This window comes from Aquipuribacter hungaricus (assembly GCF_037860755.1).
GTDB lineage: Bacteria > Actinomycetota > Actinomycetes > Actinomycetales > JBBAYJ01 > Aquipuribacter > Aquipuribacter hungaricus.
Genome location: NZ_JBBEOI010000003.1, coordinates 1 through 57671, shown reverse-complemented (window position 1 = coordinate 57671; position 57671 = coordinate 1). Strand labels below are relative to the sequence as shown.

General features: G+C 73.3%; 49 protein-coding genes and 3 tRNA genes (1 of these 52 running past the window's edge). 37 read left to right on the top strand and 15 right to left on the bottom strand.

What is annotated here, in order from left to right; genetic code table 11:
• Positions 1 to 373: the 5' portion of a hypothetical protein gene (locus WCS02_RS01710; RefSeq protein WP_340288795.1), read on the bottom strand. The gene continues 137 nt to the left of window position 1, outside the view; only the first 373 of its 510 coding nucleotides appear in the window; its start codon is at positions 371 to 373; its stop codon lies beyond the left edge, outside the window.
• A gap of 437 nt (positions 374 to 810) precedes the next feature.
• Positions 811 to 1149, bottom strand: coding sequence for a hypothetical protein (locus WCS02_RS01705; protein WP_340288792.1), 339 nt, complete (start codon positions 1147 to 1149; stop codon positions 811 to 813).
• A 412-nt stretch (positions 1150 to 1561) separates the two neighbouring features.
• Between WCS02_RS01705 and WCS02_RS01700 the strand changes: the two genes are divergently transcribed.
• Complete coding sequence (locus tag WCS02_RS01700; protein WP_340288789.1) at positions 1562 to 2056, top strand: hypothetical protein; 495 nt, start codon at positions 1562 to 1564, stop codon at positions 2054 to 2056.
• Complete coding sequence (locus tag WCS02_RS01695; protein ID WP_340288786.1) at positions 2053 to 4248, top strand: relaxase/mobilization nuclease domain-containing protein; 2196 nt, start codon at positions 2053 to 2055, stop codon at positions 4246 to 4248. The genes WCS02_RS01700 and WCS02_RS01695 overlap by 4 nt, the downstream gene beginning before the upstream one ends.
• Positions 4249 to 4275: 27 nt before the next feature.
• Here WCS02_RS01695 and WCS02_RS01690 read toward each other — a convergent pair whose 3' ends face one another.
• Positions 4276 to 5310 (bottom strand): LacI family DNA-binding transcriptional regulator, encoded by a 1035-nt coding sequence (locus WCS02_RS01690; protein ID WP_452039057.1) that lies wholly within the window; start codon positions 5308 to 5310, stop codon positions 4276 to 4278.
• A gap of 164 nt (positions 5311 to 5474) precedes the next feature.
• Between WCS02_RS01690 and WCS02_RS01685 the strand changes: the two genes are divergently transcribed.
• From WCS02_RS01685 to WCS02_RS01530, 32 genes are all read left to right on the top strand, one after another.
• On the top strand, positions 5475 to 6962 hold the full coding sequence (locus WCS02_RS01685) for an ABC transporter substrate-binding protein (RefSeq protein WP_340288783.1): 1488 nt from the start codon (positions 5475 to 5477) through the stop codon (positions 6960 to 6962).
• Between the two features lie 234 nt (positions 6963 to 7196).
• Positions 7197 to 8027: a carbohydrate ABC transporter permease gene (locus WCS02_RS01680; RefSeq protein ID WP_340288780.1), complete on the top strand. Its 831-nt coding sequence runs from the start codon at positions 7197 to 7199 to the stop codon at positions 8025 to 8027.
• Complete coding sequence (locus WCS02_RS01675) at positions 8027 to 8926, top strand: carbohydrate ABC transporter permease (protein WP_340288777.1); 900 nt, start codon at positions 8027 to 8029, stop codon at positions 8924 to 8926. Before WCS02_RS01680 ends, WCS02_RS01675 begins: the two co-directional genes overlap by 1 nt.
• The gene (locus tag WCS02_RS01670) at positions 8923 to 11325 is read left to right on the top strand and encodes a glycoside hydrolase family 2 protein (RefSeq protein ID WP_340288774.1); all 2403 of its coding nucleotides are present in this window, start codon (positions 8923 to 8925) and stop codon (positions 11323 to 11325) included. The genes WCS02_RS01675 and WCS02_RS01670 overlap by 4 nt, the downstream gene beginning before the upstream one ends.
• Before the next feature lie 694 nt (positions 11326 to 12019).
• Positions 12020 to 13180: a GGDEF domain-containing protein gene (locus WCS02_RS21135; RefSeq protein ID WP_376985348.1), complete on the top strand. Its 1161-nt coding sequence runs from the start codon at positions 12020 to 12022 to the stop codon at positions 13178 to 13180.
• Between the two features lie 561 nt (positions 13181 to 13741).
• Positions 13742 to 14218: a hypothetical protein gene (locus WCS02_RS01660; RefSeq protein WP_340288768.1), complete on the top strand. Its 477-nt coding sequence runs from the start codon at positions 13742 to 13744 to the stop codon at positions 14216 to 14218.
• Between the two features lie 158 nt (positions 14219 to 14376).
• Positions 14377 to 15783, top strand: a complete 1407-nt coding sequence (locus WCS02_RS01655) for a hypothetical protein (RefSeq protein ID WP_340288765.1) — start codon at positions 14377 to 14379, stop codon at positions 15781 to 15783.
• 27 nt (positions 15784 to 15810) lie between these two features.
• Complete coding sequence (locus WCS02_RS01650; RefSeq protein WP_340288762.1) at positions 15811 to 16275, top strand: helix-turn-helix domain-containing protein; 465 nt, start codon at positions 15811 to 15813, stop codon at positions 16273 to 16275.
• Positions 16276 to 16493: 218 nt separating this feature from the next.
• The gene (locus WCS02_RS01645) at positions 16494 to 17081 is read left to right on the top strand and encodes a hypothetical protein (protein WP_340288759.1); all 588 of its coding nucleotides are present in this window, start codon (positions 16494 to 16496) and stop codon (positions 17079 to 17081) included.
• 356 nt (positions 17082 to 17437) lie between these two features.
• The gene (locus WCS02_RS01640) at positions 17438 to 17953 is read left to right on the top strand and encodes a hypothetical protein (protein WP_340288756.1); all 516 of its coding nucleotides are present in this window, start codon (positions 17438 to 17440) and stop codon (positions 17951 to 17953) included.
• Between the two features lie 228 nt (positions 17954 to 18181).
• Complete coding sequence (locus tag WCS02_RS01635; protein ID WP_340288753.1) at positions 18182 to 18811, top strand: SAF domain-containing protein; 630 nt, start codon at positions 18182 to 18184, stop codon at positions 18809 to 18811.
• A 226-nt stretch (positions 18812 to 19037) separates the two neighbouring features.
• A complete protein-coding gene (locus WCS02_RS01630; RefSeq protein ID WP_340288750.1) occupies positions 19038 to 19673 on the top strand; it encodes a CpaE/TadZ family protein in 636 nt (211 codons plus the stop codon).
• Positions 19670 to 21127: a TadA family conjugal transfer-associated ATPase gene (locus tag WCS02_RS01625; RefSeq protein ID WP_340288747.1), complete on the top strand. Its 1458-nt coding sequence runs from the start codon at positions 19670 to 19672 to the stop codon at positions 21125 to 21127. The genes WCS02_RS01630 and WCS02_RS01625 overlap by 4 nt, the downstream gene beginning before the upstream one ends.
• Complete coding sequence (locus tag WCS02_RS01620; protein ID WP_340288744.1) at positions 21124 to 22008, top strand: type II secretion system F family protein; 885 nt, start codon at positions 21124 to 21126, stop codon at positions 22006 to 22008. Before WCS02_RS01625 ends, WCS02_RS01620 begins: the two co-directional genes overlap by 4 nt.
• The gene (locus WCS02_RS01615; protein WP_340288741.1) at positions 22005 to 22922 is read left to right on the top strand and encodes a type II secretion system F family protein; all 918 of its coding nucleotides are present in this window, start codon (positions 22005 to 22007) and stop codon (positions 22920 to 22922) included. The genes WCS02_RS01620 and WCS02_RS01615 overlap by 4 nt, the downstream gene beginning before the upstream one ends.
• A gap of 66 nt (positions 22923 to 22988) precedes the next feature.
• A complete protein-coding gene (locus WCS02_RS01610; protein WP_340288739.1) occupies positions 22989 to 23246 on the top strand; it encodes a hypothetical protein in 258 nt (85 codons plus the stop codon).
• An 88-nt stretch (positions 23247 to 23334) separates the two neighbouring features.
• Entirely contained in the window at positions 23335 to 23781 is a 447-nt protein-coding gene (locus WCS02_RS01605) for a TadE/TadG family type IV pilus assembly protein (protein WP_340288737.1), read from the top strand.
• Positions 23778 to 24236, top strand: coding sequence for a TadE/TadG family type IV pilus assembly protein (locus WCS02_RS01600; protein WP_340288735.1), 459 nt, complete (start codon positions 23778 to 23780; stop codon positions 24234 to 24236). Before WCS02_RS01605 ends, WCS02_RS01600 begins: the two co-directional genes overlap by 4 nt.
• A 128-nt stretch (positions 24237 to 24364) precedes the next feature.
• Entirely contained in the window at positions 24365 to 24766 is a 402-nt protein-coding gene (locus tag WCS02_RS01595; protein ID WP_340288732.1) for a pilus assembly protein TadG-related protein, read from the top strand.
• Positions 24763 to 28584, top strand: coding sequence for a LysM peptidoglycan-binding domain-containing protein (locus WCS02_RS01590; protein WP_340288729.1), 3822 nt, complete (start codon positions 24763 to 24765; stop codon positions 28582 to 28584). Before WCS02_RS01595 ends, WCS02_RS01590 begins: the two co-directional genes overlap by 4 nt.
• 222 nt (positions 28585 to 28806) lie before the next feature.
• Positions 28807 to 29631 (top strand): hypothetical protein, encoded by an 825-nt coding sequence (locus WCS02_RS01585; protein ID WP_340288727.1) that lies wholly within the window; start codon positions 28807 to 28809, stop codon positions 29629 to 29631.
• 128 nt (positions 29632 to 29759) lie between these two features.
• The gene (locus tag WCS02_RS01580) at positions 29760 to 29990 is read left to right on the top strand and encodes a hypothetical protein (protein ID WP_340288725.1); all 231 of its coding nucleotides are present in this window, start codon (positions 29760 to 29762) and stop codon (positions 29988 to 29990) included.
• Positions 29987 to 30940 carry a hypothetical protein gene (locus tag WCS02_RS01575; protein WP_340288722.1) on the top strand — a complete coding sequence of 318 codons (954 nt, stop codon included), beginning with the start codon at positions 29987 to 29989 and terminating at the stop codon, positions 30938 to 30940. The genes WCS02_RS01580 and WCS02_RS01575 overlap by 4 nt, the downstream gene beginning before the upstream one ends.
• The gene (locus tag WCS02_RS01570; protein WP_340288719.1) at positions 30937 to 31305 is read left to right on the top strand and encodes a hypothetical protein; all 369 of its coding nucleotides are present in this window, start codon (positions 30937 to 30939) and stop codon (positions 31303 to 31305) included. Before WCS02_RS01575 ends, WCS02_RS01570 begins: the two co-directional genes overlap by 4 nt.
• A complete protein-coding gene (locus tag WCS02_RS01565) occupies positions 31302 to 32339 on the top strand; it encodes a hypothetical protein (protein WP_340288716.1) in 1038 nt (345 codons plus the stop codon). Before WCS02_RS01570 ends, WCS02_RS01565 begins: the two co-directional genes overlap by 4 nt.
• Positions 32332 to 33879, top strand: a complete 1548-nt coding sequence (locus WCS02_RS01560) for a TrbL/VirB6 family protein (RefSeq protein WP_340288713.1) — start codon at positions 32332 to 32334, stop codon at positions 33877 to 33879. The genes WCS02_RS01565 and WCS02_RS01560 overlap by 8 nt, the downstream gene beginning before the upstream one ends.
• Before the next feature lie 67 nt (positions 33880 to 33946).
• Positions 33947 to 35536 (top strand): SCO6880 family protein, encoded by a 1590-nt coding sequence (locus WCS02_RS01555; RefSeq protein ID WP_340288710.1) that lies wholly within the window; start codon positions 33947 to 33949, stop codon positions 35534 to 35536.
• Positions 35533 to 37095, top strand: a complete 1563-nt coding sequence (locus WCS02_RS01550) for a TraG/VirB4 family ATPase (RefSeq protein ID WP_340288707.1) — start codon at positions 35533 to 35535, stop codon at positions 37093 to 37095. The genes WCS02_RS01555 and WCS02_RS01550 overlap by 4 nt, the downstream gene beginning before the upstream one ends.
• Positions 37096 to 37112: 17 nt before the next feature.
• Complete coding sequence (locus WCS02_RS01545; protein WP_340288704.1) at positions 37113 to 38762, top strand: peptidoglycan DD-metalloendopeptidase family protein; 1650 nt, start codon at positions 37113 to 37115, stop codon at positions 38760 to 38762.
• A gap of 90 nt (positions 38763 to 38852) precedes the next feature.
• The gene (locus WCS02_RS01540; protein WP_340288700.1) at positions 38853 to 39455 is read left to right on the top strand and encodes a hypothetical protein; all 603 of its coding nucleotides are present in this window, start codon (positions 38853 to 38855) and stop codon (positions 39453 to 39455) included.
• A 95-nt stretch (positions 39456 to 39550) separates the two neighbouring features.
• On the top strand, positions 39551 to 40900 hold the full coding sequence (locus tag WCS02_RS01535; RefSeq protein ID WP_340288697.1) for a type IV secretory system conjugative DNA transfer family protein: 1350 nt from the start codon (positions 39551 to 39553) through the stop codon (positions 40898 to 40900).
• Positions 40897 to 41535, top strand: coding sequence for a hypothetical protein (locus WCS02_RS01530; protein WP_340288694.1), 639 nt, complete (start codon positions 40897 to 40899; stop codon positions 41533 to 41535). Before WCS02_RS01535 ends, WCS02_RS01530 begins: the two co-directional genes overlap by 4 nt.
• A gap of 63 nt (positions 41536 to 41598) precedes the next feature.
• Here WCS02_RS01530 and WCS02_RS01525 read toward each other — a convergent pair whose 3' ends face one another.
• Positions 41599 to 42744: an AAA family ATPase gene (locus WCS02_RS01525; protein WP_340288691.1), complete on the bottom strand. Its 1146-nt coding sequence runs from the start codon at positions 42742 to 42744 to the stop codon at positions 41599 to 41601.
• 345 nt (positions 42745 to 43089) lie between these two features.
• Entirely contained in the window at positions 43090 to 49218 is a 6129-nt protein-coding gene (mobF, locus tag WCS02_RS01520; protein WP_340288689.1) for a MobF family relaxase, read from the bottom strand.
• A gap of 486 nt (positions 49219 to 49704) precedes the next feature.
• Here mobF and WCS02_RS01515 point away from each other — a divergent pair, with 486 nt between their 5' ends.
• Positions 49705 to 50187, top strand: a complete 483-nt coding sequence (locus tag WCS02_RS01515; RefSeq protein ID WP_340288687.1) for a hypothetical protein — start codon at positions 49705 to 49707, stop codon at positions 50185 to 50187.
• Positions 50188 to 50530: 343 nt separating this feature from the next.
• On the opposite strand, the gene WCS02_RS01510 is transcribed toward WCS02_RS01515, so the two are convergent.
• Positions 50531 to 50728 (bottom strand): hypothetical protein, encoded by a 198-nt coding sequence (locus WCS02_RS01510; protein WP_340288684.1) that lies wholly within the window; start codon positions 50726 to 50728, stop codon positions 50531 to 50533.
• Positions 50725 to 51255: a hypothetical protein gene (locus WCS02_RS01505; protein ID WP_340288682.1), complete on the bottom strand. Its 531-nt coding sequence runs from the start codon at positions 51253 to 51255 to the stop codon at positions 50725 to 50727. The genes WCS02_RS01510 and WCS02_RS01505 overlap by 4 nt, the downstream gene beginning before the upstream one ends.
• A gap of 325 nt (positions 51256 to 51580) precedes the next feature.
• Between WCS02_RS01505 and WCS02_RS01500 the strand changes: the two genes are divergently transcribed.
• Both WCS02_RS01500 and WCS02_RS01495 read left to right on the top strand, forming a co-directional pair.
• A complete protein-coding gene (locus WCS02_RS01500; RefSeq protein ID WP_340288834.1) occupies positions 51581 to 51781 on the top strand; it encodes a helix-turn-helix domain-containing protein in 201 nt (66 codons plus the stop codon).
• A gap of 104 nt (positions 51782 to 51885) precedes the next feature.
• Positions 51886 to 52905, top strand: coding sequence for a site-specific integrase (locus WCS02_RS01495; protein WP_340288679.1), 1020 nt, complete (start codon positions 51886 to 51888; stop codon positions 52903 to 52905).
• A gap of 75 nt (positions 52906 to 52980) precedes the next feature.
• Here the strand turns inward: WCS02_RS01495 and WCS02_RS01490 are convergent.
• From WCS02_RS01490 to WCS02_RS01455, 8 genes are all read right to left on the bottom strand, one after another.
• A tRNA-Phe gene (locus WCS02_RS01490) sits at positions 52981 to 53053 on the bottom strand.
• A 22-nt stretch (positions 53054 to 53075) separates the two neighbouring features.
• Positions 53076 to 53149 (bottom strand) — tRNA-Asp (locus tag WCS02_RS01485).
• Positions 53150 to 53217: 68 nt separating this feature from the next.
• Positions 53218 to 53290: transfer RNA gene (locus WCS02_RS01480), tRNA-Glu, on the bottom strand.
• A gap of 246 nt (positions 53291 to 53536) precedes the next feature.
• Positions 53537 to 54181, bottom strand: a complete 645-nt coding sequence (locus WCS02_RS01475) for a response regulator transcription factor (protein ID WP_340288676.1) — start codon at positions 54179 to 54181, stop codon at positions 53537 to 53539.
• Positions 54172 to 55431 carry a sensor histidine kinase gene (locus WCS02_RS01470; RefSeq protein WP_340288673.1) on the bottom strand — a complete coding sequence of 420 codons (1260 nt, stop codon included), beginning with the start codon at positions 55429 to 55431 and terminating at the stop codon, positions 54172 to 54174. The genes WCS02_RS01475 and WCS02_RS01470 overlap by 10 nt, the downstream gene beginning before the upstream one ends.
• A gap of 111 nt (positions 55432 to 55542) precedes the next feature.
• Entirely contained in the window at positions 55543 to 55899 is a 357-nt protein-coding gene (locus WCS02_RS01465) for a metallopeptidase family protein (protein WP_340288671.1), read from the bottom strand.
• Positions 55896 to 56513: a putative antibiotic biosynthesis monooxygenase gene (locus tag WCS02_RS01460; protein ID WP_340288668.1), complete on the bottom strand. Its 618-nt coding sequence runs from the start codon at positions 56511 to 56513 to the stop codon at positions 55896 to 55898. Before WCS02_RS01460 ends, WCS02_RS01465 begins: the two co-directional genes overlap by 4 nt.
• Positions 56514 to 56653: 140 nt before the next feature.
• Positions 56654 to 57671, bottom strand: a 1018-nt coding sequence (locus WCS02_RS01455; protein WP_340288665.1) for an HNH endonuclease signature motif containing protein, incomplete at its 5' end; no start/stop codon positions are given.

Sequence of the window (57671 nt, the reverse complement as noted above, 5' to 3'; positions counted from 1 at the left end):
GTGGCGGTGTCTGGTGCTGGCGGAGGGTGCGGAGGTTGAGGGCGTAGCCGACGGAGCGCGCCGGCGGCGCGTCCTGCGAGGGGTTGGTGATGAGGTCGTGGAGGGCGGCAACGACCTGGTCGAGGACGAGCGGCCAGGGGTCGGTGGAGGTGGTGGGTGTGGTCGGCGTATAGGGCGGGCGGACGTCGAACAAGTCGCCGAAGACGTCACCGAGGTCCAGGAGCACCGCAGACGGGACATCGGTGCGCAGCAGCAGGCCGTCGAGCAGGTCCAGGGCCCGTGACAGCGGGGGAGGGGGCGGCTGTGTCGTGACCGGTGCCGCGGCCGGTGTCGTGACCGGTGCGTTGGCCGGTGTGGGGTTGGGGCTGCTCATGTCTGTATCGGCTCCTTTTCGTCGGGCTGCTGCTGTTTCCTCATAGCTGGTTCGCGGGTCGTGCGTTCTGTCCCGGCTCATCGGAGTGAGGGCCGGGGGTGCGGGGGCGGAGCCCCTGCGGTCGTGGTCCTGCGCCGGCAGGGCGCCGGGGTCGGTGTGCGGAGGGTGCGGGGCAGGGGTGGTGAGGTGGGGGTGGTGCGGGGGTCTCACCGTCGTTCGGGCGATGCGCAGCAGGACCGCGGTGGGGGGTCGGCGGAGGAGGCGGGCCCCGATGATGCTTCGAGGTGGAGCGCAGCGGAGCCAGGGTTTCGAAGGATCACTTCGGGTGCCTCCGCAGAGCGCAGCGGCCGGCCGCCCACCGTGGTGACCTCCGGTCGACCGGGCGACGGTGAGACCCCCCGCGTCGTGAGCAGACCCCGGTCAAGCGCCCGGGACGGTCAGCCGGCCGCGGTGTCTGCCGGCGCGGAGTCTGGTCCTGGGGAGGACGCCGCAGCCGTGCTGCGGCCGCTGGTCTTTGCGGTGCTCCGGGGCCGACCGGGTGCTCGTTTGGTCGGTGCGTCGAGGCCGACGCGCTTGAGCTCGTCGGCGGTCCAGCCGTCGCGCAGCGCGGCGGTGTAGGCGGCGGTGTCGGCGCGCTCGGCCTGCTCGAGGGCGGCGCGGGCGTCCTCCCGTGCCTGGCGGGCGTGGGCCAGGACGCGGACGGCTTTGACCTTGTCGTCGAGCAGGGCGCGGGCGGCGGCCTGGATGCGGTCGGTGTCGAGCCTGGGAGTAGCCATGGGCGTCACGGTACGAACCGGACACCGTGCCCCGCCAGGAGCCGGGCCGTCGGGCTATGGACGACGGCCGCATCCGCAGGTTGTGGACAACCCAGAACAGGGCGCACAGGTGAGCAAGGTATTCAATCCGGTACCCGGATAGCGTCGCGGCCTGGCGGCGCGGTGCCGCGCTGCGGCAGACTGGCGGTGCCAGTCCTCGCCGCGCGGCGGGGCACGACCGGTGGTCGGGGCGCTCCGCTGGGAAGGGGTGAGGCCGGTGGCCGAGCAGCAGACGGGCTCCGCCGTGACGGCCAGCTCCGCCCAGACGTCTGAGCAGACCTCCGCCGAGGGCGGTGTGGGCGGGTCGGGACAGAGGCGGGTGCGGCGGCAGCAGCGGGTGGTGGGGGGTCGTCAGCGGCCGGTTCATGTGCGGGTGAGCGAGGAGGAGTTCGTGCAGCTGTCGGCGCGGGCGGTGGCGGCGGGGTTGTCGGTGCCGGCGTGGTTGGTGGCGGCGGGGATGGCCGACCGGGGCGCCCGGGCGCCCCGGGCAGCGGGGGAGTCGGAGGAGCCGGGGGAGCAGAGGGGTCCCAGCCTCGGGGGTGGGTCGATGGGCGCGCTGGAGCGGCGGGCGTGGGCGGCGGAGCTCGTCGCGGTCCGGCGCCTGGCGCGGGGGGTCGCCACGAACGTGAACCAGCTCGCCGCGGGCTACAACGCGACCGGCGCGGTCGCGCCGGAGGCGGGTGCCGTGCTGGACGCGGCGCGGCGCGTGATGGACCGGATGGACGCGCTGGGCGCGCTGCTGTCCGGCGGCGGGTCAGCAGCGGGGCAGTGGGCCGTCGACGACAACCAGGACGAGCGGGACGACCACGCCGACCAGGTCGGGCAGGTCGGGCAGGTCGACGGCTCTATGGGTGGGGTTCGCGCGTGATCGCGAAGGTGACGCGGGGGACGCGGGTGGCGGGGTTGGTGGCGTACCTGGTGGGCCCGGGGCGGCACGACGAGCACACCGACCAGCACGTGATCGCCAGCAGCGACGAGATGGACGTGGCGGACCCGACGCTGTCGGCGCCCGGCGCCAGGCGGGGGTTCACCGCGGACCTGAACCACTACAAGGACCTGTACGACGTCACGGTCCCGCGCGGCGAGGTCTACCACTTCTCGCTGTCCAACCCGGCGGGGGAGCGGGTGCTGTCGGACGCGGAGTGGGCGGCCACGGCCCGCGGTGCGCTGGGCGCGGTCGGGCTGGCCGACGACGGGCCAAAGGCGCCGGTGCGGTGGGCCGCGGTGCGGCACGGGCTGTCCACGGCCGGCAACGACCACGTCCACGTCGTGGTGGTCCTGGCCCGCGCAGACGGCACGAAGGCCGCACCCCACGACGACTACAACAAGCTGAACCGGTACTGCGCCGCCGCCGAACGTGAACTTGGTCTGGCCAGCGACCGCACGCCCGGGCGGGGCACGCGCGCGGTGCCGCCAGCCTCGCGGGCAGACCTGCAGGCCAGCGGACGGGCGGGGGAGGTGCTGCCGCTGCGGGAGCGGGTGCAGCGCGACGTGCGCGCCGCGGCGACCGCCGCGAGCACGGAGACCGACTTCGTCGACGGCCTGCGCCGGGCCGGGCTGTACGTGCACCCCCGCTACGGCGAGGGCGGACGCGCGGAGGTCACCGGGTACAAGGTCGCCGCGCTGCGCGAGCGTGACCCGGAAGGGCACCTGGTCTACTTCGCGGGCGGCCGGCTGGCCCGCGACCTGTCCCTGCCGGCGCTGCGCACCGGGTGGGGCGACAGCCCCGGAGAACGCACCCGGGCCCTCGTGGCCTGGGGGGAGCAGCCCGGGCGGCGGGACGGGCCCGGCGGGCCTGGCGGGGCTACCGGGGAACGAGGTCCCTCGTCGGGGTGGCAAGGCGAACCGGACCCGGCCGCGGCGATGGCGGCGGCGCGGCAGCTGCACGCGGCGGCGCAACGTCTCGGGGCGAGCCCGGCCGCGTCGTGGGAGCAGTGGGCGGGGGTGGCGCGGGAGACCTCCGGGCTGCTCGCGGCGGCGTCGTCGGGCTGGGAGGGATCACGGGGCGGGGACCTGGACCGGGCCTCCCGCCGCCTCGCGCAGGCCTCGGCCGGCGCGGCACGCCGCGGCGGGCACAGGGCCTCGAGCGCCGGGATGGGGCTGGAGGACCTGGCCACCGTCCTCATGGCCGGGTCCGGCAAGGGCGGCTCGGCGGCGCTGCTGATGCAGCTCACCCGCACCGCCGAGGCCATCGCCGAGGCGTCCCACGCCGTGCAGGTGGCCCGGTCCGCGCACCAGGAGACCGCCCTGCTGCGCCAGCGGCACGCCGGTGCGGGCACAGCCGCCGCGGTGGCAGGGCGGGCCGTGGGCAGGATGGCGACAGCCACAGCTACAGCAGGACCGGTCACCCCCGCGGGGGCGGGAGCAGGAGGGCCAGCGACGATGAGCGAGTCACCGGAGACCGAGGCGATGGAGAGTCTGCGGCCGTTGGCGGTCGCGGCCGCGGCGTCGGCGTCGCAGGCGGCACGGATGGTGCAGCGGATGGGGGAGCGGTCCGCGGACCGGGCACGCGCGCAGGCCGAGCAGGAACGTCAGGTCGAGGAGCTGCGGCGTGAGGCCCGTGCCGCGTACCGAGAGCTCGCCCGGCGCGAGGACTGGGTCGGCCACGCCTCCGCCGATGACCTGAGGCAGGCCGTCGAGGCCCTCGGGTCCGGGGCGGACCCGCGCGACCGTGACGCGCTGCATCGGGTCGAGGAGTCCGGGCGCGACCGCTTCGGCGACGCCTGGCCCAAGGAGGCGACCAGCCATGAGAAGGCGGACCTCAGCGACGGGGCGCGCGGTCGGGACGCGGGTGCTCGAGAGGCGTTCGCCCGCGGTGAGCACGACGAGCAGCCGACCGGCGCAGGTACCTCGCAGGCGGGTGCCGGTGCGGAGGGCTCGAAACCGGGTGGCACGAGCACGGCACCGACGATCGGGGGCAGCGACGGCGAACCGGTGCTGGCCGCAGCCGGCGGACGGCTCAGCATCCGCAAGGCACGCGGTCGCGGCCGCGTGACGGGCAGGACCGGACCAGCCAGACGGCCCGACGACCCGAGCCGGGAGACTCAAGTCGAGCGGTGACGTTTATAGAGGACGGCTAGCTCGGAGTTAGCTGCCGGAGGCGCAAGCGGGAGACGGCGCCGTCTGCATGGAGGTCGGCGCGGTGCTCTCCCGGCACAGGAGCTGGTGGGGGGCGCGGGTCTGCACCCCCGGCAGGGAGGGGTCGCCGATCCGCGCGATGATCCGATCGACGGCCTCCTGGGCGATGTACGGGGTGTCGAGGGACACGGTGCTCAGGGAGGGACGGGCGTACCGGCCCTCCTCGAGGTCGTCGACGCCGATGACAGCCACGTCGTCCGGGACCTGCAGGCCGGCGTCGAAGACGGCGCGCATGGCCCCCATCGCCAGCAGGTCGGAGAAGCAGAAGATCGCGTCCGGGCGCTGGGGGAGGGCAAGCAACTCGCGGGCGGCGTCGTAGCCGTCGGCGCGCCGGTAGTGCGCTGCCGGGCGGAGGTAAGCAGGGTCTGGCTCGAGGCCGGCGGCGAGCAGGGCGGCCTGGTAGCCGGCCGTGCGCTGCCTGGGGGTGGCGTACCCCTCCTGAGGCTGTTCGCCGATCGCGGCCACCCGGCGGCGACCGGTGCTGACGAGGTGCGCGGTGGCGTCGTAGGCGGCCTGGGTGTTGTCGATGGCGACGTGGTCGAAGCGTCCGTCGAAGACGTGCTCGCCCAGCAGCACCAGCGGCATGGTGGTGCTGGGGTCCATCTCCGCGAGCTCGGCCGCGGTCACCAGCGGGCTGAACAGCACGCCGTCGAAGAGCATGGTGCGGTCCGCACCGGTGAGCAGGCGCCGTTCGCGCTCGTGGTCGTGGCCGGTCTGGTCGACCATGACCTGGTAGCCGCGGGTGGCTGCGGCGTTGATGACCTCCCGGGCCAGCCCGGCGAAGTACGGCACGTCGATCTCCGGGACCACCAGCGCGAGCACCCCGGTGCGGCCCGTCCGCAGGGTCCGGGCGACGGGGTTGGGGCGGTAGTCCAGCTCCTGGATGGCGGCCTGCACCCTCGCGCGCATCGCCTCGCTGACGTGCTGGTAGCCCGCCATCACGTTCGACACGGTCCGCACCGAGACCCGCGCGTGGGCGGCCACGTCGCGCATCGTCACCGCCACGAGGTCACCGCCACCCCGTCTTCGCCGACACGAACCCCGGATGCAGCGGCATGACATCGAGCATAGTGCTTGCAACGTCGGCAAAGCCTGCGTACTTTGCAGACGTCGGCAAGAGCCGCGCCCCGTCGCACGAAGGAGTGCACATGTCCCCTGCCCGGTCGGTCCAGGCAGCCCCCACTGCCGCCCTGCCCGGTCCGCCTGCCCAGCCGCACGGGCGGCTGCGCCGCCCCCGGCGGGCCGCGCTGCCTGTGCTGCTGCTGGTCGGGACCGGTGCGCTGCTCAGCGCCTGCGGCCCGTCGATCAGCTCCGGCGCCGCCGACGGCGCCGCGACGGGCGGGTCCGGAGGCACCGACGGGTCGGTCGCTGCGTCTGGGCCCGGCGCCGGCCCGGCCGTCCTGGCAGCGCCGTCGGCCGACGCACCGTCGGGCGAGATCACGATCTGGGACCGCTCGGGAGACCTCTTCGAGGTCTTCGAGGCCACGATCGACGACTTCAACGAGGTCTACCCCGACATCACCGTCAACCACGAGGCCGTCGACATCGACGCCAAGCTCCAGAACACCCTCATCACCGGTACGGACGTGCCGGACGGGGTGTTCCTCGACGACGCCCGCGTCGCCGGGTACTCCGAGTACCTATGGGACCTCAGCGGCGTCCTGGACCCCTACCTCGACGACATCGCCCCCCAGAAGGTCGACGTCAACACCCTGGACGGCGGCGTCTACGGCGTGCCGTTCGACCTGGACCCGGGCCTGCTCTTCTACAACGAGACGGCGCTGCTCGAGGCCGGTGTCGACGCCACCACGATCGAGACCTACGACGACCTGCTGGAGGCGGCCCGGCAGTACAAGCAGGCCCGGCCGGACTCCGGGCCGATCCACCTGGAGCAGAGCCCCTTCCTGGGCCAGCTGCAGCTTGAGATGTTCGCCTCCCAGCTGGGGACGAGCATCGCCGACGAGCAGGGCGAGCTCCGCCTGGACTCCCCGGAGTACGAGCAGGTCCTCACGATGCTCGACACCGTGCAGCGCGAAGGCCTCGGTACCCGTGCGGAGTACCTGAGCCCCAGCGACATCGAGCCCCTGGAGTCCGGCCAGCAGGTGTTCTACCCGTGGGCGGTCTGGTTCAGCTTCGCCCCGCAGCAGCTCCTGCCCGAGACCGCGGGCGACTGGCGCGCCATGCCCCTGCCCGCGTGGGAGGACGGCGGCGCCCGCAGCGGCGCCATGGGCGGCTCGTCCTTCGTCCTGCCCCGCGACGGCGAGAACGCCGACCTCGCCTGGCTGTTCTACGAGTTCCTCATGTTCGAGGAGGCCGGCTACAGCGCGGTCTGGGGACCCAACGACGTCTACCCCGACGGCCTGAACACGTCTATCCCCGCCTACCGGCCGGCCGCCGACCCCGCGGCGCCGCTGTTCGGGCCCGTAGAGGCCCTGGGCGGGCAGGACCTGTGGGCCGTCGCCACCGCCGCCGGCGAGGAGATCCCCGGCGGGGCCCCGATCCCCGAATGGTGGGCGGGCGCGGTCGACTACCTCGGCACCGACGTGCAGCGCATGCTCGACGGCGACCTCACCCCCACCGAGGTCCTCGAGCGCTCCAGCGCCGAGATCCAGCCCAACCTGGTCGACCGGTCCTGAGACCGGCGCACCCCAGCGGCGGGCGACCGTCCCACGGCCGCCCGCCCGCCCCGCCCCCCCGATGCCCGCCCACCGGCCCACGGACACCCGGGGCTCATCGACCCACCACCCCGGCCGAGAGGACTACCCATGGCACTGCTGGCGCCACCGTCGCCGTCCTCGCTGCCACCGACGGCAGCGGCCCCGTCGCGGCCCAGAGGACGCACGTCCCGACGGCCGAGGCTGGCCCCGTACGTGTTCGTCGCCCCGTTCGTGATCATGTTCCTCGCGTTCAGCGTCTACCCGATGCTGTTCACCCTGCGGCTGAGCTTCACGGACTGGCGAGGCTCGGGCGCCGCCACCTGGGTGGGCCTGGACAACTACGCCTACCTGCTGGGCAACGACGCGTTCTGGGCCTCGTTGGGCAACTCCGCCGTCCTGTGGCTGCTCATCATCCCCGTCCAGCTGCTGCTCGCCCTCGTCGCGGCCGTCCTGCTGGACGACGCCAAGACCCGCCTGCGCGGGCTGTACCGGGTCGCGTTCCTCGTCCCGTTCGTCACCCCGCTGGTCGCGGTCGCCCAGGTGTGGGTGGTCGTCTTCGACCAGAACTACGGCGCGGTCAACGCCGCCCTCGGCGTCCTCGGCCTGCCCGACGTCGGCTGGCTCACCACGAGCACCTGGGCCCGGCCAACGCTGGCCCTGCTGTTCATCTGGAAGACGACCGGCTTCATCATCGTCATCGTGCTGTCCGGCCTCCAGGCCATCGACGCCAGCGTCTACGAGGCCGCCGCCCTGGACGGCGCCTCCCGCCGGCGCAGGCTGCGGAGCATCACCGTCCCGCTGATCAGGCGGACCCTGCTCTTCGCCGTGATCCTGCAGACCCTGGCCGTGGTGCAGATGTTCGCCGAGCCCTTCGTGGTCACCCAGGGCGGCCCCTACGGCGCGACCACCACGGCCGGGCTGTACCTCTACAACCACATCACCAGGGCGGACCTCGGCACCGGCGCCGCGAACTCCTTCCTCCTGGTCGTGCTGGTGATGGCGCTCTCCCTGGTCTTCGTGCGACTCATGAGGGAGCGCGACTGATGGCGACCAGCACCCTCCCGGGCACGACGCGGAAGTCCACCCACCGGGGAGCCCAAGGAGCAGGCGGCCGGCTCGCAGCCCATGCGTTCCTGCTGGTGCTCACCGTCGCGTTCCTCGCGCCGGTGGCCTGGGCCCTGCTGTCGGCGTTCAAGCCCGCGAACCTCATCATCTCCGATCCTCTGGTGTTCGACCCGCGCACCGTGACCCTGGATAATTTCAGGCGCATGCTCGCCGACGTCCCCCTCGGGCTGGGCTTCCTCAACACGGGCGTCGTGCTGCTCGTAAAAGGGTCGCTCACCTTGTTCTTCGCGCCGCTGGCCGCCTACGGCTTCGCCAAGTACGACTTCCGCGGCAAGAACCTCATCTTCGGCGCGGTCCTCATCACCCTGATGCTGCCGACCATCGTCCTCATCATCCCGCTGCTGCTGCAGATGAAAGAACTCGGCTGGGTCAACACCTACCAGGCCCTCATCCTGCCGGGGGCCATCGACGCCTTCGCCATCTTCTGGATGCGGCAGGTCATCGCAGCCGTGCCCGACGAGCTGCTCGCAGCCGCCCGGGTCGACGGCTGCACCGAGTTCGGCATCTTCTGGCGCGTCGTCCTCCCGGTGATCCGACCAGGACTGGCAGGACTGGCGGTGCTGACCGTCATGAACATCTACAACGACTTCGTCTGGCCCGTCGTCGTGGCCAGCTCCGACCGCATGGCCACCTTGCAGGTAGTGCTGTCCACGCTCGCGCAGAACATCAGCGGCAACCGCATCGGCGCGGACTACGCCACCGTCACCGGCGAGCTGCTCGCGGCCACCTCCGTGGCCATCCTCCCGCTACTCGTCATCTTCATCGCCCTCCAGCGCCACTTCATCAACGGCATCCTCTCCGGCAGCGTCAAGGGATGAGCCGGACCACCCAGGAAGGCCCCACCATGACCACCCACGCCACCCCCCCGATCCTCCACGGCGGGCAGGACGTGCCCGCACCCGGCACCGGAGCCCTTCGCCCCTCCGATCACGTCCCCGCCGCCGGCGGGCGGCCGGGCGGCGCCGCCGCGGCGGGGACCGAACCGCGGACGAATCACACCGAGCGCGCAGGGCAGAGCTACCCGAGGCCTGACCGGGACCGCTCCCAGCGGTGGTTGTCGCTGGACGGCAGGTGGTCGTTCTCCTCCGTCGACGGCGACTCGAGCATCGTCGTCCCCTACGCATGGGACAGCGCCGCCTCCGGCGTGGCCCGCACCTGGCTGGAGGAGGCGGTCTACAGCCGTCACGTCGTGGTCCCGGCCGCGTGGGCGGGGCAGCGGGTCTTCCTCTGCTTCGGCGCGGTCCACCACCAGGCGCACGTCTTCCTCGACGACGTCGAGGTCGGCTCCCACACCGGCGGGTACACCCCCTTCGAGATCGACCTGAGCCCCCACCTGTCCGGAAGCAGCACCACCGACGGGGCGCGGCTGCGCGTGCAGGTCAGCGCCCCCGCCGACAAGCGCACCATCCCTCACGGCAAGCAGCGCTCTATCCCCAGGGACGACTACGACGGGGTGTCCTTCACCCCGACCTCCGGCATATGGCAGAGCGTGTGGCTAGAGGCGCGCGGGCGCACCTACCTGGACCACCTCGCCGTCCGCGGCGACAGCCTCACCGGCTTCGCCCTCGACGGCACCCTGGCCGGGGACGCCCCCGCCGACGCCGCTGTGCTGGTCACCGTCACCGCCGGATCGCGGCACCACGAGTCCGTCACCCTGACCGCCGACCCCTCCGGCCGGGTGCGCGGACACCTCGACCTCGACGACCCACGACCGTGGAGCCCCGACGACCCGCACCTGTACACCCTCACCTGCACCGTCCTGCCCGACGGCGCGGCACCGGCGGAAGCATCCGACCCGCCTCACCACCTGTTCCCCGACGCAATTGGACGCAGGGTACCGGACGAGCCGTCCGCCGTCATTCCCGCGGGCGCGCCGACCGCGGCCGGAACAGCGTCCGACCAGGTGGCGTACACCGCCGGGCTCCGTCGCATCGAGGCCGTCGGGGAGGAGCTGTACCTCAACGGCCAGCGGCTGTACGTGCGCGGGGTCCTGGACCAGGGGTACTGGCCCGAGACCGGGATGACCGCCCCGGACGAGCAGGCACTCGTCCGTGACCTCGAGCTCGCCGCCCGCTGCGGGTACAACCTCGTCCGCAAGCACATCAAGCTGGAGGACCCGCGCTGGCTGCACCACGCCGACCGCCTCGGCATGCTCGTCTGGGCCGAACCCCCGGCCCCCAGCCGCTACACCGCCGCCTCGGCCGCCGCGTTCGAGGACCAGCTGCCGCCCATGCTCACCCGCGACGGCAACCACCCCAGCATCATCATCTGGGGCCTGTGGAACGAGGAGTGGGGCCTGGACTGGGACATCCCCGGCAGCCCCGAGCGGGCCGCGGCGGCCGCGCACGCCTACGACACCATGCGAGCCCTCGACGACACCCGGCTCGTGGTCGACAACTCCGGCTGGGCCCACGTCAAGACCGACCTCGTGGACTGGCACTACTACGACGAAGACCCCGCAGCCTGGGCCACCAACGTCGAAGCCCTCGCCACAGGCGCCAGCGAGCAATTTCCCGTCCGCCTGGCCGCCGACTTCGTCGTCGACAAGGGCCTCTACGCCCACACCGACCACCCCCGCACCGGCCTGCCCGTGCTCAACAGCGAGTACGGCGCCGGCTTCACCAGCCTGGAACGCGCGTGGCACCTGCGCTGGCAGACCCAGGAGCTGCGCCGCCACGACCGCTTCGCCGGCTACGTCTACACCGAGCTGTGCGACGTCGAGCACGAGATGGCCGGGATCTTCGACGCCGACCGCCGCCCCAAGGACACCGGGGGACACACCCCGGCCGACGCCAACGCCACCACCACCCTCGTCCTGGACCTCGTCCCCCTCGCCGCCGGAGCCGACGTCCCGCCCGCACCCGACGGGCTAGAACTCGGCGTCCGCGTCTCCCACCACGGCCACCAGCCCATCGAAGGCCGGGTCAGGGCCAGCTGGGCCGCCGCAGGAGCACCCGTCGACAGGTCCGCCACCACCTCGCCCTGGCAGAGCCTCCCGGTCACGGCCGAACCGTTCCGCCTCAGCGACGCCGTCACCGTCTCCGTGCCAGCCCCGCCCGGCACGGGCGGGGTCGGACGGCTGCACGTCTGGCTCGTCGACGACGCCGACCGCCCCATCGCCCGGACCTTTGTCGACGCTGCACCCGTCGAGCCCCCGAACCGCCGAGGCGCCACCCGCCCCACGGCCCCGCCCGACCGCCTTCAGCAGCTGGGATGACCAACGCGGGCCTCCGGCTACTGGTAATCCGTAGCGCACTGCTCCCGATCACCTACAGCGAGACAGGGCCGTCCGCGCCATCGAGGCCGCCCGCGCCCTCTAAGTCTCGAGACGCACCATCTTCGGGACCTGCAGGTGCTCACCCGCCTCTACCGCCTGGAGACTGTGCACGGCGGCGCAGTTACGTCGCGCTGATCACTTCAGACGGGTTCTCAGCACCCAGCCGATAATGGAAGTTATGTCGTAAGTGCTGCTCACCGGGCAGTCCGGTCCCTCCTCGCAGGACTCGTGATGTCTGCCCTGCGAGGTCGCGACCCCGTCAGCGTGGTGGGCTCGGTGTCGTTCCGTCTGGGTGTGCGCCGTTGAGGTAGGTGAGGACGGCGAGCACGCGACGGTGGCCGTCGTCGGACGGTGGCAGGTCCAGCTTGCCCAGGATGCTGCCGATGCGCTTCGCCACGGCCTTATCAGACAGGGCCAAGTGGGCGGCGATCCCGCTGTTCGACCGTCCTTCCGCCATGTGCACAAGGATGAATCGCGAGGCAGCCGCGGTACACCTGCACGGCCTGCCGGGCCCCAGTCCGCAGGAGCTGCTGTCCAGTGCGGGCTTCCGGGCAGGGGTACTGCTGCTGGTCGCGAACACGGTGGGTTTCCAGGCCATGGTCGCGCACCAGCACCTGCTGCAGCCTAGGCGCACCTGGCGCACGAGGTCGGCCACGACCCCCTGACCGGCCTGGCGAACCGGCGCCTGTTCCTGGAGCGGACAGGCCGGGCGATGCGGCTGCGGGCTTGCACCGGCGGCACGGTCGGAACCGTCGGCATGCTCGGCGTGCTGTTCGTCGACTGCGACAGCTTCAAGGCCGTCAACGACGTGCACGGGCACGCTGCAGGTGATGAGGTGCTGCGCCAGGTCGCGGCCCGGCTCACCGCCCTCGCCGGGCCGCATGACACCGCCCCCCGCCTCGGCGGCGACGAGTTCGCCGTTCTGCTCCAACGGGATCTGATCCCCCGCGACGCCTTCCTCGGCACCTCGCCAGAGCGGGACATCCTGGGGGTGGCCGCCGCCGCGCACGCGGCGCTGGCAGCGCCCTACACCGTCCCTGGCCTCGGCGCGCTGGTCATGAGCTGCAGCGTCGGCGCAGCGGCATACCGTGCCGCTGACACCCTGCCCGGGTTGCTGCACCGGGCCGACCACGCCATCTACCTGCAGAAGTACACCGAGCACAAACCTGACACGTCAGCACGCCCGGCCCGGCAACCCGCGTCTCGTGGCGGGCGAGGCCCGACGGGCACGTCGCCGTCGCCCTCCACAGCCCACCCTGAGCGCCGCGGGGCCCCGCTTAATAGCGCGGTGTCCCGCCGCCCCCGTCGGTGCCGTCCGTCGGCTCAGACGTCCCAGGCACAGATCTTCCGAGCAAACGGCCCATCAGACGGGCTTGAAGGCCTCACCGGCCCGGCGCGAGACCGCCTGATCGGCGGCTCGAGGCCCGGTGGTCGAGACCAGCGGCGTTGTCATCACCCAGGGCCGTGCCCTCACCGACTGGTTCGCCACCCGATGGTGGGAGGCCGAGGCCCTCAACAAGGCGATGGGCGCCCGACTGGTGAGTTGGCCGTGGACGGGACCGACGGGGCAGTGGTCCCCGACGAAGACGAACGTCGACGGACCTGGATACACCCGTTCACTCAGCGAACGCCGCCACCGCAGCAGCCGGTCGCGCATCAGAACATCGCCATCCGGGACGTGGGCGACGTCCGAGATTGGCTCATGTCGCTACCGGCACCACTTGGCCGGGTTGCCTCCGCCGAGCTCGCAGGCGAGCTGGAGTCACTGTGCCCGCCGGCCGCCATGCAGGACTGACCGCGAGCACCTGAGCGACGGAACGTGCCGGTGTCACTCGTCAATCACGCGGGCCTCGACGCGGTCGGCCAGGTCATGGGCGTCGTCGTTGATGTACAGCAACCCCCGCGCCGGTTCCGCGAACTCGGGCGTGCGGACAAGACTGACGCCCGCGGTCTCAGTTCACCCGTACTGCAGTAAGGCAGTAGATACGGCCCTGAATACTCGAAGGGTTGGATTCTCTAGTAGGCCCGGTAGATCGGGCCGCCCGGCCATTGAGACGGCAGTTCAGCGCGGCAGCTGCGGCCTTGGGTGGCAGTTGCGCGGTGAACGACGCCGGGCGACGCTTCCTCGCGGTCGCTTCGGCGGCCTCAGACCACGCGGGTCGGCTGAAGCGGCCCGCCTGGCTGACCGCCGGGCGACGGTCTGCTCCTTGTGGTGGCGCAGCTTCGTCCACAACCTCGCGCGGTCCTGCCTTGTCCACAGCGGGAGGCGGTGGGCTGATCCCAGTTACGTGGGTCTGCGTTGCTTGCCCTGACCACCACAACAGCGCCGCCCCCTGACGGGCGGGGAGGAGCAGTCATGAACGCACCCGGAGACATGGCCGTGGACCGTCACGACCTTTTGGCCATGCGCGCGCGCTCCGACGTGGGTGACCACCTGCGGGTCGCGGAGACGGAGAGGGACCCCGGCTCGCTGAAGGATCCCGTCGGGCGGCCGGGTAACGACTCGTCGGTGGTGGTCAGCCTCGTCCAGATCATCATGCTGGTCGATGCCGCGATGGCCGCGGAGAGGAGCCGGCCTGGCGGTGGTGATACGGCCTTCTTGCTCGGGATGGCGCTGGTCGAGAGCAGGGCGGCGAACCTGCTCCCCGAGGGCTGTGGCGATGACGTGCTTCCCCCGCAGGTGGAGGCACTACAAGCGCCTGTAAGGGAGCCCCTCCGGCTGTTGCGCGCAGCCGAGGAGCTCACCCGGGCTCACGAGCCCGAGGATTTCGCGCCCGGCTACTCGGAGCTGTTGGTGTCCCTGATCGACCTGATCCGGGACTGGACGCCGTGAACGACAGCAGCGACGGCCCCGGGGGCAGCAGCAGGCTCAGGGCCGGCGGGCCGACGCCTGGTGGGCTCCGGGATGCCGATCGGGTGCCCGAGGCATGGGCGAGCGACCGGCGGAGCGTCGGGGAGCTGGCCCGCTCGGCCGACCGGCTGTCACGGTCGTTGCTCCACGACGTCACCGGTGACGACGCCCTAGCGCTACTGCGGACCTGGGGGGAGACGGTGCAGTCTGCCGGCGAGCTGTGGCGGGCGCTGCCGGCCCCCGAGTGGACCGCGTCCGGTCAACGGGACCATGCGGTGATGACGCGCCTGGACACCCTCGCGCGGACCATGCACCGCAGCCAGCTCAGAACCGGGTGGCCCGGCGATGGGCCACCCGACGCCCGGCTGCTGCACATGGCGGAGACCTTTACGCGGGCAGCCGACCTGATCGAGCGCTACCACCGCCCGCAGCAGTCTCCCCACGCACCCGGCGCGGAGGTCCGGGCCGACGTGGAGGCGACGCGGGTCCGCGTGCTGCACGTTCTGAACGTCAGCGCCCATGCGATCGGTGTCGCAGTGCGCCGGCACGTCAACGACGAGTCGGTACGCAGCCACGTCTCCCGGAACGACAAGGTGAGGCGCGCTGTCCCGCGCGGGCAGGAGGCGCTGGCCCGGCTCGATGTGTTCGAGCGGCTGACCACACACGTGGGGCCACGGTTGGCGCGGGCGAGCGTGGGCGAGCACGTCGACGGGCCGCCTCGAGGGAGCCGGTTGCCGGAGGCGCTGGTGCGCTGGGACATCCAAGCCCACCGTGCTGCGGCGTACGCTCCGACCCCCGCGACACTCAGGGTGGTGTCCAGAGCCCAGGCCGACCTGGCCAGCGCCGTCGGAGTGGTGGTCCGGGCCGGGCAGGCCACGGGCCAACTGGACGCCGCCACCGTCCAGCGCGTCACCCCCGCGGTGGAGGCGACGGTGACCGCATGGTCAGGGCTCGCGGACCGCTGGCAGGCCCTGACGTCTCCGTCGACGCGTCGCGTCGACCAGGACCTCCTCACCGCCTCGGGGGAGCTTCAAGCGGCACTGCTAGAGATCACCCACGACAAGACGACCGTGGCCGACCCCCAGACCATCGCCCAGCGTGTCGACGTCCGCGACGTCGCCCACACTCTGCAGGAGGGCCTGGCGGCGGCGGCCGATCTCGCGCACGTGGTCGGTGACGCGGCGCGGAGCCCGACGTTGGTCGCGCCGGCTCGCGCGGTGCTCGCGGCGCACCGCAGCCGGGACGACACCTCTCCCGCCACGAGACCGCCGCGGTCGGAGCAGCTGGCCAGCTCCGTCGACCCCCGCGACGTCCAGGTCAACCGACCGGTCGCCCTGACGGCTCCGGTGCGGGTCGACCTGGTGAGCGCCGCAGACACCACCACCACCGCGGCGGGCGCGGCCATGTCGGCCACGTCGATGCTCGAGCGCTCCACCGCGGGCCCCGCCGCCGTCGCCACCTCCGAGCGGCAGGCGGCCTCCCGCCGTCAGGCGCAACGGGTCGTGCAGATGGTCCTGCCCCTGCCCAGTGCGGCCTGGGCACGATGAGCGGCCGGGCGGCTCTATGGTCGGGTCGTGGACAGCACCCCGGGCCTACGTCCGGGTGCGCTGCGCGCGGCGCGGGTGGCGGCGGGGCTGACCCAGCACGAGCTGGCTCGTCGGATCGAGGTCGCAGGCGGGGAGCGGATCGCCAGCTGGGAGCGGGGCGCTGCCGTGCCGCGTCCCCACTTCATCCAGCGCCTCGCGGAGGTGCTCCAGGTTCCGGTCGAGCAGCTGCTCGAGGCGAGAGAGTTCCTGGATCTGCGGGAGCTCCGGGTCGTTGCCGGCCTGAGTGCTCGCGAGCTCGCGGACCACGTCCACGTCTCCGTGCCCACCCTCGCGCGCTGGGAGTCCGGCCGCTTCACCAGGCCCCCCCGGGGCGAGAGCGTCGAGTTGCTGGCGCAGGTGCTGGGCGTTCCGGTCGAGCGCGTCCACCAAGCTTTGGCTCGGGCAGCCGGCCCCGGCGAGCAGGCCGAGTCGAGCACGCCTCCCGAGCTCTGACCTCAGGGGTCGGGCACCCGGGCGGCCCAGGACCTGCGCACGGCTGCGCAGGTAGACCGGTGACGTTTCGATCCGGACGCGCTAGTGTGAGTGGATCGTCTATCGGGGCTGGTGACCGTCCGCAGGGTGTGACCACCTTGAGGACAGCGACGGCCGGGTCATACCGGCCCGTGGCTAGAGTCGGAGAGTTCATGACGCACCGGGGGGGTAGGGGTCCGATGAAGCGGAACATCAGCTGCGCGACGGCTGCGGTGGCCTTGAGCTTCGCCGTCGTCCTGGCCGGATGCACGACCGATCAGGGGGAGGGTCTGGATCTCCAGGACCCCACCGCCACCCCTAGCGCCGCGGACCCGGGCCCCTCGCCGAGCAGCGCCGCCCCCAGCGCCAGCATCGCCGAGGTGTCCGCCGATGAGCAGGCCGTCCTCGACGCCTACCGCGCCTTCTGGGCCGCGCTCGACCAGGCACAGGCGGACCCGCCTCGATCGCAGGACTACCTGGCCCCTGTCGCTACCGGCGCGCAGTTCGAACAGGCCAACGGCGCCATCAAGGCGGACTTCCTCGCGGGAGAGATCTCCGAAGGGTCGCCGGTGCTGCGCAACCCGACCGTCGCGTCCATCGACGGCGACACAGCGGTGGTCCACGACTGCCAGGACACCAGGGGAGCTGTTCGGAAAGACATCGAGACCGGAGAAGTGCTGCTCATCGGCATGGCCGAGGACTCGGTTGAACAGACCCTCCAGCGAGTGGACGGCACCTGGAAGGTCTCCGGGACCACCTCGCCCGAACCGGCGGATGTGTTCTGCTGATGCGGAAGTTCATGCTCGGTGCGGCTGTCGTGCTGTCGACTGCTTTGCTGCCGATCGCGCCGGCGTTTGCTGAGCCTCAGGTTGGGCGACGTGGCACTGACGACCAGGTAGAGACCGTCGTGACAGCACCAGGGTCTCCGGGGTCCGAGGCGCAGGGTGGTGGCGCCGTGCAGGCCGGTAGTGGCGGGGGAGGTGGTGCGCCGGCGTGCACGTACACGGCGCTGACCCCGGAGCAGGCCTTGGCCGCCGGGCTGCGGTCCCCGGACGACGGCGGTGTCGACAACGTTCAGCGAACCGACGGGTCGTACGTCAGTCGGGACTGCACCGCCTCGGGTGGTGGCCGGACGGTGCTGTGGGTGCCGGCCGGTGACGGCGCGGGCCCGGCGGGGGTGCCCGCGGTCACCCCCGCGATGCTGGCCCAGGAGGCCAGGAACTCGCTGCAGCTGCCCACCCCAACCGTCGGCGTGAACCCAGACGGAGCGAACGGCAACCCGGCGCTGGTGAACCTGCCGACCTGGTGGTGGGTGACTAACGGCGACTCGCTGACGCAGCGCACCGCGGTGGGTTCGGTGTGGGCGGAGGTGACCGCGGAGCCGGTGTCCTCGACCTGGGTGACCGGTGTCGGCGAGCGGACCGAGTGCGTGGGCTTGGGCTTCGCGTGGGTCCGGGGGATGGACGACTACGAGCGAGGGTCGTGCTCGCACACCTACCGCCAGGCCGACGCCGACGAGCAGGCCGAGGTTCAGGTGGTGTGGCGCGTCAGCTGGGTCGGCAGCGGCGGCAGCGGCGGCACGTTGGACCCCTTCACCATGACCGCCACGCAGGACGTCCCGGTGTACGAGCGCCAGGCCATCGTCACCACCGTCGACTGAGGACGGCCCACCCCTCGGACAGCACGGCACGGCTCCTGAGTCACCCCAGCCTCCACCTCGACCGGAAGGAAGGCCCTGCAGCTCATGTCGTCTGCGACCTCGTCCTCGCCCCAGGCCCGTCCCCGGGTGGCACCGTCGGCAGGTGGCGGCTCGCGCACGCCGGGGCCGTCACCGACGATCCGGGCCCCGCGGCCGCACGGCCGGTCCAGCAGCCGTGCGGTGCTCGCCGTGCTGCTGATCGTGGCTGGCGCGGCGATCGGTGCCGCGCTGTACCTGGCGGGGGACGACCGGACCCAGGTGGTCGTCGCCGCGCGGGACATCCCGGTGGGGACCGTCATCAGTGCCGCGGACCTGACCGCGGCGGAGATCTCGGGCGGTGTCGCGGGAGTTGCCGGATCGGACGCGCGCCTCTTGCTCGGGCAGAGCGCCACCACCCGCATACCCGCCGGGGCGTTGCTGCACGCCGACATGGTCGACCCGGCGCCCCCGCCGGGGGAGGGCAAGGTCGCTCTCGGCCTTGCGCTCAGCGCGGGGCAGCTGCCGGCCGCCGAGCTCACCTCGGACCGGCTGGTGGAGATCGTCCAGGTCCCCGCGGCGGCTGACGCCGCGGTCCAGGACCCGACTGGCACGGTGCTCGTGCCGGAGGCGCTCGTGCTGTCGGTGACCGCGGACGCCTCCGGCGCCTGGCTGGTCACCGTCGCCGTGGACCGCGACGACGCACCCGCGGTTGCCGCCGCGGCCGCCGCCGGCCGCACCACCCTCGCCATGCTTCCTGTCGCCTCGACCACGGACGACCGCGCCAGCGGCGACACGAACGACGGCAGCACTGACGGCGCCGACGACGAAGGTCAGGGGTGAGCTCGTGCTGATCGCGGTGGTAGCCGACAAGGGAGCGCCTGGGGTCACGACCTCGAGCCTGGTGCTGGCCCTGGGGTGGCCCCGGCCGGTGCTGCTGGCCGAGTGCGACCCCGCCGGGGCGGACCTGCCCTGGCGGGCCACTGGCAGCCGCGGCCCCCTGGTCCAGGGCCTGGGCATGGTGTCCCTGGCCACCTCCAGCCGCGGGGTCGCCGGAGGTCACCGCCGGGTGTGGGACCACGTGCAGCAACTCGAGGGCGGCCTCCCGGTGCTCGTGGGCCCGCCGGCGCCCGAGCAAGCCGAAGCGATGGGCGGCGCCTGGGGCACGATCGCCGACCTGCTCAGCAACCTGACCGACCCGGACGAGACCCACGGCGCAGGGGTGTCGCGCGTGGTGGATGTGATCGCGGACTGCGGGCGGCTGCTGTCCCGGTCGTCAGCGGCTGCGGCGGTGCTGCAGCGTGCGGACCTGGTGGTGCTGGTGACCAGGCCGACAGTGTCAGGGGTCGCGCACGCCCGCCACGGCCTGGGCGTGGCCGCCCGGGTGATGAATGAGACCCCGAGGTCCGGGTCGGGTCTGGACCGAGTGACAGTCCTGGTCGTCGACGATCCGAGCAGCCCCGGCAGTCGGAAGGCGCACCAGCGACAGGTCAGTGACGTCCTCAAGGAGACGCCCGGCCTGCAGGACGTGCCGGTCGTCGGGGTCCTGGCCCACGACCCCCGCACCGCCGCCGCACTCACCGGCATGTCGCCGAGCGGGCGCGGCCTGGACCGCTCGCCACTGCTCAAGACCGCCCGCGATGTTGCCGCCACCTTGGTGGGCCAGGCCCAGGCGATCAACGGCGTCCCGCAGGTGCAGTCGTGAACCCCACGCGCCCACGGCCCGACGAGGCCGACAGCGGCATGACCCTCGAGGTGGACCACGCCCTGGTGAGCCGCCTGCGTGGCGTCGTGGTCATGCAGATGGCCGCAGAGCGGCGTCGCCGTCTCGACGCGGGGGAGCCGGAGCTCAGCCACGACGACGAGCGTCGGATGGGCCGTTCCCTGCTGATCGCGGCCCTGTCCGACCGGCGGCACGAGCAGGTCGACGCCGGGGTGCCGTTGCCCGCGGAGAGCGAGGACGACGCGATCCTGGCCGCGGCGTTCGCGGTTCTGTTCGGACTCGGTCGGCTGCAGAAGTTGCTCGAGGACCCGAACCTTTCCGAGATCAACATCAACGGCTACGACTCGGTCTGGCTGACCTCGATCGACGGGGTGAAGCGTCCAGGCTCACCCGTCGCGGACTCCGACGAAGAACTGGTGGAGTGGGTGCGGAACGCTGCCGCGTACGGCGGCACGTCCTCCAAGCCGTGGGATGTCACCAACTGGAAGATCGAGATGGCCCTGCCCGACGGGTCACGCCTCGTCGGCGGCATGGGCTGTTCCCCACGCCCGTTCGTGTCCATCCGCCTGGCGAACCGTAAGAAGGTCAGCCTCGACGACCTGCGCGTCATGGGTGACTTCGACCACCGGGTGCAGAAGTTCCTCGAGGCGGTGGTCGCCGCCCGGATGAACGTTCTGATCAGTGGGCAGACCCGGTCCGGGAAGACGGTCCTGCTCCGAGCTCTGGCGGGGCAGATCCCGCCGGAAGAGCGGATCGTGACCGTGGAGCACTTCCCCGAGCTCGGCCTCGATCGCGACCCGGTGGCCCACCCCGACTGCCTGGCGCTGGAGGAGCGCAAGCCCAACGCCGAGGGGCGCGGCGCCATCACCTTGGCCGACGCCGTCGAGACGTCCCGGCGCATCAACCCCGACCGGATCATCGTTGGGGAGGTGATGGGCCCGGAGATCAAGGACATGCTCGAGGCGATGACTCAGGGCAACGATGGCGGCTTCACCACCATCCACGCCCGCTCTGCCCGCGCCGTCCCGTCCCGGATCGCGCTGTACGCCTCTCGGGGCGGGATGAGCCGGACCGAGGCCCTGGAGCTCACCGCCGCCGCGGTGGACTTCGTGGTGCACATGCACCGAGAGGCCCTGCCCGACGGCCGTACCGCCCACTACGTGTCCTCGATCGTTGAGATCGGCCCCTTCGACGGCCAGCAGGTCGTCACCGACGAGGTCTTCCACGCCCCTCCGGGCCACCGCCTGGCCGTCCCCGCGGCCGCGGTGTCCCCGGAGCGCACCGCCGCACTGCGTGCCTGCGGTTGGCAGGACACCGTGCACCACCTCGACGACTACCGGGGCGACGACTACCGCGGCGAGGACCACCGAGGCGACGACCGGCACCCTGGTCCTGGCGAGGGTCCGGACCAGCTGCGCAGCGGGGGTGTCTGGTGAGCTGGCAGCTGGCGGCGGCCGTGCTCGCCGGCGCGGTGATCGGCACCGCCCTGTGGCTGCTCGTGGTGCCCGCTTCGGTGCGTCCCGACGGGCAGCCGGGGCCGCTGGTCCGCTTGCGCGTGCTGCTGTCGGGGCCGGCCGGGGTCCGCATCCTGGTGGGGGTTGTTCTCGGGCTGGTAGTGCTGGTGGCCACCCGATGGGTGCCCGTCGCTGTCGCTTCTGGCGCCGCGGTGATCGTCTGGCCGGCGATGTTCGGAGCCGCGGCGGAGCAGCGCGCCACCATCGCTCGCCTGGAGGCGCTGGCCTCGTGGGTGGAGGCCCTCCGCGACGCCGTGGCAACGAGTCGGGGCCTGCCGGAGGCGTTGCCGGCCGCATCGGCCCGGGCCCACCCCGCCATCGCGGGGCCCTTGCAGGAGCTCACGGCCAGGATGGCGGCCCGGGAGCCCGTCGAGGTAGTGCTGCGCCGGCTCGCGGACGAGCTGAACGACCCGATCGCTGACCAGGCCATCGCGGCGTTGGTGCTCAACTACCGCGCGCAGGGCCGCGAGCTGAAGACGGCCCTGACGGGGCTGGCTGCGGCCACGCGTCGAGAAGTCGAGACCCGGCGAACGGTGGAGTCCGACCGCCGCTCCACCCGCCGGGCCGTCAGCTTGATCATGATCGCCACCGTGGCGGTCATGATCCTCATGGCGGTGTTCGCCCGCGACTACGCCGCCCCCTACGCCACCGCCACCGGGCAGGCGGTCCTGACCCTGGTGGTGGCCCTGCTCGCGGCCGGTCTCACCGTGATCCGCAGCCTGTCGCAGTACGCCACACCGGACCGATTCCTTATCAGCAGCCCAGCCGAACGCGGCCAGCCCGTCAGCGGCGGCGCCCGGTGATCGCCGCTGCCACCGCCGGCGCCCTGTTCGGCGCAGGTCTGCTGCTGCTGCTCAGCTGGGCGCGGTTCCGCCCGAGCCTCATCGCCCAGGTGCGCCGCGTCGAGGGCGCGGGGACAGCCGGTAGCGCCGCCATGTTCCAGCGGTCCCAGCCGGTGGCCGTGGCTGGGCTCTCGGGCCGAGTCGATGCCTTCGAGAGTGTGCTGCGTCGTCACATCGGCTCGCTGGCGAACCGGGTCACCGACGCGTCGGTGCGCGCGGACCTGGACCTGCTTGGGGTGGAGCCGCAGACCCACGCCGCCCGGCAGGCCCTGCTCGGGATCGGCGCCCTGGTCTTGACCCCCCTGCCCCTGCTGGCCGCGGCCACCGTGCTCGGCGTGCCGTGGCTGGCCGCCGGGTGGGTCGTGCTGCTGGCCGTCGCCGCGGCCGTGATGGTGCCGAACCTGCGGGTCCGCAGCCGTGCAGCGCGGCTGCGTCGCACCTTCGTCACCACCCTCACCTCCTACCTGGAGCTGGTGTCGATGCGGGTCGCAAGCGGCTCCGGGGTGGCAGAGGCCCTGCGCGACGCGTCCCACGTCGGCTCCGGGTACGGGTGGCGCCGGCTGCGGGACGCCCTGAGCAGCGCCCGGCTATCTGGTGACTCCCCGGCGGTCGGCCTCGGACACCTCGGTGAGGACATCGCCGTGCCCGAGCTCACTGAGCTTGCATCCCAGCTGAGCCTGGTCGAGGCCACCGGCGCCCAGACCGAGGCCACCTTGCGCGCCAAGGCCGAGGCGCTGCGCGAGCGGCAGCGGATCGAGTTGCACGGCCATGCCAACGCCCGCAGCCAGACCCTCGTCCTCGGACAAATCCTGCTCGCCGCCGCCTACATGATCTTGATCGCCTACCCCGCCCTCGCGGCCGTCATGAGCCTCTGAGCCCGCGACCTACCCCGCTCCCTGCACCGCGCCCCGCCGACACGCACCTGACGAGAGGAACGCCTCATGCGCACCACCACCCGTACCACCCGCACCCAGCCGGGCCTGGCCCTGGCGGTCACGGCGACCTTGCTCCTGCCCGCCCTCCTGGGCGCGCTGAGCGTTCGGACCCGTCGCATGACCCAGATGAAGGACGACGGCGCGTCAATCGTGGAGTGGCTGCTGATCACCGCCCTGGTCGTCGGGGCCGCCGTCGCCATCGGCGCCATCGTCATCGGCAAGTTCACCACCAAGGCGAACGAGCTGGACCTGACCACCCCGTAACGCACCAGCAACCCCCACACCCCCGGCCCTAACACTCACCCGGGACCGAGCTGACCGCGCGAGGCCTCTACGGTGAAGGAGCACGCACATGACGACACGCACCACGCTCCGAACTCGAGGCCCGCGGCGGTGGCGCCGCCTCGGCGGCTCTGGTTGGGGTGGTGACTCGGGCGCGAGCGTCGTCGAGCTGCTCGGGATGGCGCCGCTCGTGGTCCTGCTCACCCTGGGCACGGTGCAGGTGGGGCTGTGGATGCACGAGCGTCAGCTGGTCACCGCGGCCGCACAGGAAGCCGCACACGCAGCTGCTGCGGCCGACCTGACTCCTGGGCAGGCCACCGCCGTTGGGGAGGCCGCCGCGAGCCGGCTCCTGGGCGACAGTCAGGCAGTCGAGCTGCGGTCAGTCACCGTGGTCCAGGCTCCTGAGACCGCGACGGCGACCGTCTCGGCGGTCGGGCTGTCCATGATCCCGGGGGTGGACCTGAGGGTGACCGGCGTGGCCAGCAGCAGCGTCGAGCGCTTCGTGGGCGCCCCGTGACCCGCGTGACGTCAGGCCGCCGGCGTCGTACCCCGGTCGGCCGATGCCGGGGGGATGCGGGTTTCTCCACTGCGGAGGTGCTCCTGCTCGTGCCGGTGATCATCGTCGCCTTGCTGTTGGTGGTTGCCGCGGGACGGGTGGAGCAGGCGCGCCTGCAGGTCACCGGCGCGGCCCGCGACGGCGCCCGCGCCGCCTCCCTCGCCCGCAGCGTGCCGGTGGCGCAGGCGCAGGCCGAGACGGCCGCCAACGTCGCCCTGTCCCGGGAGTCGATCACGTGCGAGTCGGGACCCGAGGTGCTCGTCGACGCCACCCGCTTCATTCCCGGCGGTCTGGTCGAGGTCACCGTGTCCTGCCGAGCCCGCCTCGGCGACATCGGACTGCCTGGCCTGCCCGCCACGAAGACGCTGACGGCGACCGCCGCCAGCCCGATCGAGCAGTACAGGTCCCAGCCATGACCCTCACGACCCCACCGTCTACGACCTCGTGGGCGGCCTTGGCGCCGTCGAGCAGGACCTGCAGGCCGACGCGCAGGCCGACGCGGGCTCCGGCCTGCGCCATGGTCGGTGACCGAGGCTCGGCGACCGTGTGGACACTCCTCATGGCGCCTGCCTTGTTGTTCGGGACGGGGCTGGTCGTGGACGGCGGCCGAGCGATCACCACCCGCCAGGAGGTCATCGGGCTCGCCTCCGAGGGCGCCCGGGCCGCGGTCGACCGGATGGACGTCGCCGGCTTCCGGGACCAGGGGGCGGTCCGAGCCGTCGCGCCCGGCGCCGCCCAGGCCGCCGCGTGCACGTGGATCGCGCAGTACCGCCCGGACGCCTCGTGCTCCGCGGTCGCGGGCCCGGACGGGCAGGTGAACGTCACGGTCACGCTCACCTACCAGCCCGTGCTCCTTGGGGCCGTGGGCGTCGGGCCGCAGGTGGTGTCGGCGACCGCCGGCGCCCGCCCCGCAATCGGTGACACCCAGGAGGTGAGCATCCCGTGACCTCTCAGCAGATCACCGCTCTGGACCGGGCACGACAGGTCACCGCCGGCACGGTCCTCTCGGTCGCGGTGCTGGGTATCCCGGCCCTCCTCAGCGTCCTGGTGGGCTGGCCTCTGCCCAGCACCCTCCCCGAGGTCACGGGGCTGGCCGGGCTGGCGACCAACCCCCTGCCCAGCAGCGCAGTAGTCGACATCCTCGCCGCGGTGGCGTGGCTGGCCTGGGCGCACTTCACCGTCGGGGTCCTGGTGGAGCTGGTCAACGCGACCACGCGCCGCGGCCGCCCCCAACTCCGGCTGCCCATGTGGGGCCCGAGCCAGGACCTCGCCCGAACCCTGGTGGTCGCCCTGCTCCTGGTCGGCGCCGCCGCCCCTCTGACCACCGCCTCGGCGGCCGCAACCCCGACTGCTTCGGCACCGACGATCTCGTCGACGGACCAGCAAGCGCCCGCCGGGCAGGACGCACCGACCTTGAGCTCGGCCACAAGCCCGTCCGCCTGGCCTGTGCCCGACCGCGGGAACATGGTGGCCACAGTGGCCGAGACGGCGCCCGGGCCCGGGACCGGCGACGCCACGACGTCGACCCCAGATCCCGGCTTGGGGCAGGACGTCACCGCCGCGCCACCCAGGGCGTACCTCGTCCAGGCGCCGGCCGCGGGCCGCTACGACTGCCTGTGGCGCATCGCGGAGGACGAGCTCGGTGACGGCACCCGGTGGGCCGAAATCTTCGACCTGAACGTGTCCCGACCACAGCCGGACGGGACGACCCTGACCGACCCCGACGTCATCAAGCCCGGCTGGCAGCTGCAGATGCCCGCCGACGCGACGCACCTGCCCGCTTGGACGCCCCCCACCAGCGCCACAAGCCCGACGGCTGGCCCGACGGCCGTGCCGCCTGCCGCGCCCGATGCGACGGGCTCCCACGTCGTCACGGCAGGAGACTCCCTGTGGGAGATCGCCGAGAGCCAACTGGGGGACGGGAACCGCTACCCCGAGCTCGCCGCCGCAGCGGCAGGGGCGACCCAACCGGACGGGCAGCAGCTCACGGACCCCGACGTCATCCGCCCGGGCTGGGTGATCCCCCTCCCCACCACCTCGGACCGCGCCACCGCCGAACCCGCGACCGCCCCCACCGCGACCGTCTCCGCCCCGCCCGCTCCGGCGGGCCTGCCGACCGCTCAGGACGTGGCCGACGCCGGGGCTCCCGCCGCGGCACCGACAGAGGCGTCCCAGCCGGCTGGCGACGCCCTGGCCCGGCCCGACACCGACCAGGACGCGGCCGCAGGCACCGCGCAGGCCCCTGACCGGTCGCAGGTGGACCGGACGAGCGGGGCAGCTGGCGTCGCCGCGCCGACCGATGCTGACGTCACGGACATGGCCGACATCGCCGACATGGCTGACGCGGGCGACGCGCCCGATGAGGGTGACGCGGAGTTGATCGAGCCGGCCTGGCTGGTCACGGGGCTGTCCGGGGCCGGGGCCGTGCTCGCCGCCGGCATGCTGCTCCTGCTGCGACAGCGACGTGCCGGGCAGTCCCGCGCCCGCCGACCAGGGCGTGCTCTCACGGTCCCGTCACCTGAGCTGTACCCGACCGAGCGCAGCGTGCTCGTCAGCGCGCCAGTGGTGGAGGTCGTCGAACGGCTCGACGAGGTCCTGCGACGCCTCGGCACGCGCCACGTCAGCTCCGGGGAGCCGCTGCCCGCCGTGGCGGCGGTGGCACTGGACGCGGCCGGCATAGTCCTTCACCTGGGCACACCGACCGTGCTGCCCGCCCCCTGGAGCGGCAGCAGCGACGGGCTGCGGTGGCTGTTCCCCGCCACCGCCGAGACCAGCGAGGTCGGGCCGCTGAACGCCGACCAGCCCGCCCCGTTCCCCGTCCTGGTCACGGTGGGCACGGACGACCACGGCGCCACATGGCTGCTGAACCTGGAAAGCCTGGGGGCGGTGCGGCTGGTCGGTGACCCTGAGCGCGCCGTGGCCCTCCTCAGGTACGTGGCGGCCGAGCTCGCATGCAACCTGTGGTCGAACGGGGTGAGCGTGGACTGCGTCGGGGTCGCCGCCGAGCTGGGCCCGATGAACCCCGACCGGCTGCGCGTCCACGACACCGGCGACACCTACCCCTCCACCCTCGACCCTGCCAGGAGGGACCCCGCCAGCGGCGACCTCGTCGCGGGTGACCTGGTCGCCGAGGCTGTCGCGACCGTCGACCGCGGTACGCGCGTCGGGCTCGACGTGCCTGACGCCCGCGCACGCCAGGCCGGTGACGACGCCTGGCCCGCCCGAGTCCTCCTCATCGGCACAGGGCACCGCACGCCCGCCCTGGGCGATCTCACGGCTCTACTGCAGGCCCACCCGGACAGGACAGGGACCAGCGTCGTCCTGCTCGAGGACGAGCAGCCCGAGGACGACCTCGAGGTCACAGGACGGGCACCCGCACCGCTGCCCCTCGGTCCCGCCGGTGGGGTGGTCCGGGTCGACGCGGCCGGGCGACTAGTGCTGCCCGGCGTGGGCGCCGCGGTCACCGCGGTCGGTCTCACAAGCCAGGAGGCCCACGGCTGCGCGGCCCTGTACGCCATCGGCGCCATCGACGGTCCCATGCCCGCGGCCGGCTCTACCTACGCCGTCGAGGACTGGCGCTCCTGGTCCGATGACGCTGGCTCCCTCCGAGACGAGCACACCCTCCCAAGGCATCACCGCCTCGAGGAGGACGACGCTGGGACGGAGGCCGTCACCGTCTGGGCGGAGCGTCACGACACCGATCCGCTGGCGGACGTCGACGACCTGAGCGTCGACGTCGTGGCCGACGTCGAGGAGGGGGGCGGCGTCGGTGACGACTGCTTGCTGGAGGAGGCTGTCGCTCCGCTCGAGCCGGAGTCGGTGCTGCCTGTCCCGGACGAGGAGTACCTGGCGGTGGCGGCCACCACGGCGGAGGATCTGAGCAGCCTCGCCCCGCAGGTGCCGGTCCGGGTCCGCCACGCCGTCGCCGACGCCGACCCCGGCCTGGACGAGGACGTGGCGGCCTGGTTCTCCGACTCCTGCGACCGGCCCCGCCTGACGCTGCTGGGCCCGGTCGGTGCCCGCACCCGAGGGACCCCGGTGACCAAGCGCAAGCCCTACTGGACCGAGCTCCTCGCGTTCCTCGCGACCCGCCCTCATGGGGCCACGCCCGACGAGGTCGCCGACGCCTTCAACATCACGGCGAGCAAGACCCGCGACTACGTCAAGGTGGTCCGGGACTGGCTGGGCACCAACCCCCGCACGGGCAGCCCTCACCTGCCCGACGCCCGGCTGTCAGCGGCCGGCCAGCTCCGCGGCGTCGGGGTCTACCAGGTGGAGGACCTCTTGGTCGACGCCGACCTGTTCCGGCGTCTGCGGCTGCGCGGTGAGACCCGGGGCCCGGCCGGCATCGCCGACCTCCGCGCCGCCCTCAGCCTGGTCAGCGGTCCGCTCTTCGCCAGGCAGCGCCCGGGCGGCTGGAGCTGGCTGGTGGAGGGCGACCGGCTCGACCAGCACATGGTGTGCGCCGTCGTCGACGTCGCGCACGTGGTGGCGACCCACCTGCTGCAGGTCGGCGACCTCGCCGCTGCACGGGCCACCGCGGAGCTCGCCGCCTTGGCTGCCCCGCACGAGGAGATCCCCCGTCTCGACCTGGCCGCCGTCGCTGCCGCCGCTGGGCACGACCAGGCGGCGCGCCAGATCGTCCTGGGCCAGGTGTGCAACCGCAGCGACGACGGCGGCCCGCCCGAGGAGCTGCCAGACCGCACCCAGGAGATCATCGACCGCCACGGCTGGCTCTCCCGCAACTCCCGCGCCGCCAGCTGAGCGACCAGGTCACCCCACCCCGCCCGGCCCCACCGGGCCTGACGCAACCTCCTCGTCCGTCGGTTCTCGACGACTTGGGGGACGTGCCCTGACCTGCGACAACGCCCGTCCCCCCGCCCCGTCCCCCCGACGTCCCTCTCGCCCGTGAGCGGGTCGGGGGGACGAACCCGGTGACGTCCGCTCGGCACCTTCTCGCCACATCAACGTGGCGAGAGGAGCCCCATGAGCGTCGCCGAACACCTGGGTCTAGACGACCCGGAGACCAGCGAGCTGATCCGCCAAGCGCAGCGGCGGTGGCCGGCCTGGGCGCGCCAGGACGCACGCCTGGCCGTGGTGACGGGCCCGCTGCAGGTGCCGGAGTGGACGCTGGCCGCGGACCGGGCCGACGCCGATGGCGTCCTGCACGCCCTGGCGTGCCTGGCGGCCGTCGACGGCGGGGACGACCCGGCCGCGGCCGCGACGTTGTGCTGGTCCCTGCTGCCCGCCGCGGTGTCCGTGGCGCACGAGCTCCGCGGGGTGACCGGCTCCCTCGACGAGGCTGTTGCCGCCCAGCTGTGGCTGGAGATCCGGACCTTCCCGTGGCAGCGGCTGCGCAAAGTCGCCGCCAACATCCGCGCGAACACCCGCACCGGGGTGCTCCGCCAGTGCGACGACCGCTCCCTCGGCCGACCCGGCGACCGCACCTGGTCCCTGACCCAACCGGTCGACCCCACCGCCGCGTTCTGGTCCGCTCTGGACGACCCCACCGCCTCTGAGCCGGGGCCAGCCGCCGCGGAGGAGGTCGTAGACGTCCTGCGGTGGGCGTGCAGCAACGACGTCATCAGCAGCCAGGACCGCGACCTGCTCCTGAGCCTGATGGAGGCTGCGTCCGCGCGGTCCTTGGGCCGCCGCCACCGCGGCGGCGGGGGCCTGCTGGCCAACGCCCTGAGCGAGGAGGTGGCCCGCAACTGGGGTGTCTCACCGGTGACCGTGCGCCGCCGCACCCGACGCAGCGTCCAGGCCCTCGCGCGGGCCTGCCGTGACGGCCGCTACAGCGACGCCGCATGAGCACCGACCGCACCGGCCCCACCGACCGCACCCAGGCTCGCGCCGGTCGTTCTAGCGGCTCCGCTGGTCGCGGCACCACTGGGGGTCCTGACGGTGACCGCCGGGCCCGCCCGCGTGCCCTGAGGGCGGTGGAGGTGGTCGAGATGCATGAGCAAGACGACGAGCAGGCCACGGCGGAGGTCGCGCGGCTGTTCGAGATCGTCGGACGTGAGGCCGAGGCGATCGGCCAGCTCGACGGGTGCGTGACCCTGCTGCGTGAGGTGCAGCAGGCGAAGGCCGCCCTCGGGTGCCTCAGCCCCGCCCAGCTGCGCGCCGGGCTGCAGCTTCGCCAGTCGCTCCTGCGCGCGGACACAGCATGAGCGCCACGACCACCACCAGGACCACCACGGCCCTCCCTTCCCGGGACGGTGCCGGCGCCGAGCCGCGCCCACGGCCCGCGGTGTCGGTGCCGGAGCTCCGGCGCGCCTGGGCCGCGGTCCAGGCCGGCGCCTTCCGCGCAGGTGGCGCCTCTAATTCCGACCCAGCCCAGACGAGCGCGGCCGGCTCGACCGGCACCTGGTCGAAGACAGCCGGGGAGCGGGTGCTGCCGGTCCTTGGCTGCTCTGGAGCGTGCGGGGCGTCCACCGTGGCCGTCGCGGTCGCGACCGCCGCCCTGAACGCCGCTGCGACCGCGCCGGTGGGACCGGTCCGGGTTGTCGAGTGCAGCCCGCCCGCCGCCTCCGGGGTGGCCGCCGCCAGCACCTCCGAACTCGGGTGGGACCCGTCGGGCTGGGTGCGGGGGCAGCGGGGAGACCTGCTGCTCGAGCGCGTCGCCGAGGACGTCGACGCCGCCGACCAGGTCCCCACCCCCGCGGTACTTCCCGTCAGTGCGTCCCCGGCGTCCCTGGCCACGGTCGAGGGTGCCGGCGCGCTGAGCGTCCTGGACGTCGGCTGGGGCTTGCAGCACGTCCTGGCCCGGCCCTCCTGGCTGCAGGACGAGGTGCTGATGGCAGAGCACGCCGTCCTGGTCACCACGGCGACCGTGCCCGGGCTACGGCGCCTGGAGGTGCAGCTGGACCTGCTCTCCGGCGTCGGGTGCACCGTCCATGCCGCCGTCATCGGGCCTCGCCGGCGCCGCTGGTCCCGCGCCGTTGCGCACGGCCTCGGACCGCACACCCGAGCCCTGGACGACGACGGCCGCCTCGTCGAGGTCCCGCACGACCGTGAGCTGGCCGTCCTCGGGCTCAGCCCCGCCCCGCTCCCGCCGGCCCTGCTGCAGGCGGCCGCCCGGCTGCTAGCCCCCACCACCACACGAGGAGTCACGCCATGACCCGCCACCTGCCCACCCTCACCGACCTCGCCACCGGCTCGACCGACTCGGCGGCCACCCAGCTGCTCGCGGCGGTCTGCCCCGTCGCCCCGGGCAACGCCCAGCAGTACATCGACGAGATCATGGGCTACGTCCTGTGGGGCGTCCTGATCATGTTCAGCGTCGGGGTCATCATCGGCATCGGCGCCATCGTCGCGGGCCGCATCTTCTCCATGCCCCACGCCAGCAAGGCTGGCGTGGTCAGCATCGTCGTCATGTTCGCCGCGGGGATCGGCTACCTGGTCCTGCCCGGCATGGTGGACGGGTTCATGGGTGACGGTTGCGTCGCCGCGACCCTGCCCGGGCTCGGTGGCCCGCTCGCATGAGCCGCTTCGCCGGAACCGCGACCCGTCCGGGTGGGGGTGAGGCCTGGAGCCGGCAGCGGCTGCTCGGTGTCCTCGCCGCGGTCGTGGTCACCGCCCTCCTGCTGGTCTTCGGGCTTGTCCAGGCCATCTACCTGACCGTGGTCGGTGACCTGGCGGCGGCCGAACCGGCGGCCGAGGCCAACGGCCAGGTCGAGGACGCCCAGACGCGCCGGAACCGGATCGCGGCGGCACCGATGCTCGAGGTGACCCCGGGTGATGCTCAGCCGGCCGTGCCCGCTGCAACTTCCGCCCCGGTCCTGGTCGTCCCACCGGCCACCACCGCCGGCCCGGCCGGTGTCCCCTCGGGGTTCCCGCGGACGCCCGAGGGGGCGGTCGCTCAGCTGGCCGCTATCGAATCCTCCGTGTTCCAGGCGATGTCCATCCCGTTGACCGTGCAGATCCACGAGCAGTGGACCCTGCCCGCCACCGGTACCGACCGGCCAGATACGCCGGCGGGGGAGGGGGATGCCGCAGGGGTGGCGGGGTGGGAGATCACCCAGCACGTCCAGTCCTTCCTCGGCACCGCGCAGATGGGGCCAGAGAAGGACCTCACCACGACCGTCACCGTCACCCCGGCCGCTGCCCAGGTCAAGGGCGTCGACGGGCAGGACTGGGTGCTGGCGTGCGTGCTGCTGGAGGTCCGCGCCGTCATCGTCACCGAAGCGCGTCTGGGGTTTGGGCACTGCGAGCGGATGCAGTGGCAGGACGGTCGATGGCTCATCGGTCCCGGCGAGCCACCCGCCCGAGCACCGTCCACCTGGCCTGGCAGCCAACTCAGCCTCGACGCCGGCTGGCGCACCTGGGTGGAGGCGGACTCCGAGACCACCGGCAGCACCACCACCGGCAACACGACCACCGGCAACACGACCACCGGCAACACGACCGCCACCACCACCGGTGACACCACGAGGGACAGCAGCGGTGCGGCGACATCCCCCGGCCCGGACGGGCCGTGGCGACAGGACACGACCGAGGGGAACGGCTCAGATGCCTGAGGAGTGGTTCGACCCGTTCGGGGTCCTTGCCGGCACGGCCGGGAAGATCGTCACCGACGCGTGGACGGTCGCGATGCTGGCGATCTGGAACGCCGGTCTGTGGGTCCTGCGGATGGTGCTCTACCTGATGGACGCCTTCATCACCCCCGACCTGCGGGCGGATGGGCCCGGCTCGGAGCTGTACCGGACGACCTTCTGGCTGGCAGGCGCTCTGGTGCTGCTCATGGGCATGCTCCAGCTGGGCGTGACCGCCGCCCGCCGCGACGGGAAGAGCCTGGCCCGCGTGGGCATCGGCTTCGCCCAGTTCGCCGTGGTCTGGGGCGGCTGGCTGACGTACATCGTGGCCCTGGTCGCCGCCTGCGGCGGTCTCACCCGCGGCCTGATGCAGGCCCTGCTCAACGTGACGTCGTGGTCGGCGTGGAAGCCGTTCGAGGACATCGCCCTGCAAGACGTCGCCGACGGGACCGTCGCGACCGTCCTCGGCCTGATGGGTCTGCTCCTGTGGCTGGCCGCACTCGGTCACCTGCTGGTGATGCTGACCCGGGCCGGCGCGCTCATGGTTCTGGCAGCGACCACCCCGATCGCCGCAGCCGGCCTGCTGTCCGACGCGGGGCGGGACTGGTTCTGGAAGAGCCTGCGCTGGACGCACGCCGCCGCCCTGAGCCCCGTCCTCATGGTCCTGGTACTCGGTGCAGGCGTGCAGGCCACCACCGGCGTCGCCAACGGCCTGGCGGACGGGACCCTGGCCGCGATCGGCACCGCCATCCCGGGGGTGTTGCTCATCCTGATCGCCTGCTTCTCACCGCTGGCGCTGTTCAAGCTCCTCGCCTTCGTCGACCCGGGCACCTCCTCCGGTGCGGCGCTGCGCCGAGGGCTTGCCGCGTCGGGGGGCGTGCAGGGCCTGCTGGGCGGCGGCTCCGCCGGCAGCGCCGGCGCCGGTGCCGGCAGCGGCGCATCGGCACAGGCCTCGGACGGCGCGCGGTCCTCCGGGGAGTCCGCGGGGGAGGAGGCGACCAGCGCCCGCTTCGGGCAGGCCGAGCGCGGCTGGCTGAGCAGCACCGGGGGAGCACTGGGAGCCGCGGCAGCCGCCGGGCTGGGCCTGATGCAGCGAGCCGGGACCGCCGGCGCCGCGGTCGGGGCCGACGCCGCCAGCCAGATGGGTGTCGGCAGCTCCAACTACTTCCCCGACCCCGGGGAGCGACCGCGCACCGCAGCCGGCAGCGCCGGCACCGGGGCCGACCGTGGCCCCAGCAGCTCAGGCCCCCAAGCAAGCGACCCGAGCCGCCCGCCGGACAGCAGCGGCCCCACCGGCCCGACCGGGTCCGGCGCAGCAACCCCCGCTGCAGGCCCCTCAGCCGGCGGGCCGTCACCGGCCGCGCCGCCCCCACAGCCGGCCCCGCTCCCCGGCGGGACTGGACCCGCAGGAGCAGGCAGCACCGCCGGCAGTCCCGCCGCCGGTGCCGGTGCCGGTGCCGGTGCGGGGGCGGGTGCTGCGGCCGGTGCCTGGGGCGCGGCGGCGGTGCCCATCGTCCCCGTCTGAGGACCATCCGGGCGGCCGCCCGGCGCTCCGCCGCCACACCCACTGATCCACCTCGAGAGGACTTGTCATGGCGCTGGTGTTCGACGACTACTCACGGGACCGCATCGGCTGGTTCTTCGGCCTGAACGGCTGGCAGCTGGGAACCCTGGTAGCGACCAGCCTGCCCGTGTTCTTCGCAGTCCGCTCGGGCTCCTGGCTCGCCGCGGCAGCCCTGAGCGGTGCCTGGCTGCTGGTGCTGCTGGTGACGGTGGTGCCGGTGCGCGGCCGCCCCGCGACCGGGTGGCTGATGGCCTCGTTGTCCTACCTGCTGGGCACCGTGGCCGGCTGGACCCAGTTCAGGTCCCGCGCCGCCATGGGCCGGGCCAGCTCCATGGACGCCCCCGACTTGCCGGGTGCGCTGCACGGCATCGAGGTCCACGACGGCCCGCCGCGCGGGGCGTCGTTGTCCCGTGTCGCGATCGTCCAGGACCACGCGGCTCGCACGTGGGCGGTCACCGCCGCCGTCGTCCACCCCGGCCTCGGGTTCGTCGACGCGGAGGAACGGGCTCACCAGGCCGTCGGGCTGGGCGGCCTGCTCGACCTGGCCTCCCACACCGAACTCATCGACGAGGTCCTCTTCACCGTCCGCACCGTTCCCGACGACGGCGCCGAGCGTGATCTGTGGATGCAACGGCACCGCCGGGCCGACGGACCCCTGCTGGCCAGGGCCGTGAACGACGACCTTCGCGAGGCACTGACCCAGGCCTCCGTCCGGACGGAGTCCTGGGCGACGATCGTGGTCCCCGAGACCCGCATGACCCGCGCGGCCAGGCAGTGCGGACGAGGGCTGGACGGTCGAGCCAGGGTCCTGTACGGGCTGATGGGCGAGGTCGAGGCCCAGCTACGCGGCGGGATGGCCATGACCGAGGTCACCTGGCTCACCTCTCCCCAGCTCGCCCTCGCCTGCCGCACGGGCTTCGCTCCCGGCGACCGGGCCGGCGTCGTCGCAGCTCTGGCCGACCGGGACCAGGCCGACTCCACCCGAGCGGCCGTCGGCGGTGCCGATCCCGGAGCTGCGGGCGCCGGCGATGGCGTCGGGGACGTGAGCGCCCCCCCGCGCATCGCGGCCGATGTGCCGTGGGCGCTGGCCGGCCCGGCCGGCGCCGAGGCGACGAGCCGTCACTACACCCACGACGCGTGGAGCTCCGTCAGCGCGACGATCAAGCTGCCCGACAGTGGGGCCGTCATGGGCGCCCTGGCGCCGGTGCTGACGCCGTCGGAGCCGGGAGAGCGGCGCAGCTTCGTGGTCGCCTACCCGATCCTGCGGCAGTCGACCGCGGACCGGCAGAGCGCCACCAGGGAGTGGTCGGCGGATCTCGGGGAGGAGCTGCGCGCCAAGGCCGGGGTGAAGATGCGCGCTCGGCAGCGGACCGAGGCCCTGCGCGCTCGGGGCCTGGACGGCAAGCTCGCCCGCGGGCACTCCATGACCCGCCCCTACGCGGTGTGCACCGTCACGGTGCCGAGCACCGCCCGCGTGGAGGAGTTCGGTCGACGCCTCGACGCTTCGGTCCGACGGGCCGGCTTCGCCCCGCTGCGCCTGGACCTGTCCCAGGACCTCGGCTTCGCCGCATCCGCCGTGCCGCTCGGCGTCAGCCTCAGCCGCCGCGGTGACGCGTGAGCGCCGTCCTCGGCCGTGCCACCGGCCGTGCCACCGGGCAGGCCACGGGACAGGCCAGGAGCCGCGGCGGGGGCCGTGACGTGGGTCGGCTGCTCGCCGACTTCGGGCACGACCTGCCCGTCGCGCCCACGCCGACCGCCGTGGAGAAGGAGGCCCGGCTGTTCCGCTACGCCGGGCGGCGTGGCGCTCGGCGGGCCGGTCGCGGGTGGGCACCGGCGACGGCGCCGGTGTCGACGTGGCGGATGACCAGCGACCAGGCGCCGGTGCTGTGGCCGTTCATCGCCACCCCCGGCCTGCCCCCGACGGGGGCCTGGATGGGCATCGACCAGCTCAGCGGCGGCAGCTTCTACGTCGACCCGTTCGGCTGGGTGGTCCGCGACGACATCCAGGTCACCAACCCCAACATCTTCTGCTTCGGCAACCCCGGCGTCGGCAAGAGCGCCACGGTCAAGGCCATGGTCCTGCGGCTGCTGGACTTCGGGTACCGGGCCCTCATCCTCGGCGACGTCAAGGACGAGTACGAGAAGCTCTGCCACGCGGTCGGGGTGGAGCCCTTCACTATCGGTCCGGGGCTGCCCGCCCGTGTCAACCCTCTGGCCTTCGGCCCGTTGGGGCAGGGCTGGGCCGAGCTGGACGCCGTGGAGGCGCAGCGACGGTCCTCGCTGATCTTCGGTCGCTGGCTCACCCTGGTCCGGGGCCTGGTCGGCAGCCAGCGCATCGGGGACAGCCTGGTGCCGTTCGGGCCCAGCGACGAGGTCGTGGTCACCGCCGCCCTGCAGGAGCTCACCGGTTACGCCGCCGGCGGCTCGCAGCTGGTGGAGGTCACCATCCCCCAGCTGTGGCACCTGCTCGACAACCCCACCGACCGGCTGATCACGCAATGCCGGTACGCCTCGGAGAGGCAGTTCCTCGACGAGACCCGGCTGCTTCGCGACGCCCTGGGCCAGCTCGTCACCGGCGCCCTGGCCGGTCTGTTCGACGACCACACCAGCATCAACGTCGACTGGCGCGCCCCGATCCAGTCCCTGAGCCTGTCCCGGCTGGAACCCCTCGGCGACGAGGCCGTCGGCATCGCCCTGCTGTGCCTGAACTCCTGGGGTCGGGCGATGCGGGAGACCGCCGCGCCCGGTGACCTGCGCCTGGTCGTCCGCGACGAGTCATGGCGCCAGCTCCGGCTGGGCCCGGACGCGGTGAAGAGCTTCGACGCCGACCTCCGGCTGTCCCGGCGCGGGGACCTGCAGATCGCCGTCGCGCACAAGCCCGGCGACCTGCTGTCCGCCGGCGCCGCCGGGTCCCAGGCCGCCGTCATCGCCAAGGAGATGCTGCACCTGGCCGACATCAAGATCCTCCACGGCCAGGACGCCGCCGTCGGCGACGACCTCGAGCGGCTCCTCGCCCTCGGCCCGATCGCCCGCAACCTCGTCACCGGCTGGGCCCGCCACGGCAAGGGCCGCGCCGTGTGGGGGGTCGGGGAGCAGCTGTACAAGGTCCAGACCGTCCTGCACCCCCTGGAGAAGCAGCTGACGTTCACCAACGACGCCATCCAGGGCGCGGGCTGAGGACCGGGACGAGGGAGATGGCCATGGTCAAGCTCACCATCGCCGCGATCCTGGCGAGCCTCATCGGTGGCCCGCTGCTGGCGGCCCTGGTCCTCACCACGGTCACCGCCCCCGCCGTCGGCGTCCACCTGGCCACCGTCGCCTGCAACGGGCCGGGGAGCACCCCCGCCGGCGGCGGCCCCGCCGGTGGTGCCGGGCAGTGGCAGGCCCCGTTCGAGCAGGCCTACACGGTGTCCAAGCGCGGGTTCGGCCGGCAGTTCCACCCCATCCACCTCGAGTGGCGCACCCACACCGGGCAGGACCTGGTCTCCCTGCCCGGCCCAGGCCCCGTCGTCGCCGCGTCCGCGGGGACGATCACCCGCGCCAGGAACGCCGGCGCGTACGGCAACGTCGTCGACATCGACCACGGCGGTGGCCTCAGCACCCGATACGCCCACTTGGCCAGCATCACCGTCACCGTCGGCACCCAGGTCAGCACCGGGCAGCGGCTCGGCGTGGAGGGCTCCACCGGCACCAGCACCGGCAACCACCTGCACTTCGAGGTCCTCCGCAACGGCACCGCGATCGACCCGGTCGCCTTCATGCGCGAGCACGGCGCCCCCCTGGACGGGAGCGCCCCGCCCCCCCAGGTCCCCCCCAGCAACACCCTCGCCGCCGGTCTCGTCCCCCCGGGCACCGAGACGCCCCCCGCCGCTGCGGGGGACGCGGGGGAGGGGGGTGTCGGCTTCGGGCTGCCCCCGGCGGGCCAGCCACGCAAGGCGTCCCTGGTCAACGCACCCGTCCCAGTCCCCGCCGACGTCGAGGCCCTCTACCGGGCCGCCGCCGACCGCTACCAGATCCCGTGGACCGTGCTCGCCGGCATCGGCATGGCCGAGACCGCCCACGGCCGGCTCACCGCCAACTCGTCGGCCGGGGCCCAAGGGCTGATGCAGTTCATGCCGGCGACCTGGACGGCGATGGGCGTGGACGGCGACCAGGACGGCCGAGCCGACATCACCAACGACGCCGACAGCGTGCACTCCGCCGCGCACTACCTCACCGTGTCCGGGCTCACCGAGGGCCCAGACGGCGTCCGAGCGGCCCTGTTCGCCTACAACCGGGCCGACTGGTACGTCAACGACGTCTTGTCCTACGCGCACGCCTACGGCGGCGGGACCGTGCTCGGCGACCTCACCGACTGCGGGCCAGGCACCACCAACCCCGCCGCGCTCGGCAACCCCCTCCTGCCCCCGATCGACGACGAGCGGGTGGTCGCCATGCTCACCTGGGCCCAGGCGCAGGTCGGTGAGCCGTACGTCTTCGGCGCCGGCGGCCCCGACGCCTGGGACTGCTCCTCCTTCACCCAGACCGCCCTGGCTCAGATCGGGATCAGCGCCCCCCGCACCGCCGCCGCTCAGCGGGACTGGCTCGCCGCCGGAAACGGACACCGGGTGCAGCTGGGGCAGGAACGCCCGGGCGACCTCGTCTTCTGGGACTCCTACCTCGGACCCGACCGCATCGGGCACGTCATGCTCGTCCTCGACCCCGCCACCCGCAGCACCATCGAAGCCCGCGACCGCCGCAGCGGCACCGGCACCTTCAGCTACGCCGACGGACCCGAGCGCAACCGGTTCGAGATCTGGCGCGTCGGCAACCTCTCCGACGGCGCCACCCTCGCCCGCACCTGACCGACCGGCGCCGGCCCAGCCCCCCGGCCTACCGCCACCGGGCACCGCCCGGCGATGACCGCCGGGCCGGCCCTGCTGACTTGTGGGGGCATGAGCATGCAGCGCGCCCGCCGCCATGACCCCTACCCGTGGACCTGGGAGCTACCTCTCGGGATCAGCGTCGCGGTGGTGATGGTGCTCGTGCTGGCGGCGCACTGCGGCCGTGCGATCGCGAACGTGGCCGTCGGGCAGCCGTGGCGGTTCCCGCCGCGCACCGAGCTGTTCACCAGCCTGCCGGCTCTGCTCCGCGGTGACGCCGCCGCCGGCCTACAACCCCCCACGGGGCTGCCTGCGCAGGGCGGCGCGACGGGCGAGGCGGTGGCGGGCGCGGGCACGCTGTGGGCGTGCGTGGCGGTCACCGAGGTGATGGCGCTCACCCTGCTGGGGCTGCTCGGCTGGCAGGCCATGGCTAGATGGGGCCCGGGCCGGTTGAAGGGCATGGCCAGCACCGCCGACGTCGAGCAGATGCTCGGCCGGTCACGGCTGCGCGCCAACCGGGCCATCATCCGCCCGGATCTCTACGGCCGCCGCAGGACCCCAGCCGCGCCGGCGCCACCACCCCGGGCGACACCGACCACCCTGCCCGATGACGGCTCACCGTTCCCCGCGGAGGCCTCGACGGCCGGTGCGCGTGCGGGTGGGGGGCGGCTGTGAAGGTGGCGGCCTGCCGGGAGGTCGGCTGGCGATTGGGCCGGGCGCAAGAACCCCGCGGCGGTGAGATGTGGGTCCCTTGGGACCGCACCGCCGGCGTGATCGGCCCGCAGGGGTCGGGGAAGACCCTGGACCTGCTCACCCCCGCTCTCCTGGACGCACCGGGTGCCGCCTTGGTCACCCTGACCAAGGTTGACGACCTGCTCTTGAGCGTCACCGCCCGGTCCCGTGACGATCGGCCCTGCGTCGTCCTGGACCCGTTCGGTCTGGCCCCCGGTCTACCCGAACTGGTGTGGGACCCGATCGAGGGCTGCGTCGACCCGATGGTGGCCGAGCGCCGCGCGAAGGCCTTCACCGCCGGCACCGTCAAGGGCGCCGTGAGCTCCGGCGGCGGTGACGACGCCGCCCGCTTCTACGCCGCGGAGGCCGCGAAGGTGATCCAGGCGTTCTTCCACGCTGCGGCCCTGACCGGCAGGTCCCTGGAGCACGTCCTGCGCTGGGTCGCGAACCCACGCAGCGCGAGTGAACCGTCGGAAATCCTGCGCGAGCACCCCCACGCCGCGCCGTTCTGGCACGGCCTGCTCCACGGCGCCCTGCACGGGGACGACCGCACCGCCGGGAACACCACCACGACGGTCCAGCAGGCCATGAGCCTGTTCTTCCAGGCCGACATCCGCACCCGCTGCACCCCCGGCCCCGGGCGGGCCAGCACCGACATCGCCGACGTCATCCGCCGCCACGGCACCATCTACCTCCTCGGCCGCGAGGACCCCTACGCCTCCGCCTCGCCGCTGATGACGGCCCTGGCCGAGCACGTCCTGGACACCGCCCTGGCCCTGGCCAACAAGTCCCCCTGGTCGCGGCTGTGCCCGCCGATGCTTGCCTGCCTCGACGAGCTGCCCTCCACCGCACCGATCCCGACCCTGCGCACCCGTATGGCCAACGAGCGGGCCCTCGGGATCTCGTTCATCTACGCCGCGCAGACCTGGCGGCAGCTCGCGGCCATCTTCGGTGAGCAGGAGGCCCGGGCCCTGTTCGGCCTCACCAACGTCCTCGTGATGTTCGGCGGCAGCAAGGACGTCGCGTTCAACCAGGAGGTCTCCGACCTGGTGGGCATGACCCGGGTGTCGCGCAGCAGCTGGCAGACCGGGCGGGGCGGTCGGACCGTGTCCGGCGACGACATCGCGGTCCTACGCCCGGAGGAGATCCGCCAGCTACCCGAACGGCGCGCCCTGGTGGTGGCCGAGAACGGCAAGCCCATCATCGCCCGCCTGCACCGGTGCATCGACGGCCGCACCGGCCGGCGGCTGCTGCAGGAGCAGCAGGAGCAGCGCGAGCAGGTCGGCGCCACCCGCAGCAGCACCGTCAGTGCCTCCGCCCGCGCCGTGGCCGCCCTCGCCGAAGCCCGCCGGCACGGCCTCACCACCCACGAGGAGGGACCCAGGTGACCACCCCGGCCCCAGCCGCCCGGTCGTCGACCGGGCCGTTGGTGGCGCCCTTTCCACAGCCGGCCCAGCTGGTGCGCCTGGCCTACCGGGAACTGCACATCGCGGCCACCGGCACCAAGGAGCAGATCGACGCCCTCGGCGACCTGGCCCAGCTGCCCCGCCCCTGGGACCCCGCCTCCTGCCTCCAGCCGCAGCTACGCCGGCAGGTGTGGGACTGGCTCGAGCAGGTCGTCACCTGGCTCAACGCCGAGTACGTCTGGGACGCCGAAACCGCCGTCCTGCCCTGCTGGCCCCAGCACCCCCACCTCGTCCACGAGATCGCCGTCCTCGCCGACCAGCGCCGCCGCGCCGGTAAGGAGCTGACAAGCGACGCCATGGAGGACTGGCACCGCTACAGCCTGCCCGCCTTCCAGGACCGCACCCGGACACGCACCAAGGGCCACTGCCAGGACGGGCACGAACCGTGGCCCGCCAAGGGACGCCACACCCGCCACACGGCCGACGCCACCCGAGGTGCACGAGCTGAGCTGTACGACGCGGACGTCCTGGCCGCCCAGGGTGCAGGCTCACCGGCGCCCTCACGCCCGCCCCGGCTGAGCGTCGTCGACCTGCAGACCGGCGAGCTAGACCCGTGAGCAGGCTCGCCCGTTCCGCCGTCGGCGCGGGTGCGGGTCGGGTGACCGTCGTCCCTGCGGGGGTCAGCGACGTGTGTGCCGCCCGGCTCCGCGTGAGGCCATCTCGTAGCGGGCGGCGTGCTCGCGCAGGTACTCCCGCAGGTACGGGATGGTGAAGTCGACGTAGCCGCGGCGAGTGGGTTCGATGACGCCGGCGGCGATGAGGCGGGCCCGGTAGGTGGAGGCGTAGTACGGGGTCTCGCCCAGGCGACGGGCCACCTCACCGGTGGAGGACTCCCCTTCGTCGTGCGACATGGCGAGGAGGTAGGTGCGGTCGACGTCGGACAGGTCTGCCAGGGCGGTCTCGTGGACGGTGGAGCCGAGCCGCTTGCGCGCAGCGGGCACGCCGGCCTGAACCGCGGCCAGGTCGATGGTGTCGCCGTCCGCCTTGCGCCAGACGTGGTACCCGACGAGCTGGATCATGAACGGGTAGCCCCCCGTGGCGCAGGTCGCCTCGTCGAGGGCGTCGTCCGTGATCGAGCGTCCTTCCGCGGCGATGGTGGTGCGCAGAGCGTCGCTGACACGGTCGAGCGGGACGTCGTGCAGCTCGAACGGGGTGGCGCGCCGCAGGAAGGTCAGCACGTCGTCGTTGAGCAGGTCCGACACCGCAGAGGGGAGGCCGGCCAGGGCCAGAGCCACGTTGCGGTCTTCGCGGATGAGGTGCTGCACGGTCGCAGCCAGGTCCCGCAGGTCCTCTCGCGCGCCCTTGTGGACCTCGTCGACGGTGATGAGGAGCCCGGTGCCGTTGCGCTCGAGCGTGTCCAGAAGGCGGCCGAGCTCCGTACGCCACTCGACCACGGCGGTGGGTGGAGCCGTCGTGGTGAACCCGCCCCCGACCACGGGCAGGGTGACACTGGTGACGCTCCGCCCGGGCGCGGTCGAGGAGTCCAGGTCGTGCAGCGCTCGGGTCACGGCGTGCTGGAGGCGTCGCACGAGCCCCGGGGTGGCGGTCTCGGCCAGCGTCACCCACCCCTGACGCAGCGCCTGGTCTCCCACCTCGGTGAGCATCACCGTCTTGCCCACGCCCCGTGGGCCGGTGAAGATGACCAGGCGACCGGGCGCTCCGGGACCGTCTTCCAGCGCCTCGGTGAACTCCTCGAGTACGTCGTCGCGGCCGACCAGCAGGGGCGGGCTCGCGCCGGCCGTCGGCTTGAACGGGTTGCGCGGCATCCTTGGCACTCCTTTGTAATGTTTGCAAAGAGTGCCACCGTCGGAGCCCGTCACGCCACTTGCCCGGCCCCACTACCTCGAGGGGGAGCGGGCTGGCTGCCGGAGCTGTCGACCCGGGGGCCATCCATTCGGCGGGGGCGTCTCGGTCCAGGAATCGCACGCCGCGGCGAGTGCCGAGGTCGCAGGCTGCCTTGGAGAGCCGGGTGGTGGTGACGAACCAGGCGTGGTCGGCGTTGTGCTCGTGCAAGCAGGCATCGAGGAACACCTGCCCATCGGGAGCGATCCGACGCCTTGAGGGGCACGAACTCGCTGTCCCCAGCCCAGCCCAGCCGCGGACCGGGTCGCTCAGCGGCTGCGTGATGGGTGCACGTCCACTGCAGGTCGCTCCCGATCTTCCGTCGCCGGTGCCCCGCGTCGGCGGTCCCCGGCTGTCGGCGTCGTCTCGACGTGCAGCTGCAGGTGGGCGACGAGGCGGTAGCGGAGCTCCTGGGCTGGGCGGTCACCGAGGGGGGCGTCCTGCACGAGCCGCTGGGTCGCGGCCGGGACGTCGTGGCCACGGTCGGCGGCGTCCTGCATGAGGTGGGCGAGGGCAAGCCAGTCGTCCTGGGTGACGAGTCGGGGGTCGACGGTCCCGGCCACGCCCCGCCACTGTTCTCCGGCCTCACCTGGCACGGTCGCGGGCTGGGCGGTGGTGGGCTCGCCGGCGGCTGCCTGCTGCAGTCGCTCCCGTACCGCACGGACGTCCTGCAGGGCGGTGTCGGTGGCGCGTCGGGGGTCGGCGTTCCACGCCCGGACGTGGTCGAGGAGCTGCTGGTCGACCTCGGCACGACCGCGGTCGAGCCGCGAGGCGACTCCCTCCGCAGCCGTCGACCACTCGCGTGAGGGGCGGGCCGCCGCGACGGCCATCGCCTCGACCAAGGCCTGCCCTGCGGACAGGTTGGTGAGCCGCTCGTCGACGAGCACCTGCCCGAGTGGGCGTGCCTGGTCCAGGAGCTGCTGCAGCGGGGCGGCGCCGTGGGCGGCGTACAGGTCGGCGGGGTCGGCGCCGGCGGGCAGCTGGACCACGGCGGGGTCCAGGCCGTGCAGGGTAAGGGTCCAGTAGGCACGTTCGGCCGCCATCCGGCCGGCGAGGTCGCCGTCGGTGGCCACCACCGGTGCAGGCGCCAGGGGGCTGCCCAGGGCGGCGAGCTGGGCGGCCTGCTGGTCGGTGAGAGCGGTCCCCAGGGGAGCCACGCCGACGTGGCTGCCGCTGGTGGCGAGGGTGACGGCGATCGCGTCCATGGGGCCCTCGACGATGACCGGGACCGCGCCTGCGCCCAGGAGGTTCTCGCCGGCGACGTACAGCTGGGCGCCCTTGACGTAGGCGACGGTGGTGGCGGTGTTGAGGTACTTCGGCCCGCGCTGGTCGGTGTCGCTGACGTCGGGGTGGCGTCGGCCGACGAACCCGAGGACGTCCCCGTGGTGGGTGATGGAGAGCACCGCCCGGTCACGGAACCGGTCGATGAGCCTGCCAGTGCTGGCGGTGATGGCGACACCCGCGGCGAGCATTTCCTCGTCGTCGACACCGCGGTGTCGCAGGTGGCTCACGAGCCCGTTCCACCCGGACGGCGCGTACCCGGGTCGGACGGCCGGCTCGTCGACGACGTCGCGACCGAACCGCTCCTGCAGGTGCTGCTGTGCCCACGAGCCGCGGTACTGGTCCTGGAACCAGGCCAGCGCCAGCTGGTTGACCTCCACCACCCGCTCCCGGGACACCAGGGAGGTCTCCAGCTCGTAGGCCCTCTGCAGCAGCCGCTCGACGTCCACGGCGCTGGGCTCCGGTGCCCCGAGCAGGTCCCGCAGCCGGGCCTGCACCGCGAGGTCGGCCGCGACAGCGGCCTTCTCGTCGTGCAGGTCCAGCCCTGCGCCGGTCTCCACGGTGCCGCCGGCGACCTCCGGGTCCTTCCGCGCGGGTGTCCGGTCGAGCAGGTCGACGGACGGGTCGGGGGCGATGTGCTCCGGCTCCACGGTGACGACGGGTCCCTCACCGTCACGCAGCGGCAGGTCGGGTCCCACGCCGTCCCAGAGGTCCACCGGGGCCGGGTTCTCGAGGACGTCGAGGTGTTCGCTGCTGCTGGGGTCGGTGAGGACGGAGGCCCGCCACACCATCGCCAAGCAGGTGTCCTCGACAGCGAACGCCTCGGCGTCGGCCCCATCTGTCCGGCCCCCATGGTGCAGTCCGGGTGGGGTGGCGGCGTCGAGCAGTGCGTCGACCTGCCAGCCGCGCTGCAGGCCGTGCTCGACGACCGCCACCAGCGCCGGCCACAGGGGGCTCGCCTGGACGGCCTGCGCGCGCTCGGACCCGAGCACGTGGGCGACCCGGTCGGCCCACGCCACGGGCAGCGGCTCGCCGTCGGTGGCGGCGAGGGGTTCGTGATGGCGGGGGGCGACGGCGGGGGAGACGTGCCGGCTGATCCGCCACCACATGGCGGCCGCGGCGTGGTCGTCGGGCAGCGGTCCGAGGCCGGCGGCGTCGACGAGCAGGGCGCGGGCGTCGATCCCGGCCCGGGACAGCCCGGCGAGGTGTTCGGCGAGGACAGGGGTGAACGCGTCGTCGGTGACGGCGGGCGCGGTGCTCCGCAGCAGCTCACCCCACTCCGCCACGGCCGGGGTCCGACCGTTCTCGACCCGCTCCTGCAGGGTGCGCTGCCAGGTGAGGGCGGCCTTCTGCAGCTGCGCCGGGCCGGTGGGACGGCGGTCTCCCGGCTCGACCTGCATCGCAGCCCGCCACACCTCGACGTCGGCGACGACGTCCGCGGGCGGCCTGGGACCACCCTGCTGCAGCCACACCGGCGCGGTGGACCCGTCACCAGCGCCCGTACCGACCCGCGTGGTGACCTGTGCGGTGACCTGCGCGGCGAGGTCGACGACCAGGTCGGCGCGGTCGGTCAGGTAGGCGCCCCACGTGCCGTCCTGGCCCAGCTGCGCGGGGATAGCTGGCAGCCAGGGCAGCGGTCCCGGACCGCTGCTGCGGGACCCCGTGGCGTCCAGGCGCCAGTCGAGCACCGCCGCGGGATCGGCCACACCATCCAGGGACCGGAGGGTGGCCGCGTCGTGCAGGGCCTGAACGGGGTCGGTGCCGCCCGCGGCCAGCAGCATCAGGTGCGCCCGCAGCGCGGGCCAGGCGGGGGACTCCTGCAGGCCGCCGGCGACGTCTGCGGCCGCGGCGTCGATCTGGCGGGCCGTGTCGGGTCCGACGACGTCCTGCGCGGCGACGTGCAGCGCGTCGACGTAGCGAGCCGTGGCCTGGCCGAGCAGGACCGCGGGGGTGGCCTGGTCCCGCTGCAGCGTGCTCGCCGACGTCGGCGCGCCGTCGCGGGCGAGGATGGCCTCGAGGTGGTCGGTCGCGCTCAGCGGGCGCACCACCTCGGGGCGGATGACGCTGTGGGGGTCGCCGTCGCCGACGACCTCCAGGTATACGTGGTTCGCGATCCGGCCCCGGGTCAGCATCGTGTACAGCTGCTGGCGGGACAGCTGGGACTGCTCCCCTCCGGCCAGGCCGTGCATGGTGTCCACCGAGACGCCCTGCGCGGTGTGCACCGTCGTGGCGTAGCCGAGCTCGACGGAGGCCTGAACGTACGCCGCCGGCAGTTGCACGCTGCGCCCGCTGCCGAGGTGCTGGGCGGTGAGGGAGCCGTCGTCGTGGACGATCGTCAGGGTCCACCGGTCCCCGTTCTTTACCCAGTCCGTCGACGTGGTCCGCAGCGAGCGGTCGTTGGTCCGGGTGATGAGCAGGTCACCTGCGCTGGCCTCGAGCCCGTCCGCGAGCCGAATGACGACAGGTGCCGCCGACATCGCCGGCGTCGTCTCGGTGCTGACGTTGCTGGTGTCCTCGGGGGTGGTGCTGAGGCGGTGGGTGCGGGCGCGCTGGTTGAGGTCGGCGACCAGGTCGTGGGTGGGCGCGAGCATGATGGAGTCCAGGCCGGCGGCCCGGTCGTCCTGCCATGCCTGGAACACCTGTCCGGTCATGGTGGTGAGGTCCCCGACGTGGACCCGGTTGTGGTCGAGGTAGAAGCCGAGCGCCTCGGGCCGGCCCTCCCGCAGCGCGAGCGTGGCGGCTCCCTCGGCGGGGTCGGCGAAGCGCAGGAGTTCGCTGAGGTGGACGGCGCCGTGGGTCGCGGCGATGTCGCGCAGGACCCCGCCTGCACCGATCGCGGCGAGCTGCTGGTCGTCGCCGACGAGCCGGACACTGCCGCCGCGCTCGATGACGAACGACACCGCGGCCGCCAGCGACATCGTGTCCGCCATCCCGGCCTCGTCGATCACCACCAGGGTCGTCTCGTCGATCCGTTGCGCCCACTCCGGCAGCGACTTCTCTGACCCCTGTGACCGGTCACTCAACGACCACGTCAGCTTGGCGAGCGTCTCGGTCTGGGTGCCGGTCTGCTCCCGCAGCGCGGCCGCGGCGGCCGCCGAGGGCGCCAGTCCGACGACGTACCCGCCGCCCTCGGTCCAGGCCGCGGCCAGCGCCGACATGGCGGTGGTCTTGCCCGACCCGGCCGGTGCGATCCCCAACTGCAGCCGGGCGCCGGAAGTAGCCATCTGCCGCACCAGCGCGACCTGACCGGCGTTCAGGACGGTCCCGTTCGCCGTGGCCTCCAGCAGCGCGACGTCGACGGCGCGGTCCTCGACGACGCGCCCGTCGCGGCGCCCGGCCGTGGCCACCAGCTGCTGCTCGGCTCCGAGCACGGCCGCGGAGGTGAGCAGGTCGGCGCCCGCGACCCGGTACACGCTGCTGCCGTCGAGGCGACGCAGCTGCCCCGGTTCGGCCAGAAGGCGCCCGTGCGTGTCGCGTTCGGCCACGGCCAGGGACACGGACCGCCGCTGCAGGACCTCCTCGACCAGTGCGTCGACCGCCCGCTCGCTCACCGCCGCGGAGGCGCCGCCGCTGCGGACTTGCCGTTGCGCCTCGGCCCGGACGTGCCAGACCTGCCACGTCGAACGACGCTCCTGCATCACTGTGAGGGTGCGGTCCGCCGCGGCCGACAGCCAGGCCGGGCTGCCGACGTCGACCGCCCGCTGCGCTGCGGCGGGGCGGCGCAGCGAGGGCTGGAGAACGTCCCCCAGCATCCGCTGCACCTGTTGGGCGCCGCCCAGGACGTGCTCGGCCTGCGCCCGCCAGGCCGCGCGCTGCTCGGCCAGGGTGCTCGGTTCGTGCTTGGCGTCCCGGGTCTCCAGGGTGGCCTGCTGAGCCAGCTGCAGCGCCTCCACGGCGGTCGGCGGTCGACCGTGCCGACCCTGGAACTCGGTGGCGAGCTCGCCCTGACGCACCTCGATGCTGGCCCGCCTCGCCGACCACCGCTGCAGCAGCGTCGGCTCGAACCCGACCACCTCCCGGACCGGACGCTTCCGCGCCTCCGCCCGAGTGCTCGCCTGGTGGCCGCCGCGGACGTCGAACTGCACGCCGAGGTCGTCACGCAGCCGGGTCTCCAGCGCGGTGTTGTACGTCTCGGAGGCGGTGACGACCGCCTTGAACAGGATCCGGCCGTCGATCGCGAGCCACCGACCGCCCTCGACCTCGGCGCCGCCCGCAGCGTCCTCCGCACTTTCGCCGGCGGTTTGCCCGAGGGTCTGGACCTTGTTGGCGATCGCGACATGGGTGTGCAGGTCGGGGTCGCCGGCGCGGCTGTCGCGGTGGGTGAACGCGGTCCCGACCAGGCCCCGGACGTCGACCTGCCGGACCCCGTCGGTGCCGGTGCGCGTGTATAGCGCGTGGGTCTCGATGAACCGCAGCGCGTCGGAGACCGCGCCCTGGTGGGCCCGCTCGATCCGGGCGGCGATCTCCGGCGGGGCGATCGCCCAGAGGGCGCTGACGGACTTCACCGGGGAGAACGTGAGGTCGTACCCGGCGACCGCGGTCGTCCTCGGCCGTGACTGCCGGGCGATCGACCCGGCCAGCTCACGGGCGTCCAGCGGTTCCCGGCCGTGCTCGGCGAGGAAGAACTCCCGACCGACCTCGGTGCGGACCCTAGCCCGTTCCTCGGCGGGCACCGGCCAGTCGCCGGGCAGCCCGGCGTCGGCGTTGATGGCCGCGATGCGCTTGGCGACCTCGAGCCGGAACGGGCTGACGTCGCCGCTGAACACCTTGTACGGCGCCCCGAGCCGGGTCACGGCCTGCCGGTCCCGGACGCTCAGGCTCCCGGGACGGCCTGGCTGGTCTGGGTGGGCTGCCTCGAGCTCGGCCAGCCGTTGCGCGGCGAGCGGGTGGTGCCCGGAGCCGAACAGGGCCTGCATCTGCTCGGCGGTGACGATGTCGCCGGCGGCTAGGCCGTCGATCCCGGCCATGCCGGAGCCCACCCACTGCCCGGGTGTCTCACCGCGCTCGGTGTAGTAGCTGGCCAGCCCGGTGTGGCCCTTCTCGGTGGCGTCCATGGCCGCGACCTGACGGGTCAGGTAGTCGTACCCCGACCCCGCCGTCAGCTTGTGGACGCTCATCACACCCACCACAGGGCGTCCCGGCGTCCTCGGCGGTCAGGGGGGACGCAACAACCTGGACCGGGAATGCAAGAGGTGTGTGGCACATGGATTTGGGCGCTCCGGAGGGGGGACGCAGCGCGCGCTGATGAGGTCGGGGGCATGCGAGGTCGGCGTCGGGGACGAGTGGCTGTCCACGCGTGGTGGGGTGCTGCTCGGGGGTCCGTCTTGGGGGTGGTCGGGCGCGGTTGTCCAGGGGCGTAGGCGTGTTGGGTTGGTGCGCGTCGTGGCGCGTCTCGGTCTGCCTGCCTAGTCGACCGGCGACGTCGGAAGTTCCCGGGGAGTGACCGCCGGGGAGGTAGTCCGGTGCCTGTGGGGGTGTCGGAGTCAGGCACGAACCACACGGGAGCGAGAAGGGGAGCAGGCGTGGGTGAGCAGGCAGTGAGGTCGACGGGTCGGCAGTCGGTGCGGCAGGCGGCGCGACGGGCGGTGCTGGACGCACAGTCCGTGCGGCGGCGTGAGCGCGCCGAGCGGGAGCAGCGCGTCGAGGCGCTGGTGGTCGAGGTCCTGGTGGCGGTCCGGGAACGGGACGCGGCCGTCACGGCCGCCGAGGCGCGGGCCGGTGCCGCCCTGGACCGGATGGTGCAGCAGGAGCGCCTGACGGTCCGCGAGGTCGTCGACTGGTGCGCCGACGAGGCCCTGGGCACCCGGGAGGTCGCCCGGCTCCGGGCCGTGGCAGCCCAGACGACCGAGTCAGGCGACGGGTCGCGCACCAGCGACCAGGCCGACCCGATCGCTGAGGACACCGATACCCAGGACACGGGAGCCGAGGACACGGGAGCCGAGGACACGGGAGCCGAGGACACGGGAGCCGAGGACACGGGAGCCGAGGACACGGGAGCCGCCGAGTCGGGCGGGAGTGCCTCGGCGCAGGAGCCGGTGGCCGGGGCGGGCACGGCGTCTCAGGTCGGTATGGCTGTCCGGGCGTGATGTTGTGATGGGCCGGTGGCGACAGGGCAGGGGCGTGCGGTGCCGGCCTCCCGGCTGGCGCAGGCGTTGACCGACCCACGGGTCGTGGCCAGGTTCGCGTCCAAGGTGGTGCGAGTGGGCAGCCCGACGCCACCTGATCAGGATTCCGCTCGCCGACCCGCGGGGCGCTCGCGGTCGTGCCCGGACCCTGCGTAAGCCGCGCGCGCCGATCCCGCCGACGTCGCCGCTGACCTCGCACGCGTCCGGCGGCTCCTCGGCCAGCAGCTGCCCCTGCGGTGAGCACCAGCCGCCCGGTGCCAACAGCGTGGGCCGCGCCACCCGAAGGCGGCGGCCCAGGGGATCGTCAGCCCGCTTCGGGTCTCGTTGTCAGGTCGCGCAACTGGGGATCTGCCTCAGCGATGAGCAGCACACCTCGTGCCAGGCTGAGCCGGTCGCGCGCACGACGCACCTCGCTCTGCAGCGACTCCGGGTCGGCGTGCACCGCCACGGCGCGCAGTTCAGCCGCAACCACCTGCGAGCGGAGTCTGTCCAGGTACGTCACGCCTCGCTCACCACGCTCGGGTGCGGGGCGGACACCTCGGCTCCCTCTGACCGCTCCTGCTCGGCGCCGGGCTCGGTTCCGGAGGAGGACTCGGGCTGGGTGGAGTCGGTGCGAGTCAGTAGGGACTTTATCTCGCTGGGCGGGTAGCCCCACCCGGCCAGCGCGGACATGACGCGCCTGTCCCAGTCGCTCGGGTTGCACCAGGTGTGGCTGCCGGTGCTCTGCTCCCACGCCGCGACGACGCACGCGAGGCTGAGCATGGTCGACGTCTTGGGGGTGCTCGGGCGAACGGTCAGACGCTGGCAGAGCTCCGGGACGCCGCCGGTCGCGGCGGTGATGCCCAGCAGGTCCCGCAGCATGCTGTGGCGGCTCTCGATCGCCTTGATGAGGGTCCACTGCGACGTAACGACCGCCTCGCAGATGACCGCCTCCGCGCCCGCCGGTGGGGTCCTGCGGGCGAGGAAACTCGACAGCCACTCGCGGCGGACGACCTCGGCGGAGCGCCAGGCCTTGTTAATCGCGATCACCAGCCTGCTAGCGGACAGGCGGCCTGCATGCGTGAGGCCCGCCGAGCGCGGCAGCCACTGGTGCCTTAAGAGATGGGCAATCAACGCACGCGAATTCGCTGTCTGCGCCAGCGCAGTTCGACACCTTGTCCTGGGGCCTCGGTGAGCGGGCGGCTGGCTGCCAGGTCCTGGGCTGTGTTCAGTGGTGGGGACACCGTCGTGGACTGGCACGTGCTGAGTGACCGCCGAGCCCGGCATCTCACCCTGTTGACGGGTGAGGCCGAGCGGCGTGCGGCCAGCTCTGCGGCAGAACTTGGTCCGGAGCAGCGACTACAAAGAGGTGGCGATGAGGAAGACACTAGAGTTGAGCCCGCTCCTGCTGACCCCGGAGGAGGTGGCGCACATCCTCAGGGTTGGCCGGTCGAGGGTGTACGACCTGATGCGGTCGCACCGCCTAATCTCCGTCAAGATCGGAGGGTCCCGTCGGGTGCCCATTGTGGCAGTGCAGCAGTACATCGATGACTTGGTGAGTGGGGAGGCCAGCTAGTGGCGCGAGGCAACGGTGAGGGGAGCCTATGGAAGCGAGCGGACGGACGCTGGTCTGCTTCCTACTTCGTGCCCCAGCCGGGAGGTGGTCTGACACGGCGCTACGTGTACGGCGCCACCCGGGACGAGGCAAACGCGAAGCTCGTGGCCCTGATGGGGGAGGTCGCCCGGGGGCTGCCGGTAGCCACGACGCAGGACAGCGTCGCCTCGTATCTGCGCTCCTGGCTCGAAGAGGTGGCCGCCAAGCGGGTTCGACCCAACACGCTGACCAGCTACCGCTCGAACGTGAAGCTCCACATCGTGCCGGTCATCGGCTCGCGCAAGCTCGGCAAGCTCTCTACGCGTGACGTCCGGAGCCTGCTGGCCGCATGTGACGCCTCCGGCCTGAGCCCCAGGTCCACCCGTTATGTGCATGCCACCCTGCGGGTGGCGTTGGAGGACGCTGTTCGAGATGACCTTGTACCGCGCAACGTGGCCAAGCTCGTCAGGCTGTCAACGCCGCCTCGGGCAGAGACACGCGTCTTGACTGTCGATGAGGCGCGACTCCTGCTGTCCCAGACCCGCACCGACCGGCTGCACGCTGCCTTGGTGGTGCTCCTGGTCCTGGGGCTGCGCCGGTCCGAGGCTCTGGGACTGCGCTGGTCGGACATCGACTTCGACGCCAGTGTTCTGCATGTGAGGCAGGGACTGCACTGGTCCGAGGGAAGGTTGCAGTTTCTGCCGCCCAAGACCCGACGATCACGGCGGACGGTTCCCATGCCGAGCGTCTGCCTCGAGGCGCTGGGGCGACATCGCTCTCGGCAGGCGGCCGAGGCCGAGGCGTGCCTGCACCCTTGGCCGCCGGTGGAGCTCGTTTTCACGACGACTGTCGGGACGCCGGTAGACCCCAACAACTTCTCGCGGACGTTCGCGCGCTGGTGTCGGGACGCCGGGGTTCCGGCGGTGCGGTTGCACGACCTCCGGCACACCTGCGTGTCGATGCTCCTGACCTTAGGAGTCAACCCGCGGGTCGTCATGGAGATCGTCGGCCACGCAGCCCTGGAGATGACCATGAACGTGTACGCGCACGTGGCTGTCGACGAGCAGCGATTAGCGTTGGACAAGTTAGACGGGCTCTACGTCTGATGCCGTTGCTGTCAACTACTGCTGTCAACTGGGCCGCTCGGCACTCGCCGCGGGTATACTTGCTGGTCATGGGTGTGGCCAGAGGCGGGGTCGAACCGCCGACCTTCCGATTTTCAGTCGGACGCTCTACCAACTGAGCTATCTGGCCGAGGGCGGTGACCCACCCCGAGCGACCCCGACCGGGCTCGAACCGGCGACCTCCGCCGTGACAGGGCGGCGCGCTAACCAACTGCGCTACGGGGCCTTGCTGTGGTGCTGGTCGTGCGTGGTGCTGACGGACTGTGGTGCTGGTGGAGCGGACGTGCTGGGACGTACCCCCAACGGGATTCGAACCCGTGCTACCGCCTTGAAAGGGCGGCGTCCTAGGCCGCTAGACGATAGGGGCGCGGGACGTTTCCGTCGTGAGCGGTCCTGAGCATAGGTGCTCCCGGCCCCGCCTCCAAACCGGGTGCTCCGCGCGGGTGCCACGGCCGCGCGGCGGGGGCGGGGAGGCCGGTCAGAGGACGACGTTGAGCAGGACGGTCAGGAGCACCGACAGGAGGACGGACACAGCGATCATGGTCAGGCAGCCGGCGGCGCCGCCAAGGGGTCGGACTCTCACAGGGCTCATGGCGGGTCCCTACCCCGTCGCTCAGGCGCGCAACCAGGCGAGCACCGCGAGGACCCGTCGGGAGTCCGACGAGGACGGGAGCAGGCCCAGCTTGGTGAAGATCGAGCCGACGTGCTTCTCGACCGCCCCCTCGCTGACGACCAGGTGGCCGGCGATGGCGGGGTTCGACCGCCCCTCGGCCATGAGCGCGAGCACCTCGCGCTCGCGGGGGCTGAGCGCGTCGAGCGGGTCGCCCCGGCGACGGCGGGCGAACAGCTGCGCCACGACCTCGGGGTCGAGCACGGTCCCGCCGTCGTGGACCCGGTGCAGCGCGTCCTGGAGCTGGTCGAGCCGGGCCACGCGGTCCTTGAGCAGGTACCCGACGCCGCCGTCGCCCGAGGCCACCAGCTCGTCGGCGTAGGCCTGCTCGACGTACTGCGACAGGACGAGGACGGCGGTCCCCGGCACCCTCCGGCGTGCCTCGACCGCCGCGCGCAACCCGTCGTCGGTGAAGGTCGGCGGCATCCGCACGTCCACGACCGCGACGTCCGGCCGGTGCTCGACGACAGCCTCGACGAGCGACGGCGCGTCGCCGACCGCGGCCACGACGTCGCACCCGGCCTCGGTGAGGAGCCTGACCAGGCCCTCGCGCAGCAGCATCGAGTCCTCGGCGAGCACTACGCGCACGGGAGCACCGCCTCCAGCCTGGTCCCGCCACCGGGACAGTCCTGGACGTCCAGCGTGCCACCCAGGCCGCCGACCCGGTCCCGCAGGCCGGCGAGGCCGTGACCCTTGGCGGGGTGGGCGCCGCCGACGCCGTCGTCCTCGACCGCGACGTGCAGCTGCGGCTCCTGGCCGGTGCCGTCGCGCCACAGGTGGACGGTGCAGGTGCGGGCGCCGCTGTGCTTGGCGACGTTGGTGAGCGCCTCGGAGACCACGAAGTAGGCGGCCTCCTCGACGGCGTCGGGCAGCCGGGTGCCGTCGGGCAGGGCGACGTCGAGGGTCACCTGGACCGTGCAGCGTCCCGCGAGCGAGGCCAGGGCGGCAGGCAGGCCGCGGTCGGTGAGGACGGGCGGGGCGATGCCGCGGGACAGGGCGCGGAGCTCGGACAGGGTCTCCTGCACCTGTACCTCGGCCTCCTCGACGAGCAGGTCGGCGGCGGCAGGGTCGTCCCCCATCCTGCGACGGGCGGCGGCCAGGTCCATCTGCAGGCGCACGAGGCGCTGCTGCGGGCCGTCGTGCAGGTCGCGCTCCAGCCGGCGGAGGGTCGTCGTGCCGGCCTCGACCACGGCGGCGCGGCTGGCGGTGAGCGTGCTCACCTCGCGGCGGAGGCCGGCGAGCGCCGGGTTGGCGACGAGCAGCCGGGCCAGGCCGGACTGGACGGCGGCGCAGCCCCGGACGACGGCCGGCAGGGTCAGGGCGAAGACGACGCCGACGAGGGTGGTCAGGACGGTCTCGGCCCAGGGCTGGTCGAAGCCCAGCAGCCACGCCAGGCCCTCGCCCTCGTCCGGCGGCAGCACCCGTACCCACACCCAGTACGTGAGGCCGAACAGCGCGACGCTCCACCACGTCACGACGACGACGAACGTGAGCACGGCCATCGGGAACGCGACCAGGGCGTGGAGGACGTCGAGCCAGGACTGCGGGTCGCGCAGCCGCTGGAGCAGGCCGCGCCACCCGCCGACGGTGGGGCGGCGGTGGCCGGCCGGGGCGGGGTCGGCGCCGTCGAGCAGCCGCAGCCGGGCCCGCTCCACGACGGCGAGGCCGCGTGCGACGAGCAGGGTGAGGACCGCGAGGGGGATCCCGAGCAGCGTGACCAGCAGCCCCAGCGAGGTCGCCAGGCCCGCGAGGACGACGGTGAAGGACAGGACGGCGAGCGGGAAGCTGACGAGGACGTAGAGGGTGTCGCGGCCGAGCCGCCGGAGCAGTGTCGTCATGCCGTCGAGCCTGGTCGGGCCGCCGTCGCCGGGCAGGCCTGTGCCCCGGCGTCCCCGGGGTAGGGCGCACCCCACCCCCGGGGCGCCGCCGAGGCCGTGCGGTGGGGCACCTCAGCCCCAGCCGAGCTCGTGCAGCCGGTCGTCCTCGATCCCGAAGTGGTGGGCGATCTCGTGCACCACGGTGACGAGCACCTCCTCGACGACCTCGTCGCGGGAGTCGCAGACCGCCAGGGTCGGCTGCCGGAACACCGAGATCCGGTCGGGCAGGACGCCGGCGTACCAGCTGTCCCGCTCCGTGAGCGGGGTCCCCTCGTAGAGGCCGAGCAGGTCCTGGGGCTCACCGGGCGGGGGCAGCTCCTCGACGAGGACCACGACGTTGTCCATGAGCGACGCCAGCTCCGGCGGCACCTGGTCGAGCGCGTCGCCCACCGCCGCCTCGAAGTCCTCCAGCGACAGGTCCACGCTCACGGCCGGCCCGCGTGCCGGCGGCGGCGGCGCCACGGGCCGGGCCTGCCCTCGAGCCACCACTGCAGCCGGCTGGTGACGAACGGCAGCACGAGGTAGGTCATGAGCGGGATGAGGACGGCGGTCAGGGCGAGGACCCGCAGCGGCAGCGGCCAGCCGCCGACGACCGGCAGCAGGACGGCCTGCGCCGCGAGGTTGACCGGCGCGAAGGCCAGGAAGATGACGCACGCCTGCTTCCAGCGCGGCGGGCCGTTCGGCACGGCGGTGCTGAGGACGCGTCCCGACGGCTCGTCGAACCAGCCCTCGATGCCGGTCCGCTTCTCGACCCGGGTCTCCTGGACGATGCCGAGCGCCGACTTCAGCCACCAGTCGCGCTGCTCGGAGCGCTGCCACCGGTCGAGCGCGCGCTCGTCGGCGAAGCGGTAGAGCATGTGCCAGTCCTGGCTCGCCGGGCCGGGCCGGACGTGGCCGGCCCCCAGGAAGCCGTCGAAGCCGCCGGCCAGCCGCTGCCCCGCCTGCACCCAGGCGGACATCTCCTCGTCGCGGCCCGGGAGGGCGCGGCGGGTGACCGTCACGGTCACGGACTCCGGGGGGCGGGTCACGACGTCGCTGCTCACGGGGCAAGCGTGGCAGCCGGCGGGGGTGCGGCGGTCGGGGGCAGCCGGCGCTCGCCGGACGGGCAGCCCGAGGGCTCAGGCCCACCGCGGCGCCTCTGGGTGGAGCGTGGGGCCGGGCTCGAGCAGTACCGCGCCGACCGTCATGGCAGAGCGTGGGCTGCCTCACGAACCAACGTGCGGACCAGCTCCTGGACGGCCTGGCGGTCGCCGGGCTGGGGGCCGTCGCAGCCGGGTGGGCGCACAGGGGGCGGGCTCGGGGCGCTGTCGGGGCAGCCGAAGACGTCGTCCGTCCCCATCAGGCGTGGGTCGACGAGGGGCACAGGCGGCGGATCCGACCGCGGGCCGAAGACGTCGTCCGTCGCCATCAGGCGTAGGTCGAGGAGGGGCACAGGCGGCGGGTCTGGCGTCCGGCCGACGACGTCGTCCCGGTGCGGAGGGTCTGGCGGGTGCTCGAGCCGATGAAGGCGCGAGTCGCGCTGCCGGTCCGGGGGCGAGGTGTCAGCCGGCGGGGCAGGGCCTTCAGCCCCCGTGCCCAGCAGGTCGAGGTCCGCCAGGGCCTGCTCGACCCGGTGGTAGCGGACAGGGCGTGGCGTCCGGGTGGGGTCGACCCACCGGGGTGGGGTGACGGTGATCTGCCCGTCGGTCGTGTGGACCTGCCAGGTGCCGGCGTGGACGGCGGTGTGGTGGCCGGGGCAGAGGAGGGTGTAGTTGTCGAGGTCGGAGGGGCCGCCGTCGGCCCAGTGGACGATGTGGTGGGCGTCGCACCAGTCGGGTGGGGCGCCGCAGCCGGGGACGGTGCAGCCGCCGTCGCGTGCGGCGAGGGCGCGTCGTTGGGCGAGGGTGACCAGGCGGTGCTCGCGCCCGACGTCGAGGGGTCCGAGGGACGGCGTCGTCACGACCCGCTGGAGCACCGCGTCGCACGTGAGACGGCGCGTCACCCGGGGCGAGACGGGACCGTCCCCCTCCACCTGCGCCAGGCTGGCCGCCGTGCCGTCGAGCTGCCCGGGCGTGACGTGGACGACCACGCGCGGCCGCTCGCCACGGCGGGGGACAGCGACACCCAGCGCGGTCTCGGCGAGGGCGACCAGGGCGTCGGCGCGGCGCTGCCGCGGCTGCCGCCGGTCGGGCTCCCCGTCGGCGCCCGCGACCCCGCCCGAC

Excerpts from the sequence above, each read along its gene's own strand:
- WCS02_RS01705 (WP_340288792.1), bottom strand. The coding sequence starts at position 1,149 with ATGGCTACTCCCAGGCTCGACACCGACCGCATCCAGGCCGCCGCCCGC.
- WCS02_RS01685 (WP_340288783.1), top strand. The coding sequence starts at position 5,475 with ATGTCCCCTGCCCGGTCGGTCCAGGCAGCCCCCACTGCCGCCCTGCCC.
- WCS02_RS01675 (WP_340288777.1), top strand. The coding sequence starts at position 8,027 with ATGGCGACCAGCACCCTCCCGGGCACGACGCGGAAGTCCACCCACCGG.
- WCS02_RS01670 (WP_340288774.1), top strand. The coding sequence starts at position 8,923 with ATGAGCCGGACCACCCAGGAAGGCCCCACCATGACCACCCACGCCACC.
- WCS02_RS01660 (WP_340288768.1), top strand. The coding sequence starts at position 13,742 with ATGAACGCACCCGGAGACATGGCCGTGGACCGTCACGACCTTTTGGCC.
- WCS02_RS01645 (WP_340288759.1), top strand. The coding sequence starts at position 16,494 with ATGAAGCGGAACATCAGCTGCGCGACGGCTGCGGTGGCCTTGAGCTTC.
- WCS02_RS01610 (WP_340288739.1), top strand. The coding sequence starts at position 22,989 with ATGCGCACCACCACCCGTACCACCCGCACCCAGCCGGGCCTGGCCCTG.
- WCS02_RS01605 (WP_340288737.1), top strand. The coding sequence starts at position 23,335 with ATGACGACACGCACCACGCTCCGAACTCGAGGCCCGCGGCGGTGGCGC.
- WCS02_RS01585 (WP_340288727.1), top strand. The coding sequence starts at position 28,807 with ATGAGCGTCGCCGAACACCTGGGTCTAGACGACCCGGAGACCAGCGAG.
- WCS02_RS01575 (WP_340288722.1), top strand. The coding sequence starts at position 29,987 with ATGAGCGCCACGACCACCACCAGGACCACCACGGCCCTCCCTTCCCGG.
- WCS02_RS01570 (WP_340288719.1), top strand. The coding sequence starts at position 30,937 with ATGACCCGCCACCTGCCCACCCTCACCGACCTCGCCACCGGCTCGACC.
- WCS02_RS01565 (WP_340288716.1), top strand. The coding sequence starts at position 31,302 with ATGAGCCGCTTCGCCGGAACCGCGACCCGTCCGGGTGGGGGTGAGGCC.
- WCS02_RS01560 (WP_340288713.1), top strand. The coding sequence starts at position 32,332 with ATGCCTGAGGAGTGGTTCGACCCGTTCGGGGTCCTTGCCGGCACGGCC.
- WCS02_RS01555 (WP_340288710.1), top strand. The coding sequence starts at position 33,947 with ATGGCGCTGGTGTTCGACGACTACTCACGGGACCGCATCGGCTGGTTC.
- WCS02_RS01545 (WP_340288704.1), top strand. The coding sequence starts at position 37,113 with ATGGCCATGGTCAAGCTCACCATCGCCGCGATCCTGGCGAGCCTCATC.
- WCS02_RS01540 (WP_340288700.1), top strand. The coding sequence starts at position 38,853 with ATGAGCATGCAGCGCGCCCGCCGCCATGACCCCTACCCGTGGACCTGG.
- WCS02_RS01525 (WP_340288691.1), bottom strand. The coding sequence starts at position 42,744 with ATGCCGCGCAACCCGTTCAAGCCGACGGCCGGCGCGAGCCCGCCCCTG.
- mobF (WP_340288689.1), bottom strand. The coding sequence starts at position 49,218 with ATGAGCGTCCACAAGCTGACGGCGGGGTCGGGGTACGACTACCTGACC.
- WCS02_RS01500 (WP_340288834.1), top strand. The coding sequence starts at position 51,581 with ATGAGGAAGACACTAGAGTTGAGCCCGCTCCTGCTGACCCCGGAGGAG.
- WCS02_RS01470 (WP_340288673.1), bottom strand. The coding sequence starts at position 55,431 with ATGACGACACTGCTCCGGCGGCTCGGCCGCGACACCCTCTACGTCCTC.